This window comes from Lactobacillus porci, assembly GCF_009695985.1.
GTDB classification, from domain to species: Bacteria; Bacillota; Bacilli; order Lactobacillales; family Lactobacillaceae; genus Lactobacillus; species Lactobacillus absianus.
Genome location: NZ_VUMX01000001.1, coordinates 111,421 through 166,576, shown reverse-complemented (window position 1 = coordinate 166,576; position 55,156 = coordinate 111,421). Strand labels below are relative to the sequence as shown.

Annotated in this window: 64 protein-coding genes, 4 tRNA genes and 1 pseudogene (2 of these 69 running past the window's edge); 12 read left to right on the top strand and 57 right to left on the bottom strand. The window is 50.8% G+C overall.

Annotation, left to right across the window (positions count from 1 at the left end; genetic code table 11):
• The 33 genes and pseudogenes from FYJ62_RS00935 to FYJ62_RS00780 form a co-directional block, all read right to left on the bottom strand.
• Positions 1–98 carry the beginning of a CamS family sex pheromone protein gene (locus FYJ62_RS00935; RefSeq protein ID WP_326831969.1) on the bottom strand. It extends 1,048 nt beyond the left edge of the window, so only the first 98 of its 1,146 coding nucleotides appear in the window; its start codon is at positions 96–98; the stop codon falls past the left edge of the window.
• 14 nt (positions 99–112) lie between these two features.
• A complete protein-coding gene (gene ligA, locus FYJ62_RS00930) occupies positions 113–2,116 on the bottom strand; it encodes an NAD-dependent DNA ligase LigA (RefSeq protein WP_154546897.1) in 2,004 nt (667 codons plus the stop codon).
• A 26-nt stretch (positions 2,117–2,142) separates the two neighbouring features.
• Positions 2,143–4,449 carry a DNA helicase PcrA gene (pcrA, locus tag FYJ62_RS00925; RefSeq protein ID WP_154546896.1) on the bottom strand — a complete coding sequence of 769 codons (2,307 nt, stop codon included), beginning with the start codon at positions 4,447–4,449 and terminating at the stop codon, positions 2,143–2,145.
• 105 nt (positions 4,450–4,554) lie between these two features.
• Entirely contained in the window at positions 4,555–5,199 is a 645-nt protein-coding gene (locus FYJ62_RS00920) for a glycoside hydrolase family 73 protein (RefSeq protein ID WP_154546895.1), read from the bottom strand.
• A 21-nt stretch (positions 5,200–5,220) separates the two neighbouring features.
• Positions 5,221–5,850: an ECF transporter S component gene (locus tag FYJ62_RS00915; RefSeq protein WP_154546894.1), complete on the bottom strand. Its 630-nt coding sequence runs from the start codon at positions 5,848–5,850 to the stop codon at positions 5,221–5,223.
• Positions 5,851–6,017: 167 nt separating this feature from the next.
• Positions 6,018–6,106, bottom strand: a tRNA-Leu gene (locus FYJ62_RS00910).
• 70 nt (positions 6,107–6,176) lie between these two features.
• Positions 6,177–6,638 carry a SprT family protein gene (locus tag FYJ62_RS00905; protein ID WP_154546893.1) on the bottom strand — a complete coding sequence of 154 codons (462 nt, stop codon included), beginning with the start codon at positions 6,636–6,638 and terminating at the stop codon, positions 6,177–6,179.
• A 39-nt stretch (positions 6,639–6,677) separates the two neighbouring features.
• Positions 6,678–7,280 carry an ABC transporter ATP-binding protein gene (locus tag FYJ62_RS00900; RefSeq protein ID WP_154546892.1) on the bottom strand — a complete coding sequence of 201 codons (603 nt, stop codon included), beginning with the start codon at positions 7,278–7,280 and terminating at the stop codon, positions 6,678–6,680.
• A gap of 17 nt (positions 7,281–7,297) precedes the next feature.
• On the bottom strand, positions 7,298–7,768 hold the full coding sequence (locus tag FYJ62_RS00895; protein WP_154546929.1) for a hypothetical protein: 471 nt from the start codon (positions 7,766–7,768) through the stop codon (positions 7,298–7,300).
• A gap of 110 nt (positions 7,769–7,878) precedes the next feature.
• Positions 7,879–8,697, bottom strand: a complete 819-nt coding sequence (locus tag FYJ62_RS10550; protein WP_195837363.1) for a hypothetical protein — start codon at positions 8,695–8,697, stop codon at positions 7,879–7,881.
• A 202-nt stretch (positions 8,698–8,899) separates the two neighbouring features.
• A pseudogene (locus tag FYJ62_RS00885) lies at positions 8,900–9,520 on the bottom strand (family 1 glycosylhydrolase); the annotation flags it as partial.
• Between the two features lie 364 nt (positions 9,521–9,884).
• Positions 9,885–12,554 (bottom strand): calcium-translocating P-type ATPase, PMCA-type, encoded by a 2,670-nt coding sequence (locus tag FYJ62_RS00880; protein WP_154546891.1) that lies wholly within the window; start codon positions 12,552–12,554, stop codon positions 9,885–9,887.
• Between the two features lie 303 nt (positions 12,555–12,857).
• Positions 12,858–13,694, bottom strand: coding sequence for an ammonia-dependent NAD(+) synthetase (gene nadE / locus FYJ62_RS00875; RefSeq protein ID WP_154546890.1), 837 nt, complete (start codon positions 13,692–13,694; stop codon positions 12,858–12,860).
• Between the two features lie 134 nt (positions 13,695–13,828).
• Positions 13,829–14,527 carry a glycosyltransferase family 32 protein gene (locus FYJ62_RS00870; protein ID WP_154546889.1) on the bottom strand — a complete coding sequence of 233 codons (699 nt, stop codon included), beginning with the start codon at positions 14,525–14,527 and terminating at the stop codon, positions 13,829–13,831.
• 13 nt (positions 14,528–14,540) lie between these two features.
• On the bottom strand, positions 14,541–15,638 hold the full coding sequence (locus FYJ62_RS00865; protein WP_154546888.1) for a glycosyltransferase: 1,098 nt from the start codon (positions 15,636–15,638) through the stop codon (positions 14,541–14,543).
• On the bottom strand, positions 15,635–16,384 hold the full coding sequence (locus FYJ62_RS00860) for a WecB/TagA/CpsF family glycosyltransferase (RefSeq protein ID WP_154546887.1): 750 nt from the start codon (positions 16,382–16,384) through the stop codon (positions 15,635–15,637). The genes FYJ62_RS00865 and FYJ62_RS00860 overlap by 4 nt, the downstream gene beginning before the upstream one ends.
• Before the next feature lie 4 nt (positions 16,385–16,388).
• Positions 16,389–17,822, bottom strand: coding sequence for an oligosaccharide flippase family protein (locus FYJ62_RS00855; RefSeq protein ID WP_154546886.1), 1,434 nt, complete (start codon positions 17,820–17,822; stop codon positions 16,389–16,391).
• An 8-nt stretch (positions 17,823–17,830) separates the two neighbouring features.
• The gene (locus FYJ62_RS00850) at positions 17,831–18,991 is read right to left on the bottom strand and encodes a CDP-glycerol glycerophosphotransferase family protein (protein WP_154546885.1); all 1,161 of its coding nucleotides are present in this window, start codon (positions 18,989–18,991) and stop codon (positions 17,831–17,833) included.
• 153 nt (positions 18,992–19,144) lie between these two features.
• Positions 19,145–19,846: a GntR family transcriptional regulator gene (locus FYJ62_RS00845; RefSeq protein ID WP_154546884.1), complete on the bottom strand. Its 702-nt coding sequence runs from the start codon at positions 19,844–19,846 to the stop codon at positions 19,145–19,147.
• A gap of 133 nt (positions 19,847–19,979) precedes the next feature.
• Positions 19,980–21,083 (bottom strand): hypothetical protein, encoded by a 1,104-nt coding sequence (locus FYJ62_RS00840; protein WP_154546883.1) that lies wholly within the window; start codon positions 21,081–21,083, stop codon positions 19,980–19,982.
• 12 nt (positions 21,084–21,095) lie between these two features.
• Positions 21,096–22,211, bottom strand: coding sequence for a hypothetical protein (locus FYJ62_RS00835; protein ID WP_154546882.1), 1,116 nt, complete (start codon positions 22,209–22,211; stop codon positions 21,096–21,098).
• Between the two features lie 135 nt (positions 22,212–22,346).
• Positions 22,347–23,954, bottom strand: a complete 1,608-nt coding sequence (locus FYJ62_RS00830) for a peptide ABC transporter substrate-binding protein (RefSeq protein ID WP_407657274.1) — start codon at positions 23,952–23,954, stop codon at positions 22,347–22,349.
• A 247-nt stretch (positions 23,955–24,201) separates the two neighbouring features.
• A tRNA-Gln gene (locus FYJ62_RS00825) sits at positions 24,202–24,273 on the bottom strand.
• 5 nt (positions 24,274–24,278) lie between these two features.
• Positions 24,279–24,360: transfer RNA gene (locus FYJ62_RS00820), tRNA-Tyr, on the bottom strand.
• A 78-nt stretch (positions 24,361–24,438) separates the two neighbouring features.
• On the bottom strand, positions 24,439–25,491 hold the full coding sequence (locus FYJ62_RS00815; protein WP_154546881.1) for a PTS transporter subunit IIC: 1,053 nt from the start codon (positions 25,489–25,491) through the stop codon (positions 24,439–24,441).
• A complete protein-coding gene (locus tag FYJ62_RS00810; protein ID WP_154546880.1) occupies positions 25,478–26,659 on the bottom strand; it encodes an aminotransferase class I/II-fold pyridoxal phosphate-dependent enzyme in 1,182 nt (393 codons plus the stop codon). The genes FYJ62_RS00815 and FYJ62_RS00810 overlap by 14 nt, the downstream gene beginning before the upstream one ends.
• A gap of 349 nt (positions 26,660–27,008) precedes the next feature.
• A complete protein-coding gene (locus FYJ62_RS10545; RefSeq protein WP_195837362.1) occupies positions 27,009–27,179 on the bottom strand; it encodes a hypothetical protein in 171 nt (56 codons plus the stop codon).
• Between the two features lie 99 nt (positions 27,180–27,278).
• A tRNA-Gln gene (locus tag FYJ62_RS00805) sits at positions 27,279–27,350 on the bottom strand.
• 161 nt (positions 27,351–27,511) lie between these two features.
• Entirely contained in the window at positions 27,512–27,841 is a 330-nt protein-coding gene (locus tag FYJ62_RS00800) for a DUF202 domain-containing protein (RefSeq protein WP_154546927.1), read from the bottom strand.
• 247 nt (positions 27,842–28,088) lie between these two features.
• Positions 28,089–28,925, bottom strand: a complete 837-nt coding sequence (locus tag FYJ62_RS00795; RefSeq protein ID WP_154546879.1) for a PTS system mannose/fructose/sorbose family transporter subunit IID — start codon at positions 28,923–28,925, stop codon at positions 28,089–28,091.
• Positions 28,926–28,927: 2 nt separating this feature from the next.
• Positions 28,928–29,785 (bottom strand): PTS mannose/fructose/sorbose/N-acetylgalactosamine transporter subunit IIC, encoded by an 858-nt coding sequence (locus tag FYJ62_RS00790; RefSeq protein ID WP_154546878.1) that lies wholly within the window; start codon positions 29,783–29,785, stop codon positions 28,928–28,930.
• A 34-nt stretch (positions 29,786–29,819) separates the two neighbouring features.
• On the bottom strand, positions 29,820–30,317 hold the full coding sequence (locus FYJ62_RS00785; protein ID WP_154546877.1) for a PTS system mannose/fructose/N-acetylgalactosamine-transporter subunit IIB: 498 nt from the start codon (positions 30,315–30,317) through the stop codon (positions 29,820–29,822).
• 24 nt (positions 30,318–30,341) lie between these two features.
• On the bottom strand, positions 30,342–30,785 hold the full coding sequence (locus FYJ62_RS00780) for a PTS sugar transporter subunit IIA (protein WP_154546876.1): 444 nt from the start codon (positions 30,783–30,785) through the stop codon (positions 30,342–30,344).
• A gap of 232 nt (positions 30,786–31,017) precedes the next feature.
• Between FYJ62_RS00780 and FYJ62_RS00775 the strand changes: the two genes are divergently transcribed.
• The 4 genes from FYJ62_RS00775 to FYJ62_RS00760 are packed head-to-tail and all read left to right on the top strand — an operon-like array spanning position 31,018 to position 35,316.
• Positions 31,018–32,001, top strand: a complete 984-nt coding sequence (locus tag FYJ62_RS00775) for a substrate-binding domain-containing protein (protein WP_154546875.1) — start codon at positions 31,018–31,020, stop codon at positions 31,999–32,001.
• Positions 32,001–33,320 (top strand): sensor histidine kinase, encoded by a 1,320-nt coding sequence (locus tag FYJ62_RS00770; protein WP_154546874.1) that lies wholly within the window; start codon positions 32,001–32,003, stop codon positions 33,318–33,320. Before FYJ62_RS00775 ends, FYJ62_RS00770 begins: the two co-directional genes overlap by 1 nt.
• Positions 33,321–33,359: 39 nt before the next feature.
• Entirely contained in the window at positions 33,360–34,043 is a 684-nt protein-coding gene (locus FYJ62_RS00765; protein ID WP_154546873.1) for a response regulator transcription factor, read from the top strand.
• Positions 34,027–35,316, top strand: coding sequence for an ABC transporter substrate-binding protein (locus FYJ62_RS00760; protein ID WP_154546872.1), 1,290 nt, complete (start codon positions 34,027–34,029; stop codon positions 35,314–35,316). Before FYJ62_RS00765 ends, FYJ62_RS00760 begins: the two co-directional genes overlap by 17 nt.
• A gap of 75 nt (positions 35,317–35,391) precedes the next feature.
• Here the strand turns inward: FYJ62_RS00760 and FYJ62_RS00755 are convergent, their stop codons facing one another.
• Complete coding sequence (locus FYJ62_RS00755) at positions 35,392–35,883, bottom strand: YbhB/YbcL family Raf kinase inhibitor-like protein (protein WP_154546871.1); 492 nt, start codon at positions 35,881–35,883, stop codon at positions 35,392–35,394.
• Between the two features lie 146 nt (positions 35,884–36,029).
• On the opposite strand from FYJ62_RS00755, the gene FYJ62_RS00750 reads away from it, so the two are divergent.
• Positions 36,030–37,208 carry an MFS transporter gene (locus tag FYJ62_RS00750; protein ID WP_154546870.1) on the top strand — a complete coding sequence of 393 codons (1,179 nt, stop codon included), beginning with the start codon at positions 36,030–36,032 and terminating at the stop codon, positions 37,206–37,208.
• A gap of 36 nt (positions 37,209–37,244) precedes the next feature.
• On the opposite strand, the gene FYJ62_RS00745 is transcribed toward FYJ62_RS00750, so the two are convergent.
• Positions 37,245–37,868, bottom strand: a complete 624-nt coding sequence (locus tag FYJ62_RS00745; protein WP_154546869.1) for an NUDIX hydrolase N-terminal domain-containing protein — start codon at positions 37,866–37,868, stop codon at positions 37,245–37,247.
• Between the two features lie 517 nt (positions 37,869–38,385).
• Here FYJ62_RS00745 and FYJ62_RS00740 point away from each other — a divergent pair.
• From FYJ62_RS00740 to FYJ62_RS11035, 7 genes are all read left to right on the top strand, one after another.
• Positions 38,386–39,321, top strand: a complete 936-nt coding sequence (locus FYJ62_RS00740; RefSeq protein WP_154546868.1) for a diacylglycerol/lipid kinase family protein — start codon at positions 38,386–38,388, stop codon at positions 39,319–39,321.
• Positions 39,322–39,356: 35 nt separating this feature from the next.
• Positions 39,357–39,995 (top strand): ABC transporter ATP-binding protein, encoded by a 639-nt coding sequence (locus FYJ62_RS00735; protein WP_154546867.1) that lies wholly within the window; start codon positions 39,357–39,359, stop codon positions 39,993–39,995.
• Entirely contained in the window at positions 39,992–40,756 is a 765-nt protein-coding gene (locus FYJ62_RS00730; protein WP_154546866.1) for an ABC transporter permease, read from the top strand. Before FYJ62_RS00735 ends, FYJ62_RS00730 begins: the two co-directional genes overlap by 4 nt.
• Positions 40,757–40,930: 174 nt before the next feature.
• Complete coding sequence (locus tag FYJ62_RS00725; RefSeq protein WP_154546865.1) at positions 40,931–41,473, top strand: RNA polymerase sigma factor; 543 nt, start codon at positions 40,931–40,933, stop codon at positions 41,471–41,473.
• Positions 41,473–41,916: a hypothetical protein gene (locus tag FYJ62_RS00720; RefSeq protein ID WP_154546864.1), complete on the top strand. Its 444-nt coding sequence runs from the start codon at positions 41,473–41,475 to the stop codon at positions 41,914–41,916. The genes FYJ62_RS00725 and FYJ62_RS00720 overlap by 1 nt, the downstream gene beginning before the upstream one ends.
• A 2-nt stretch (positions 41,917–41,918) precedes the next feature.
• Entirely contained in the window at positions 41,919–42,413 is a 495-nt protein-coding gene (locus FYJ62_RS00715; protein ID WP_154546863.1) for a hypothetical protein, read from the top strand.
• Between the two features lie 261 nt (positions 42,414–42,674).
• A complete protein-coding gene (locus FYJ62_RS11035; protein WP_404538087.1) occupies positions 42,675–42,752 on the top strand; it encodes a hypothetical protein in 78 nt (25 codons plus the stop codon).
• Between the two features lie 173 nt (positions 42,753–42,925).
• Here FYJ62_RS11035 and rpsI read toward each other — a convergent pair whose 3' ends face one another.
• From rpsI to rplE, 22 genes are all read right to left on the bottom strand, one after another.
• A complete protein-coding gene (gene rpsI / locus FYJ62_RS00705) occupies positions 42,926–43,321 on the bottom strand; it encodes a 30S ribosomal protein S9 (RefSeq protein WP_154546862.1) in 396 nt (131 codons plus the stop codon).
• 12 nt (positions 43,322–43,333) lie between these two features.
• The gene (gene rplM, locus FYJ62_RS00700) at positions 43,334–43,777 is read right to left on the bottom strand and encodes a 50S ribosomal protein L13 (protein ID WP_154546861.1); all 444 of its coding nucleotides are present in this window, start codon (positions 43,775–43,777) and stop codon (positions 43,334–43,336) included.
• Between the two features lie 104 nt (positions 43,778–43,881).
• Positions 43,882–44,718, bottom strand: a complete 837-nt coding sequence (gene truA / locus FYJ62_RS00695) for a tRNA pseudouridine(38-40) synthase TruA (protein ID WP_154546860.1) — start codon at positions 44,716–44,718, stop codon at positions 43,882–43,884.
• Positions 44,718–45,515 carry an energy-coupling factor transporter transmembrane component T family protein gene (locus FYJ62_RS00690; RefSeq protein ID WP_154546859.1) on the bottom strand — a complete coding sequence of 266 codons (798 nt, stop codon included), beginning with the start codon at positions 45,513–45,515 and terminating at the stop codon, positions 44,718–44,720. Before FYJ62_RS00690 ends, truA begins: the two co-directional genes overlap by 1 nt.
• A complete protein-coding gene (locus tag FYJ62_RS00685; protein ID WP_154546858.1) occupies positions 45,512–46,372 on the bottom strand; it encodes an energy-coupling factor transporter ATPase in 861 nt (286 codons plus the stop codon). Before FYJ62_RS00685 ends, FYJ62_RS00690 begins: the two co-directional genes overlap by 4 nt.
• A complete protein-coding gene (locus tag FYJ62_RS00680) occupies positions 46,348–47,205 on the bottom strand; it encodes an energy-coupling factor ABC transporter ATP-binding protein (RefSeq protein WP_154546857.1) in 858 nt (285 codons plus the stop codon). Before FYJ62_RS00680 ends, FYJ62_RS00685 begins: the two co-directional genes overlap by 25 nt.
• A gap of 192 nt (positions 47,206–47,397) precedes the next feature.
• Positions 47,398–47,781 (bottom strand): 50S ribosomal protein L17, encoded by a 384-nt coding sequence (gene rplQ, locus FYJ62_RS00675; RefSeq protein ID WP_154546856.1) that lies wholly within the window; start codon positions 47,779–47,781, stop codon positions 47,398–47,400.
• Positions 47,782–47,804: 23 nt separating this feature from the next.
• The gene (locus FYJ62_RS00670) at positions 47,805–48,743 is read right to left on the bottom strand and encodes a DNA-directed RNA polymerase subunit alpha (protein WP_154546855.1); all 939 of its coding nucleotides are present in this window, start codon (positions 48,741–48,743) and stop codon (positions 47,805–47,807) included.
• A gap of 43 nt (positions 48,744–48,786) precedes the next feature.
• On the bottom strand, positions 48,787–49,176 hold the full coding sequence (gene rpsK, locus FYJ62_RS00665) for a 30S ribosomal protein S11 (protein ID WP_154546854.1): 390 nt from the start codon (positions 49,174–49,176) through the stop codon (positions 48,787–48,789).
• A 27-nt stretch (positions 49,177–49,203) separates the two neighbouring features.
• Positions 49,204–49,554: a 30S ribosomal protein S13 gene (gene rpsM / locus FYJ62_RS00660; RefSeq protein WP_154546853.1), complete on the bottom strand. Its 351-nt coding sequence runs from the start codon at positions 49,552–49,554 to the stop codon at positions 49,204–49,206.
• Positions 49,555–49,580: 26 nt separating this feature from the next.
• Positions 49,581–49,697: a 50S ribosomal protein L36 gene (gene rpmJ, locus FYJ62_RS00655; protein ID WP_046307548.1), complete on the bottom strand. Its 117-nt coding sequence runs from the start codon at positions 49,695–49,697 to the stop codon at positions 49,581–49,583.
• A gap of 14 nt (positions 49,698–49,711) precedes the next feature.
• Positions 49,712–49,933: a translation initiation factor IF-1 gene (gene infA / locus FYJ62_RS00650; protein WP_002878178.1), complete on the bottom strand. Its 222-nt coding sequence runs from the start codon at positions 49,931–49,933 to the stop codon at positions 49,712–49,714.
• Positions 49,934–50,012: 79 nt separating this feature from the next.
• Complete coding sequence (locus FYJ62_RS00645) at positions 50,013–50,666, bottom strand: adenylate kinase (protein ID WP_154546852.1); 654 nt, start codon at positions 50,664–50,666, stop codon at positions 50,013–50,015.
• A gap of 13 nt (positions 50,667–50,679) precedes the next feature.
• Complete coding sequence (gene secY / locus FYJ62_RS00640) at positions 50,680–51,975, bottom strand: preprotein translocase subunit SecY (RefSeq protein WP_154546851.1); 1,296 nt, start codon at positions 51,973–51,975, stop codon at positions 50,680–50,682.
• Positions 51,975–52,415, bottom strand: coding sequence for a 50S ribosomal protein L15 (gene rplO / locus FYJ62_RS00635; protein WP_154546850.1), 441 nt, complete (start codon positions 52,413–52,415; stop codon positions 51,975–51,977). The genes secY and rplO overlap by 1 nt, the downstream gene beginning before the upstream one ends.
• Before the next feature lie 20 nt (positions 52,416–52,435).
• Positions 52,436–52,621 carry a 50S ribosomal protein L30 gene (gene rpmD / locus FYJ62_RS00630; protein ID WP_154546849.1) on the bottom strand — a complete coding sequence of 62 codons (186 nt, stop codon included), beginning with the start codon at positions 52,619–52,621 and terminating at the stop codon, positions 52,436–52,438.
• Positions 52,622–52,632: 11 nt separating this feature from the next.
• The gene (gene rpsE, locus FYJ62_RS00625; protein WP_154546848.1) at positions 52,633–53,145 is read right to left on the bottom strand and encodes a 30S ribosomal protein S5; all 513 of its coding nucleotides are present in this window, start codon (positions 53,143–53,145) and stop codon (positions 52,633–52,635) included.
• Between the two features lie 16 nt (positions 53,146–53,161).
• Complete coding sequence (gene rplR / locus FYJ62_RS00620; RefSeq protein ID WP_206987764.1) at positions 53,162–53,521, bottom strand: 50S ribosomal protein L18; 360 nt, start codon at positions 53,519–53,521, stop codon at positions 53,162–53,164.
• Positions 53,522–53,543: 22 nt separating this feature from the next.
• The gene (gene rplF, locus FYJ62_RS00615; RefSeq protein ID WP_154546847.1) at positions 53,544–54,074 is read right to left on the bottom strand and encodes a 50S ribosomal protein L6; all 531 of its coding nucleotides are present in this window, start codon (positions 54,072–54,074) and stop codon (positions 53,544–53,546) included.
• Between the two features lie 24 nt (positions 54,075–54,098).
• Positions 54,099–54,497 (bottom strand): 30S ribosomal protein S8, encoded by a 399-nt coding sequence (gene rpsH, locus FYJ62_RS00610; RefSeq protein ID WP_154546846.1) that lies wholly within the window; start codon positions 54,495–54,497, stop codon positions 54,099–54,101.
• Positions 54,498–54,519: 22 nt separating this feature from the next.
• Entirely contained in the window at positions 54,520–54,705 is a 186-nt protein-coding gene (locus FYJ62_RS00605) for a type Z 30S ribosomal protein S14 (RefSeq protein WP_002878192.1), read from the bottom strand.
• Positions 54,706–54,719: 14 nt separating this feature from the next.
• Positions 54,720–55,156, bottom strand: the 3' portion of a protein-coding gene (gene rplE, locus FYJ62_RS00600; protein ID WP_154546845.1) for a 50S ribosomal protein L5. The gene runs 106 nt beyond the window's last position; only the last 437 of its 543 coding nucleotides appear in the window; the start codon falls outside the window, past its right edge; its stop codon occupies positions 54,720–54,722.

The window sequence follows — 55,156 nt, the reverse complement described above, 5'->3', positions numbered from 1 at the left end:
GTTGAATTGCTTGCCAGGTCTGAATTCTTCAGGTTGCCACAAGCGGTCAGCAGCAAAACGCAGCCGGCCAATCCTAACGCTTGTATAAATTTCTTCACTGTCTTGTGTCCTTCTACTCGATCTCAGAGATTGCTTCCGCTTCGCTCAGGCGCTGAATGCCCAGCTTCTCGGCCTTGGCGAGCTTGGATCCGGCATCTTCGCCGTAAATCAGACAGTCCGTCTTCTTGGAAACTGAGCCGGTCACCTTGGCTCCAAGCGTTTCCAGCTTCTTGGTGAACTCGCTTCTGGTGTAGTGGGCCAGTTTCCCGGTCAGGACCACGGTCTTGCCCTTGAAGAAGTTGTCCGCGGCCGCTTCTGGTGCTGCTGGCCCCAGGTAGTCCATGTTGACTCCGGCTTGCCGCAGCTGGTCAACCAGTGCTTGCGCTTCCGCCTGCTTGAAGTAGGCCGTCAAAGATTCAGCAATCGTCATCCCTATTGTATCGATTGCGGTCAGATCTTGCACGCTTGCCTGCATGATTTTAGACATATTTTTAAATTTCTGGGCAATCAGTTGGGCCACCTTGCCGCCGATGCCGTCAATCCCCAGACCAAACAGGAGCAATTCGACCGAATTCTGCTTGCTGGCCGCGATTGCCGCCAGCAGCTTGTTGATGGACTTTTCCTTGAAGTGGTCCAGCTGGCTCAAGTCATCCGCGGTCAGATAGTACAGGTCAGCCACGTTGTGAACCAGGCCCTTGTCAATCAGCTGCTTGACGATCTTGGGGCCAAGCCCCGCAATGTTCATCGCTTGTCTTGAAGCAAAGTGGGTGATCCCTTCTTCAACTTGAGCCGGGCAGGACGGGTTGATGCAGCGCAGGGCTACTTCATCGTTCAGGTGGACCAGCTTGTGGCCGCAGGAAGGACACTCGGCCGGAATTTCGTATTCCTTTGAATCCGCTGGCCGCTTGCTCAAGACGACTTCCGAAATTTCCGGAATGATGTCCCCGGCCTTGTGCAGCTTGACCGTATCGCCCAGTCTGACTCCCAGCTTCTGCAAGAGGTCTGGGTTGTGCAGGGAGGCTCTGGCAACCGTCGTGCCAGCCAGCTGGACTGGATCCATGACGGCCGTTGGCGTGACGACGCCAGTCCGGCCGACGGTCCATTCAATGTCGCGGACAATGGTCTCCTCCTCTTCAGGCTGGAACTTGTAGGCAATTTCCCACCTTGGGACCTTGACCGTGTTGCCCAGTTCCTGCTGGAGGGCCAGGTCGTCGACTTTCAAGACGATGCCGTCAATTCCGTAGACCAGGCTGTCGCGCTTTTTGGTGTATTCATCGATATAGTCAAAGACTTCTTCCAGGCTGGCCAGCTTGCGGCCAGTCTCATTGGTGTGAAAGCCCAGCTTAGCCAGCTCCTGGATGGCCTGGTGCTGGCTGCTGATGCCCTCTGGCGGGTTGACCCAGGTGTAGATGAAGGTGCTCAATTGCCGCTTCTTGGTCACCTTGGGGTCAAGCTGGCGCAAAGAGCCCGCCGCCGCGTTTCTTGGATTGGCAAAAACCGTCTCTCCCTGGTCGTCGCGCTCCTGGTTAAGCTTGGCAAAGGCTTCCTTGCCCATGTAGCACTCGCCCCGGACTTCGGTCGTCAGCTTCTGGGGCAAAGTCTGGGGGATATCCTTGATGTAGCGGACGTTGCTCGTCACGTCTTCGCCGACCCGGCCATTGCCCCGCGTTGAAGCCCTGAAGAGCTTGCCGTCTTGGTATTCCAAAGACAGAGACAGACCGTCGATCTTCAATTCGACATTGTAGGCTACTGGATGGCCAACCGCCTTTTGCATCCGTTGGTCAAAGTCCCGCAGCTCTTCCTTGGAAAAGACGTCGCCCATGGACAGCATCGGCACTGGGTGCTCAACCTTGGGCAGGTCGCTGTTGACGCTGCCGCCAACCCTCTGCGTGATGGAGTCGCTGCTTCGCAAGGCTGGAAAAGCATTTTCCAGATCCAGAAGCCGCTGGTACTTTTGGTCATAGACATAGTCTTCAACTTCCGGCGCGTCCTTGGCATAGTAAGCTTCCGCCCATTCATCCAGCTGCTTGCGCAAGGCAGCTGCTTCTTTTTTTGCTTCTTCTAAAGTCTCAGCCATTATTCTTCCTCGCTAATCGTCATGAATCAGTCAACCTTCTTAATTGGGGCAAAGGCAGCCAGAAGCCGTTTTTTGCCCTTAGAGGCAAAGGCAATGTCCAATTCCATGTCTTCGCCGGTCCCATTGACCTTGATGACCACGCCCCGGCCCCAGGTCTTGTGCTCAACCTGGTCGCCCGGATGCCAGCCCTTCTTTTCCGCGCCGACAGCCCCAGCGGCCTTTTGGGCCGTCCGCTTGGCTGCCTGCCCCGTGCCCTTTGGCTGGGACTTGTAGCTGGCGTAGCCAGCCCGCTGGGCCCGCTTGGCAAATGGGGCAGCGGCTGCGATGTCCAGGTCCAGGAAGCTGGAAGCGGCAGACTTGCTTGGCGCTGACCCAGCCTCTGTTTCCAGGTCCTCATCATTGATTTCGCCGATAAAGCGGGACTGCGGGTTGTACTGCTTGCTCCCGTACATCATTCTGGTGTAGGCCGAAGTCAAAAAGAGCTCTTCTCTGGCCCGGGTAATCCCCACATAGGCCAGCCGCCGCTCTTCTTCCAGCTGGCTTGGATCTTCATCGTTGATGGCGCGGTTAAGCGGGAAGATCCCGTCTTCCATCCCGATCAAGAAGACGACCGGGAACTCTAGCCCCTTGGCCGCGTGCAGGGTCATCAAAGTAATATGGTCGGCCCCTTCTTCCAGGTCGTCCTGGTCGCTCAGCAGTGAAACTTCCGCCAAGAAGTCGCTCAAGCGGCTGGCGTCTTCATCTTCTGGCTCATAGCCGCTGTCAAAGCGCTGGGTGACGGTCGTAAATTCCTTCAAGTTGTCCAGGCGGGTTTCAGCTTCCAAAGATCCTTGGGCCTCTTGCTGCTTAAGGTCGTCCAAGTAGCCAAAGTCGTTCAGGATCTTGGCCGTCAGGTCGGTTACCGTGTGGTCCTGGGCAAACTCAATGCAGTCCTGCAGGTGGTCGCTGAAGGCCAGAATCTTCTTGGCCGCGGCATTGGAGACCTCAGAGACCTCCACGTTGCGCATGGCTTCGCCGATCCCGCAATTGATCTGATCCGCGAAAGCCAGCAGCTTGGCGGTCGTTGCCGCCCCGATGCCCCGCTTTGGCACGTTGATGATCCGGTTGAAGCTCATTGAGTCGCTTGGATTGGCTACCAGCTTCAAGTAGGCCATGACGTCCATGATTTCCTTGCGGTCGTAGAACTTGTGGCCCCCGACGATCTGGTAAGGGACGTTGGCTTCAACCAGTGCTTCTTCCATCCCTCTGGACTGGGCGTTGGTCCGGTAGAGGATGGCAAAGTCGCCGTACTTTCTGCCCTTGTCCTTGACCTCTTCCTTGATCTTGGACAAGACGTAGTGGGTTTCGTCACGGTCGCTTTGGGCCTGGTAGTAGTGGACCTTTTCCCCGTCGCCCTTGTCAGTCCACAGTCTTTTGGCCTTCCGGTGCTCATTGTGGTCAATTACGGCGTTGGCAGCCTTTAAGATGTGGCCGGTTGACCGGTAGTTCTGCTCCAGCTTGACCGTCTTGGCGTTCTTGTAGTCTTTTTCAAAGTTGAGGATGTTCTCCATATTGGCCCCGCGCCAGCCGTAAATGGACTGGTCGGCATCCCCGACTACGCAGATGTTGTGATAGCCGGCAGCCAGCAGGCGGCAGAGCTCGTATTGGGCCTCGTTGGTGTCCTGGTATTCATCTACCAGAATATAGCGGAACTTGTTCTGGTAGTAGCGCAAAGTCTCTGGGTTGGACTTGAACAGTTCCAGGGTCTGCATGATCAGGTCATCGAAGTCCATGATCTGGTCGCGCTCCAGACTGGCCTGGTACTGCTTGTAGACGTCTGCCACTACCTTTTCAAACGGCCCGCGGGCAATTTCGGCGTACTGCTTTGGCTTCAGCAGGCTGTTTTTGGCGTTGGAAATTTGGGACAGGACGTTTCTTGGGACGTAAAGCTTGGGATCCAGGTCCAGCTGGCGCAGGATCCGCTTGACCAAGGTCAATTGCTCGGACGGGTCGGCAATTGAAAAGTTGCGGTCATAGCCGATCTGGTCCCCGTCCCGGCGCAGGACGCGGACGCAGAGGGCGTGGAAGGTGGACATCCAGATGGAGCGCGCGTCTTCGCCCAGCAGCCCCAGCTCTCTTTCCCGCATTTCGGCCGCGGCCTTGTTGGTAAAGGTGATGGCCAGGATATTCCAAGGAGCGACCCTCTTTTCTTCAACCAAGTAGGCAATCCGGCGGGTCAATACGGAAGTCTTGCCACTTCCCGCCCCGGCAATTACCAAGAGTGGACCTTCAGTCGTCTTGACGGCTTCTACTTGCTGCGGATTCAATCCTTGTAAAATCGTTGCTTCAGTCATGCGTGTTCCTTTCCAAATCGAAAAATATCAGCTCACCTATTATAGCAAAAAACAGCCGCCGGCTCAGCCGGCAGCTGTCGTTTTCGCTTGCTGCTTTTCTGTATTTTACTGGTCGTACTGGTTCAGCTTGTACTGCTCAATCAGGTCGATCAGCTTGGTCGCGTAGTCCGGATCAGTCGCGTAGCCATCGGTTACCAGGGCCTTGGCCTGGCTCTTGTAGTCCTTGGCTGCCTTGACGTCCTTGTACTGGTCCTTGTTCCAGTCCGTCCCATTCTGGAAGAGGCGGGCATGAGCCCGGATGGCGGCCTCATAAGAGTCATAGATCTGAAAGCGGCCCTTGACCGTGACCCATTTGCCATTGGTATATTCCTTGGTCGTCATGACCGCGGAAGTATACTTGTTGCTGCTCTTAACCCCAAAAAGGTTGTTGTATTTCTGGGCCAGCTGGCTTTGCCCATAGTTGCTTTCAAGGCAGGCCTGGGCAATCGTGATGCTCGGCAAGAGGTCATAGGACTTGTCCACCTTTTGGGCTACGGGAGCAATGGTCTTGATAAACTGCTTGCGCTGGCGCTCCAGCTTCTCGGCTGCTTCCTTTTGGGCCTGCTGCTCCTGGCGGATCTGCTCCTGCTGGATGGCCTGGCGGCGGTAGTAGCGAAAGCCGACGAAGAGCGCCATGCAAATGACCAGAATCCCGAAGACTTTGACCAAAATAATCAGCGTTTGCTTGTTCTTTTTTCTGTGTGCTGCCATTTAATCATTCATTTCCTGTTTCTATCTGCGCTTTAAGCGGTGGCTAAGCGGCGCGGCGACAATCGGCGTCACGATTCCGCTGAAGAGGGCTTCCACTGTCCCACTGGCCCCAAGCGCCGTCAGCAAAACGATCAGCAACGACTTGCTTGATCCGCTTTGGCCTAAGGCCCCGAGCAATTTGCCCGGGTCGTTCCAGTAAAAGACGGCTGACAGCAGGATGACCAAGAGGGTGTTGGCAATGGAAGCAGTCAATCCACTCAAAGTATAACCCGCAATCAAGCCTTTGTCTGTCTTAGTCTGCTTTTTAAAAGGCAAAATGATCAAGCCGGCCAGATAGCCGGCCAAGACCCGGGGCAAAAGACAGATGACCGGATTTTGAAACAGCAGGATGGTCACCAGGCTGTTTGGAGCCGCGTAGGCCCGGATCAAGCTGGTCAAGCCCCAGGCCAGACCAAAGCCGGCACCAGCCTTTGGCCCCATCAGGCAGGCATAGACCGCTACCGTCAAGGGGATGATGGTGATCGTCGGCAGGCCTGGAAAGATGGTGATGTTCCCGATATTGGGAATAAAGGCCTCCAGCAGCAGAATTGCCGTAAAGACTGCTGTAATCGTCACATTAAGGGTTTGCTTCCTCTTAGCAGAATTATTCATATTTCTAGATTCCTATCCTCTGATTCCTTTGCTTTTAATTATATATGTACACTAGTTTTATATTTGCTTGATGATACTCACGAGAATACTATAACATAAAGGAATCTGCATATAAAAGGCCTAAAAAATAGACACAAAAAAGGAGCCGTTTTCCAACGACTCCCTAATGGTGCGGACTAGAAGACTTGAACTTCCACGACCTAAAGCGGTCACAAGATCCTTAGTCTTGCGCGTCTGCCAATTCCGCCAAGCCCGCGACACAAGTATTAGTATACCATGTCTTATAAAATGTGCAAGGGCTAGGGAGATTTTTTCTTGACCAGGGGCTAGTTCAAGTGCTCCACCAGGCGCAACTGGCCACCGCAGCGGCCGCAGAAATAGCGGCGGGTATTGATTTTCCGCACGCGGGGATACTTCAGGCAGCACTTTTGGCACTGGTAGAGGTACTTCCGCTGCTGCCGGCGGCCCCGGCCAATATTTGGCGCGTAGCGTGACCCCCCTACCCGCTTTAAGAGGACCTTGAAGTCATGATCTTTGTGCCGGTAGCCTAGGCCCAGCAAGTGCAGGTGATAGTGGGTCAGCTCATGCTTGATGATGCCCGGCAGATAATGCAGGTTTTCTTCCTTAAGAAAAAGCGGATTAAATTCCAGTTGGTGGCTGGCCAGCAAGTAGCGGCCACCGGTAGTTTTCAAGCGGCGGTTGATTCTCGCCTGATGGCGAAAGGGCCGGCCGAAGGATTCCAGGGAAATTTCCTCAACCAGCTGCTGCAATTCTTGTTCATTAATCATGGAACTATTGTAGCCTCCTATTGCGGGAAAAACCAGCTTTTACTCTTCATCCAGCAAGATACCGTCTTTCATTCTTAAGCGTCGGTCATAGACCAGGCCAGGGATTTCGTCGTGGCTGGCCACGATAACGGTCTTGTTTTCCCGGCGCAGCTGCTCCAGCAGATTGACGAACTGCTGCACCCCTTCCTTGTCGATTCCCCGGGTTGGTTCATCCAAGAGGATGATGTTCTGGTCTTCCATTACGGCTTGGGTGATCCCCAGCTTTTGCCGCATCCCGACTGAGTAATTGCCGACAGCTTGCGGGTTATCCGGATCTAGGTCAAAGGCCTTGAGCAAATCCCGGGTCTTTTCAGGCTGGAAGCGGTGGTTGAAGTGGCCTAAAAAGATCAAGTTGTCCCAGGCAGTTTCATATTCGATAAAACCAGGATTTTCGATCAAGGCGCCAAGGTAGTCATCCTTGTCAGTGTGGATCTCCCCGCTGTCAGCTTTTAAGATGCCGACAATGATCTTAAATAAGGTAGACTTCCCGCAGCCATTGACCCCAGAGATGTGGATCAGTTCACCATCTTGGGTCTCTAAAGAAATATCCTTTAAGACGGCTAATTTTTTAAAGCTCTTCTTAACATGTGATACTTTCAACATACAAACTCCTCCTCGACTTAGAGTATATACATGTGGTGGATGGCCCGCCAGAGTGGGTCATAAATATTAGCATATTTTGGCAAAAGCCAAGTCTTCTCCAGCCCATAGTGGTAAAGAATCGGCAAAACGCTGGCAAAGATGATAATCAAGAAAGGATATTTGATCTTGATGCAGAACAAGATCAGCATGAAACAGGCAATGAACAGCAGATAATGCAGCAAGAGCAAGAGAATCCCCTTCCAAGCCGGCCCATAGCGAAAACAGGGATTCTTGCCAAAGAAATATGGCACAATGGAGAAAACAAGGTAGATGACCAAGTCCAAGAAAAGCAATTGGGCCAGGCGCTGGTCAAAGAAATCCATTTTGCCGCGAGGAGCCAGAAGCGACCGAATCGAACGGAAAGAGAGAATTTGGAAGGCAGCCACGACAGTTAGACCTGGCTGAATGTACAAGCTGGTCAAGTTGGAATTCAGATAATACATTGGCATCTCGCCCTCTCCGCTAATCATCGCAAACTGCAGGCCGCACCACAGGCTGACCGCGAAGTCTAAAAAGAGTGTCACGGCAATCAAACGCTGGTATCTCATTTTTAGCATAACTAGCCTCTTTCAACATTTTTCATGTACCAAATTCTTAACAGCACAGCCGTCAACGTAAGATAGAAAATAGCGGTCGTCGCGTAATTTAGATAATAGATTGCTGGTAATGGATTTTCTACCATGATGTTCTTCTCTATTGGATTCATGATATTCACAATATCCCAAATGTTTGAAATGACACATACAGTCCCGCCGATATCTTCCACAAGATATCCTAGAATTGTTATAAGATAACCAACAATCGGCCCTAGACAGAAACACAGACTGTTTTTCTTAACAAACAAGGCCAGGCTAAAAATAAAAAGCGCAAAAATTCCCCAACCAAATCCATTTAGAGTGGTCTTGATCAACAGATTAACTGCATTATTCAATGAGAAATAGCCATCTCCACGGATCAAAATATCTCGTGCAAATGGTTGGTATACAAAGGGATGGTAGAAAATATTGATTATCAACATTTCAAGTAGACAGCCCAACCAATAAAGAATAACCGCACTCCAAAAAGTATATTTGATACTTTTCCTAAAAAAGCGACTCCAACCAATTCGTGAAACAATACTATACAGCTCATGACTATTCTTGATATATATAGCCAAAGCCGCTCCAATCATAGGCACTAGCAAATAAATTGCAATTTCTCCAATTGTAGTTTCATTTGCTCCATCGTGTTGTACCATATCAAACAAATAGTCAAAGGCATAATTATTACTTTTTGATACCGGTAGATTGTCATAGATTGCATATCCGGTTTGCCCTACGATAACTAGCAAGTAACTAGCAGCTGCTATAAAGAATAACTTTTTAGTTTTAGTTAACATTTTTCCCTTTCACTGTAATCCAATTCAGATATTAATCTAATGATAAGACTATTCTGATTTCACTTATAAGTATTATCATATCTCTTTGATTGTCAATATATTTTCACTAGCAGAGCAATATATACCAAATGTTATTGTTAAGCTTGCACTTGCGAATATTTTGATTATCAAAAAAAGCAAGTGCCCCAGCACTTGCTTTGTCTTATTTCAAATCTTCACCGTTTGAAGCGATCACCTTTTGATACCAGTAGTAGGAATCCTTGACCGACCGCTGGAAGCTGCCCTGGCCGTGGTTGTCGGCGTCGACGTAGATCTGGCCGTAGCGCTTCGCCATCTCGCCTTCGCCGTTTGACACCATGTCCACGCACCCCCAGTAGAGGTAGCCCATCAGGTCCACCCCATCCAGCTCAACGGCGTCCTTCATGGACTGGATGTTGACCCGCATGTAGTCGATCCGGTAGTCGTCGTGGACCGTCCCGTCTTCCACCTGGTCGTTCCAGCCAATCCCATTTTCTACACAGAAGAGCGGGCAGTGATAGCGGTTGTTAAAAATGTTCAGAGCAAGGCGAAGGCACTGCGGGTCGGTCCCCCAGCCCCAGGCGTTAGTCTTGAGGTATGGGTTAGCCGCCTGGCCAGCGCCATTGGCCCCATTGCCTTGGCCGATCAAGGCATCTTCGTGGGTCGTGTAAGTGGCTGACCCATAGCAGGAGAAGGACAAAAAGTCGCAGACCCCTTTTTTGAGCAGCTCTTGATCGCCGGCTTCTTCTGGCAGGACAATACCTTGGCGCTGATAGTCCAAAAGCTTGTAAGTCGGGTATTCCCCAAGTAACACGCCTCACTCTAAGTTAAGTCAAAAAAGAGCCTACCACAAACATTGCTGGCTATTTTCATCGCAGTCGCCAGAAATATTCATTGATAGACTCATGCCTGATTTAACAGTAACACGTACTTAACGATTATTATGATCGCGGATTCTGTAACCGGTGTCAACACTTTCCTCATTTCTACGGTCATATGTTAGCGCTAACAGAGACTCTTTGTCAATAAGCTGATTGGCATTGAATTATCTGCCCGTTATCTGTTAATTATAGGCAAAGAGCAAGCTAGATGCAAAACCGCAATCGCAGCTTGCCTTTTCACGCAAAAATGCCTGGACTCACGTCCAGGCATTCTTAAGTTAATCCTCTTTATTGCTTGCTACGCGCGTCAGCTTTTCTTTCAAAGAACTTGACGCTTTCCACGATCAGGATCATCAAAACGCCCATGCCCAGAACTACGCCCCACTGGTCGAGGTTCAGTTCGGATACGGCAAAGACCTTGGTCAGGAATGGCAATTCAACGGCCGCCATCACCAAGGCCGAAACCAGGATGGCAATGTTGAACCACTTGTTGGCAAAGGTGTTCTTTTGGAAGACCGATTGCTTGACGTACTTCGAGTTGAAGGCGTGGAAGAGCTGAATCAAGCCCAAGGTCAAGAAGGCCATGGTCAAGGCGTCTTCATGCGGGTTGGTGCCATGTGGCACGGCGTGCAGGCCTAGACCGTAAGCGACCAGGACCAAGGCCCCTTCAAGAATCCCTTGGTAGACAATGGAGCTGGCCACGCCGCCGGAGAAGAAGTTGGAATTCTTCCCCCGCGGTTTTCTAGCCATAATCCCCTTTTCAATTGGCTCAACGCCCAAGGCAATGGCTGGCAGGGTGTCAGTCACCAGGTTGATCCACAGCAGCTGCACTGGCTTCAAAACGTCCCAGCCCAGCAGGGTCATCAAGAAGACGGTCAAAACTTCGCCGACGTTGCAGCTCATCAGGTACAAGATAGCCTTTTGAATGTTGGCGAAGACCTTCCGCCCTTGCTTGACGGCTTCGACAATTGTCGCGAAGTTGTCGTCAGCCAGGACCATGTCTGCGGCCCCCTTGGAGACTTCCGTACCGGTAATCCCCATGCCGACGCCGATGTCGGCCTGCTTCAAGCTTGGCGCGTCGTTGACCCCGTCACCGGTCATGGCCACGATCTTGCCGTTGGCCTGCCATGCCTTCACGATTCTGACCTTGTGTTCAGGAGAAACGCGGGCATAGACTGAGTAGTCGCCAACATGCTTGGTGAAGTAGTCATCGCTGAGCTTGTCCAATTGAGCGCCAGTAATGACTTCGCTGTCGCGGCCCTTTTCAATCAGGCCCAAGCGCTCAGCAATGGCTTGCGCCGTTACTTGGTGGTCACCAGTGATCATGATGGTCCGGATGCCGGCCTGGTGGGCTTCAGCAATCGCCTTCTTGGCTTCTGGACGTTCAGGGTCGATCATGCCGACCAAGCCGGCAAAGATCAGGTCCTGCTCAACGTTTTCGGTCGTGGGGTCATCATATGGCTTGGCCACAACCTTGTAAGCCATGGCCAAGACCCGCAGGGCCTGCTTGGCCATCCGGTCGTTGGTCTCAAGAATGGACTGCTTTTGCTGGTCGGTGATTTCACTCAGCTCACCATTGATGTCCACGTACTTGACTCTTTCCAGCAGCATGTCCGGCGCCCCCTTGACGGCGACGAAGAACTTGCCATCGTACTTGTTGACGGTGCTCATCAATTTCCGTTCCGAGTCAAATGGCACTTCCTGCACCCGTGGGTGCTCACGCAAGAAGTCAATGACTGGCAAAGTCTTGTGGAAGCCGTATTGCACCAGGGCGGTTTCGGTTGGGTCGCCCAAGAGCTCCCCAGCATCCTGGATCTTGGTATCGTTGGCCAGGAGCATGGCAATCATGGCTGGATTGTCCAGGGAAATGTCATCAGCGGCTTCATGAAGAATGCCGTCATAGTAGACCTTTTCAACGGTCATCCGGTTTTGGGTCAAGGTCCCGGTCTTGTCGGACGCGATAATGTCGGTCGCGCCCAAGGTTTCAACGGCTGGCAGCTTCTTGACGATTGCCTTGTGGTCAGCCATGGTTTGGGTCCCCAAGGCCAAGATGATGGTCACGATGGCCGGCAGGCCTTCTGGGATAGCGGCCACGGCCAATGACACCGCCGTCAAGAACATGTCAATGAGCAGGGCGTTCATTGGCTCATGGGTTGGATTGCGCCAAACCCCAATGACGAAGACGACCACGCAGATCCCGAGGATCATGTAGGTCAAGGTCTTGCCCAGCTGGTTCAAGTTCTGCTTCAAAGGCGTGTCCGTTTCATCGGCGTTGTTCAGCATCTTGGCGATGTTGCCGACTTCGGTGTCCATCCCCGTGGCCACGACCACCCCTTCACCGCGTCCGTAAGTGACGTTGGTGCTGGAGTAGGCCATGTTGATCCGGTCGCCTAAGGCGATATCGTCGCCTTGCAGGGTTTCGTTGCTCTTTTCAACTGGAACGGATTCACCGGTCAGGGCTGCTTCTTCAATCTTTAAGCTTTCAGCCACGACCAGGCGCAGGTCGGCCGGCACCACGTCCCCGGCTTCCAGCAAGATGACGTCGCCAGGAACGACTTCCGTTGACGGAATTTCCTGAACGGCCCCGTCCCGCCGGACTTTCGCGCTCGGCGTGGACATGTTCTTCAAGGCGTCAATAGCGGCCTCGGAACGGGCTTCTTGAATCACGCCCAAAATGGCGTTCAACAAGACGACAAACAAAATGATGCCCGCGTCAGTCCATTCCTGGGCGACGACCCCGGAAAGAACGGCGGCAACCAGCAAGACGACAATCATCAAGTCCTTGAACTGGTCAATGAAGCGGGCCCACATTGGACGCTTCTTCTTGCCGGCCAAAGCGTTGGCCCCGTGCTCAGCCAGGCGCTTGGCGGCCTCATCCCCAGAGATCCCGCGGTTGGCGTCGGTCTTGAAGTCTTCAATGACGCTCGGGATATCCTGGGTGTAATACTTCTTAGCCAAAGTATTTACCTCCTTAGATTAAAAAAGAGACTTACGTGCCTCTCAATTAAAGCACATAAGTCTCACGAATTAAGACAAGTCCAGAAGGTCAACGCAGCCTCCGGTTGTTGGACTTGTCGCAAGTCTAAGCTTGCTGTTACTCCCTTATGACAATTTCAATATACCAAAAAAAGCATTTTTAAACAAGCAAACCTGATTGGATAAATCCAAAATAGCCGTTATTTTTTGAAAAAGTTCAACAAAAATGGGCTAAAATTGCTAATTTTAAAGTATATTAAAACCCAAATAGGACATTTTTAGTCATTAGTCCTGCTGCTTGTAAAAGTCGTCAAAGATCGTGACTGGCAGGTGGCGCTTGTGCTCGCTCTTCTTCCAGAGCTTCTCGATCTGGTCAGCGGCTTCAGCGCTGACTTCCTTGCCTTCCAAGTAGGCGTCAACGTCCTTGTAGGTCACGCCCAAGGCCACTTCATCAGGCAAGTCTGGCCGGTCTTCTTCCAAGTCGGCCGTAGGCGCCTTGAGGTACAGGTGTTCCGGGCAGCCCAATTCTTTCAAAAGCTGCTTGCCCTGGCCCTTGTCCAAGCGGAACAAGGGGGTCAGGTCAGCCGCGCCGTCGCCGTACTTGGTGTAGAAGCCGGAGAAGTTCTCGGCAGCATGGTCAGTCCCGACCACGGCCCCGGCGTTGGCGCCAGCAATCGCGTATTGGACGACCATTCTTTCCCGAGCCTTGACGTTGCCCTTGTTGAAGTCGGTGATCTCGACGCCGCTGTCTTCCAGAGTCTTGACCAAGGCGTCAACCGCTGGTTTGATGTTTTCAATCAGGTCAACGTCTGGCTTGATGAAGTCAACCGCGTCTTGGGCATCGGCCGCGTCAGCCTGGACGCCGTATGGCAAACGGACGGCGATGAACTTGTAGGAAGCGTCGCCAGTTTCTTCGCGCATTTCTTCGATGGCCATCTGGGTCAGCTTCCCGGTCAAGGTTGAGTCTTGGCCGCCGGAAATCCCCAGGACGTAGGACTTCAAGAAGGGGTTGGCCTTCAGGTAGCCCTTCAGAAAGTCGATGGTCTTTCTGATCTCTGCTTTAGGATCGATTTCTGGCAAAACGTGCTCATAAGCAATAATTTTCTTTTGCAGTTCTCTCATCTGAGTGCCTCTTTCAAAATTCGTAATTACGTGCTTCGTTTTCAGCTTGCAGCTAAAAAGCTCTTATTTATTATAGCCAAAATGACCGGTCCATGTTTTGGAAACCGGTCATTTGGCATTTTTTCTTAAAAAAACTAACGTCTAAAGAGGCGATAGTAAATTTTCGCTTGTTTTTGCGTCTTGATGTGTAATTTAAGAAAGACGACCAGGTCGTGTTTCCAAGACTGGCGGCCATCGATCCAGGTCCCCGTAAAGAGGTGGATTGAACGGGATTCAGGCGAGGGGTTGCAGAGAATGCCATCGGGATAGACGTGGATGCCATCCCTTAAAGTCTGGTCAAAATTTCCCCGCTGCAGCCCGTACTTTTGCAGAATTTCGGTGACGGACAAGGAGTTGACCCCAGCCATCTGGTCCTTTTGGTCAAAAGTGAAGTCCAGGCCGTCATAGTAGTGGAGAATGTCTTTCATCAGCGGATGGTGGGCCTCTGAAGCGATGATCGCGGCGCTGAGATAATCCTGGTTTTCAAAGCCAATGAAGGCCCGGTCGCCAAGCAGGTCGTCAAAATCAGTCAGGACCATGACGTCGGTATCCAAATAAATCCCGCCTTGCTGCTCCAGGGCCTTGGCCCGGACGTAGTCAGAGACGAAGGCCCACTTCTTGGCCGCGTAGGCCTGCTCAATGTACTTGTTTTCATGCAGGTCAATGTTGCTTTCATTCCATTCGATGATCTGGTAGTCCGGCAAGCGCCGCTTCCAGGAAGCAAGGCAGGCTTGAATTTCTTTTGACTTGGGCTGCCCGCCGACCCATACGTAGTGAATAATTTTTGGAATCATTTATCATACCATGCTAGTGCCTTACAAGCTTTTGATAGACCGCCATGATGCTGGCCAGCTGCTTTTGCAGGGAAAAGCGGCCGGACAGGTAGGCTTTTTCCGAAAGTGCCATCTCTTCCAGCTCCGCTGGCGACTTTTGCAGGTACTGCTTCAAACCCTCCGCCAGAGAATTCACGCTGCCCACTTCCGCGATCAGGCCATGCTGTTTATCCGGGATCATTTCATGCATGTCCCCCACATCCGTGGCCAATAACGGCAGCAGGTTGTCGCTGGCCTCAAGCAAGACCAAGGGAAAGCTTTCCGAATACGATGACAAAACGGCCAAGTCCATCTGCGCGTACAGGGCCTGCAGGTCGCTTTGACTCATAAAGCCGTGGAAGAAGACCTGTCCGCCCATATCCAAGTCGGCCACGAGCTGGCGCAATTGGTCCAGCTGGCTGCCGTCGCCGGCAATATGCAGCTGCAAGCGCTGGTCGTCCACCTGCTTGACCGCCCTGATCAAGAGGTCCTGCCCCTTGACCTTCTCGCAGCGGCCAACATTGATCAAATTAAAGTGGTGGTGCGGCACCTTGGCTGGAATCTGGGCTTCCGTGTGGAAATTGATTCCGTTGTAGATGACGTGCAGCTTGCCTGGATCAACCCCGTCGCGCTCAGCCAGCATCTTGGCGAAGCGCTGGGTCACGGCAAAGACGCAGTCAGCCTGCTTGATGGCCCGCAGATTGAGCTTGGTGAAGATCCGGCCAGCCAGTCCCCGCCCCTCAAAGTCGATCATGGGATCTGAGTGGACGGTTACGGCCCACTTGGCCTTGAGCTTTCGGTGAACCAGGCTCATAAACAAGTTGGCCCGGGCACCATGGGTGTGGACCAAGTCATAGCCGCCTTCATTGATGAACTTCTTTAAGCGGCCTGGCAAAAACAGATCATAGCGGGAGCTGGCGCCCAAAACCGCGACCTTGATCCCCCGCTCGCGCGCGGCTTGGGCCACTGGCCCTTCCGCAAAGACCAGCAGCTCAAAGTCCTGGCCGGCCTGCTTGGCCTCCGCCAACAGATTCACAATATGAGTTAGTCCGCCGCCCTTTTCCAGACCGGCATTGACATGAAGCACCTTCATTTTTGCTTGCGCTTGCTCCTTTTGACTTCTTGAACGAATTTTGGCAGGATCATCATTCTCCCCAAGCGCGTCGGCTCGCGCAGGAGACGGTAGAACCACTCCAAGTGGGCATCGATAAACAGCTTTGGCGCCCGCTTGCTCATGCCGGAAAAGACGTCAAAGCTGCCGCCGACGCCCATCAAAATGGCCGGCACTTGCTCGCGTCTGAGAATGGCCAGCATTTTTTCCTGCTTTGGAAAGCCCAAGGCCGCAAAAACCATGTCCGGCTTGGTCTGCTTGATCCTGCCGGCGATCAGGTCCAGAGAATCCTTGGAATAGCCATCCTCGGCCCCTACCAGCTTGATGCCGGGGTAATTCTGCTTGACCTTGGCCTGCACGGCCTGGATGACCGCGGGCTTGGCCCCAATCAGGTAGACCCGGAGCCGCTTTTGGTCAGCCAGCTTCATGAACCAGGTAAACAGGTCATAGCCCGCTACCCGCTCCGGAATTTCCTCGTCCAGCATCTTCGCGGCCTTGACCACCCCGATTCCATCCGCCGTAACGTAGTCGGCCACGTCATTGATGATCTTGCGGTAGTCAGCGTCATCTTTGGCCGTCATCACGATTTCCGGATTGGCGGTCACGATCATGGTTGGCTCGCGGCGGTCGATTCGGTCCAGGAATTCCTGCTGGTACTGCTGCATGGTCAGCTTGTCAAAGCTGACGCCCAGAATGTTTACTTTCGCTCTCTTGGCTCTATTGGCCATTTTATCACGCTTTCTTTTGGTATCGCTTGAGGACGCGGACAACGTCTTCATTGAGGTCAAACTTGAACAGGTACAGGCTGAGGGCATAAACGGCGATGATGACCAAGGACTTGACCACCATGTCGACAAAGGCTGAGCCAATCCGCGGAATTGGCCACCATAGTCCCAGGGCCAGGCAGATCAGCATGGCGGCAAAGCACTTCGGCACTTCGCTGAACGTATAGCGGAAGTCGTAGCCGTCGCGGACGATCCAGCATCTGAGAAAGAGCACGACCAGTTCCGTGGTCAGGATGGCAATCATGGCCCCCAAAGCCCCAAAGGGCCGGTCCAGCAGCCAGCTCAAGGCCAGCTCCAAAACCGCCCCGATCGTGACGGGAATCGCGTAGTCCTTGTCCCGCTTGTTGGCCAGGGCAAACTGGTTGGCAAAGACCCCGCCAGTCGGAATCAGGATGATGGTCAAGGTGAACCAGAACATGAGCGGCGTCATCGGAATGTACTTTTTGCCAAAGAAAAAGGGCACGAATTCCCGCGTATTGACCATGACCACGGCCGCGAACAAAGTTCCCAGCATCACCGTTGCCTCAAGGGACTTCTTTAAGACCGTCTTCTGGGTCTTTTTGTCCTGGATGGCCATTTGCGGCATGATTACCAGGGAAATGCTGGTGATCACCCCCAGCAGCATGTTGGAGATCCGCTGCGAGTTGTCGTAAAAGGAAACCTGTGCCGTTGACTGAAACAGGCCCAGGATTGGCTTGTCCAAAGAAGTATAGATCTGGGTAGCGATCTGCGGGATCATCAAGATCATGATCGCCTTGCGGGTCTCCGCCAACCTATAAAAATGCCTGGTCGGCTTGCCCACGTATTGTCGGATGCTGAACCAAAAGACGAAGGAGCCCAGCATAGTGGAAACGGACATGATCAAGAAGTACTTCCATAAGTCGCCCGGCGACTTGACCAATAGCAGGATAAAGACCACGCTGACCAGCTTGACGATCGTATTCCGCAGCACGACCCGGCCAAAGTCAGCCAGACCCTGGAAGAACCAGGAAATGTCAAACTGGGCCGCGACCAGGTAGGGTGTCATCAAGATGAAGTAAAACCAGTAGCGGACCTTAAAGATGACGCAAACCAGGATAGTGCCGGCCACCATGACCAGACCGCCCAAAAACTGGAAGTACCACAGGCCCCAAAAGGCCGCGGTCAGCTCCTGCCTTTGCCCCTTGGCCCTGGCCTTGGAGATGGTTCTAACCCCAATGTTGGACAAAGAGAGCACGCAGAAGATCATCAGAAACTGGACCGTGTTGTTGACGCTGGAATAAATCCCGTAGGTCGTTGGTCCCAAAACCCTGGACAGGTAAGGGACGGTGATCAGGGGCACCAAAACCAGAAAAATCTGGTAGACCGCGTTGTAGAAGATATTTAAAAGAGTTCTTTTCATCAAAACACCTAATTTAAATAGTCGTAGATTGCCTGGCAAGAGCGGCCCTGGTCGACCTGGTCAGTCAACTGCAGCCAGCGCTGGCGCTTGGCCTGGTAGCTGGCAGCCGCTTGGTCCAAGTCAGCCAGAAGCTGGACCAGCTCCGCCTGCTTCTTGGCCTGGGGGCCGGGCACGACTTCGCCGTAAGGCCCCAGCAGAAAGCCTCTGGTCTGCTGGTACTGGTCCAGGCAATTGGTGATAAAGATGACCGGCTTGTCCAGATGCAGGTAGTCGAAAAAGATTGACGAGAAGTCGGTCATCAAGAAGTCAGTGGCCGGGAGAAACTCATAGAGGTCCAAGTCCCGCTCAAACAGGTCATCATTGTTCAAAAAGGCGATATGGCTGGCCTGGACTTTAAAGCTGGCAAAAAGCTTCATTTCATATGGATGCAGCTTGACCAGGAGGTACTGGTGCTTTTTAGCCAAAGCCTGGTCCAGCTTGGCCAGGTCAAAGTCAGCAAAGGCAAGGAAGTTGCCCCGCTTGATCCTTTCCATGATCTCCTGGTCAGCCAGCTCATATCTGAAAGTCGGCAGATAGATGCCGACCTGGGCGGCTGGATCTTTCTTCAGGCTGCTTTGGAAGAATTCCGTCAACAGGAAATTTTTGTCATACTTTGCTTCCGGATTTAAGAGCGCGTCGATTCTTGGGAAACCCAGCTTCTGGTACTTATGCGTCTCAATCCCCATGCAGGCGCTCATCAGACTCTCATAGAGGTCTGAGCTGGAAGTTACCAGGTCGGCCGTCCGGTGCCAGAGCTTTTCGTTGCGCTGGTTGTCTGCCCGCTTGGTATTGTTGGCCATGGTGCCCATTCTCTTTAAGGGAATCCCATGCCAGAAGGCTACATTGACCTGACTCCCCCTCACTTTGAAGGGCTGGTGGGTAGTAAAAAGGTACTTGGCCTGCCCGATTTTCTTCCAGGCACTGAAAGGCAAGTGGGAGGACGGCCAGGGCTCAATCAGGGATACGTCCAGTTCAGGATGTTCCCGTTTCAAATACTTGTAAAAAAGATAGCCGTTGGAGCCCCCGCGCCCGGCGCCATTCAAAATGACCCAGGCCTGGGGATTTTCCCGCTGAAAGCGGGCCAGCAGCTTCATGATTGCCAAATATAGGCGAAATAAAAGACTTTTCATTGCGTAAATTCCTGTTTTTTATCTTCCATTTTAACAGACATCCGAATCCAGCCCAAATTTCCCGGGAAATAATTCGCGCCTTTTACCCAAAAAAGCGCGGGAGAAAGTCTCCCGCGCTTGCAGTCATTGTTGATGTTCTTTTGGCCTGACGGGCTACTTGCTGAAGGTGAACTCAAAGCGCTCGCCCACGTAGGAAGCCCGGGTATATTCAAAGGGCCGCCCATCAGCCAGCTTGGTAATCTGCCGGCGCGTGATCAAGGCTTCCCCGCGCTTGCAGTCAAGCAGACGGGCTTCCTGCTCATTGGCCACGGTCGCCGAAATGTATTCCATGGCATCCCCAATCTTATAGCCGCCCTTGTCTTCCAAGGTGTGGTACAAGTGGGCTGACACGTCATCTTTGGAAAAGCGCTCAATCAGCTGGTGGGGCACGGTCACGATTTCGTGGCAGATTGGCACGCCGTCCGCGTAGCGGATTCTTTCCATCCGCAAGACGCTTTCGCTGGCGTCAATCTTTAAGCGCTCTTTTTCAGACAGGGAGGGCTTGGTGATCTTGTAGGAAATCAGCTTGCTTGAAGGCGTCTGCCCGTTGGCCCGGGTAATTTCCGTAAAGGACATGATCCCGGACATCTTTTCCTGGACTTTCTGGTTGGCCACGTAAGTCCCGCTGCCCAAGCGCCGCTCCAGGATTCCCTCTTCTTCCAGGGTCTTGATTGCCTGGCGCAGGGTCATCCGGGACACCTTGAACTGCTCAGCCAATTGCCGCTCGGCTGGGATGCGGTCACCAACTTTGTAGACATGGTTCTCAATGTCTCGCCGCAGTTGATTGTGGATCTTGATATACATTGGTTCTTGCATGCTGCTTTCCCCCCAGAGTTGAATTAATCCTATTTTAAGACAAATTGGTCTAGATTTCATCTCAAATAAAGATGTCCCGGCAAAGAACTTATTATCTGAATAAAAAACTGACATTGGCTAAAAAAAGTAATGCTTAGACCAAGCGACTCTTAACTCCCTCAAGTTCCACCTGGGCTTCACCGGTCAGGGCCAATTCGATTTCCCGCTGACTGCTGGCCAAGACGCCAGCTTCCATGGCGGCTTGGTCCTTGGCCGCGATCCGGTGGCTTGGCCCTTGAAAGACCAGGTCCTTGCCGGTAACGGCCGCGCTGCCGCTCATTTCTACCAAAGCAGCCTCCCCGCTGGCCGCCAGCTTGACCCTGTTCAAGTCAGCCAGGCTGACGTCCCTGAGCGCGATGCCGCGGCGGATTGCCCCGCCGGCTAAAACGGCATTGGCCCGGTCCTGCAGGGTCAGCTTGTCCATGACCACGTTTTGGGCCACCAAGAGGCAGACGCCGGCCAGGCTGACCGCCCCCTGCAGACTGCAGTTGAGCAAGTTGGCATAGCAGGTGTCCTGCACCCGCAGGCCATAGGTGTCATTGGTAAAATTGGCTTCAACGGCATCCAGGCTGCTGGTCCCCTGCAGATACAGCAACGGCAGGGTGACCTTGTTCAATTCCATTTCCACTTGGGCCGTTTCTTCCTTGACCATCACCGGGCCGCCAGCAAAGCGGCTCGTATTGATAGAGGCCGTGCCAGACCCGCTCAAGCTGATTGGGGTATAGGCAGCCCCCGCAAATTCGGAGTCAGCGATCTCCAAGCTGAAGTCGCTCCCCGCCTGCAGGCTCACGCTGGCCTGCCTGAAGATGGAGGAATAGATTTCCAGATTGACCTGCCCAGCCGCGTCGATCGCCGGTGCACTCGCTTTGCCGTTTCCTTCGACCAGGCAGTGGCGGAAGGTCAGATAGGCATTGCTGCTGGACGGCAGCCGGACAAGCGGCTCACCTGCCTGCATCAGGTGCACGTTTTCAAAAGTGCCGTAGCGCGTGCTGGCAGTCATCTTAAAATTGGCATAGATCACCGTGTCTTCCGGGCTTGCCCCAAGCCCCTTGAAGGTCAGATCGACCAAATCCAGGGGCTGGTCCAGGCGGTAGAAGCCAGGCTCCAGGAGCAGCACGTCATCAATTTTCGGATCAGCCAGGGCCTCATTCCAAGCCGTTTCACCGGAAGCAGTCCCGACTTTGACCAGTCTTGCCATCTGCTCGCCCCCTTACTTTTTGATCAATGTCCACTTAATGCCCAGGATGGACACATTGTTTTTGTTGGCACACTCCACTTCCAACGGCTGCTCGTTGCTGTATAAGGCATTCGCGGCCAGCTTGGCCTCATCCCCGACCAGCATTGGCGCGCCATTGGGCTTGAAGGTCAGATTGCGGCCCTTGAAGCGGGACTTGCCAATCATGTAGAAAAAGTACTGGTAGTCCCCGTTGCCGTAGAAGGTCACCCGGTTTGCATCCCCCTTTGTCCGGTCTTCAAAGTTGGCTGAAGCCCGGACCAGAGTGTTGGTGACCGTGATCTGGCTGTCGTCCTTCAGCTGCAGGCTGTAGACGTCGCTGCCATGCAAGAGGACTCTAGCTCGGTCGGCCAGGCAGAATGATGTTGGAAAAACGCTGTCCATAATGTTCAGCCAGCAGTCGCCCCGGGCATACAAGGAGTAGGAATTGTCCTGGCCGGTTTGGCCCTTGAACATGTTGAGCCAGGTCTTGCCCCCCATGTTCAAGTTGCCTACATATGAATTATGGATGTCCAGCTCAACGTTGCAGTAATCGAAGGTGTTCAAAGTCCCCGTGATCTTGGAGTTATTGATAATCGCCGTCCCGTGCCCTTCCAGAGACAAGGTTCCGAATTCTTCAGAAACGTAGTCGATGACCGAGTCAGCCATTTCCAGGCGGAAGTCCGCGGTCTTGAAGAAGGAGACGGTCCCGTTCAAGATCTTGGTGGCGATCAATTCCACCGTGGCCTTGCCGCTGATAGCCAGGGTAGTCGTCTTGTTCCCCGTTCCCCGCAGGACGCAGTTGCGGAAAATGACAAAGCTGTCGACGCCCTCCGGGATGTCAAGGGTGTTGCTGTCCTTATAAGGGATCAGGCATATATTTTCAAAAACGATTCTGGAACTGGCGTCATCAACTTGAAAGAAGCTGGTAATCCGCGTGTCTTCCGGGCTGGCGCCCAAGCCTTTGATAGTGACGTCCGCCAGCATCTTCCCTTGGGGCAGGGCGTAAAAGCCTGGCTCCAGCAGCAGCACGTCGCCGGGCCGCAGGTCCAGCATGGCCCTGTGCCAGGTCGTCTCGCCGCCGCCAGTGCCCACTTTGACAAATCTCGTCATTGGATACCTCCTAAAAAAGCTAAATACTATTGTACGCAAAAAAGCCGGTAATAGGAAAAATTTGCACCGAAAAGCAAGAGAAAAAGAGAGCCCCTCGACTCTCTTTTTCTTCTATATGTTATGCTTTCAGCCGGCTTACTTGAGCTTAACGTCCCAGTAGTAGGCAACCGTTCCGTAAGGAGACAGTCTGAAGCCCTGAACCCTGGAATTGAGCAGGTATGAGTAGCCCGCTTGGTAGAGCGGAGCAACGAAGGCATCCTTGACCACCAGCTGCTTTTCAGCAGCAGCCAGGGCCTGCCAGCGCTTGGCTGGGCTGGTCGCGTAGGTCGTTTTGGCCAAATTGATCTGCTTCCAGAAGCTGGCATTCTTGTAGTCGCTCTCCAAGTTGAACAAGCCACCGATCGTCAGGAAGTCGATCGGGTCCTGGAAGCTTGGCTGCCAAGTCCCGTAGACCATATCGAACTTGTGGGCCGTTGTGTCCGCCAGGCGTGACTTCAGTGGAATTGACCGCAGCTTGACCGTCAAGCCAGGCAGGTTCTTCATCAGGTTGCTTTGCAGGTATTCCCCCACCCGCTTGGAAGCATCCATGTCGCTGGTCAGCAGCTCCAAGGTGATCTTGGACTTGCCTAATTCCTTCTTCGCCTTGGCAAATTCCGTCTTGGCCTCAGCCGCGTCGTAGCCGGCCATCTTGCCGGCCACCTGGCGGTAGTCCTGATCCTTGTCATTGTAGATGAAACCGCTGGCCACTTGCCCGCTGGCGGCCTTGCCGGCGTGCAGGATGGTCTTGACCAGCTGCTGGCGGTTGACTGCCAGACTGATTGCCCGGCGCATGTGGACGTTGCTGGTCGTCTCGCGCTTTAAGTTGAAGACCATGTAGCCGTTGGTCGGCGTGACCTTGGAGTGGTAGTCCTTGTTCTTTTCATACTGCTTGACGTAGTCAGCATCGACTGGTGCGTAGTCCAGCTGGCCGCTCTTGAACAGGTTCAGGCCAGTCGACGTGGTCTTAATGACCTGAACCTTGACCTCATCAACATGGACTTGCTTGGCATTCCAGTAGTTCTGGTTCTTGACCAGGTTCCACTTGATGCTGGACCCGTCCCAGCCGCTGACTTTGAAAGGGCCATTGTAGACCAACTTGCTGGCGCTGGTCCCATAGCTTGACCCGCACTTCTTGACCACCTTGTGATCCTGCGGGTAGAACTGAGCCCCAGTCAAAAAGTCCGGCAGGTACTGCACCGGGTTTTCCAAGGTCACTTGCAGCTTGTACTTACCCAAGGCCTTGATCCCTAAAGTGCTTACTTTCTTTTTGCCGGCGGCAATTTCCGTCCCGTTTTTGATGACCTGGTAGCTATCGGAATCCAGAGAATTGTTCTTAGGGTCAACGGTCCGCTGCCAGCCAGTCACGTAGTCCTGGGCGGTTACCGGATCCCCGTTGGACCACTTGGCATTCTTGCGCAAGCTGAAGGTCCAAACCTTCTGGTCCTTGGAAATGGAAACCTTGCTGGCTCCGGCCAGCTTAGCCTGGTTCTTGGCATTGAAGCGGTAGAGCCCTTCCATTGAGTTCTGCAGGGTTTCCGAGCTGGTCGTATCCCCGTACTTGCTGGAGTCCAGGGTGGAAATTTCACTAGTCACGGCCGTATTCATGACGGCCTTTGAGCTTTTAGCCGGCTTTTGCCCGCAGGCAGCCAAAAGGGCAGCACTGGCCAGCATTACGGCAGAAATTTTAATCGTCTTCTTTTTCACTTTGCTTGGTCCTCTTTCATCACTTTTCCAAAAGCGCGCTAACACACAAGTTGCTTACAAAAAATAACCTACCTGTCTAGTATAAAGGCTAAGTTTACAAAAGTCACTTATTTCCGCCTGAACCGAATTTTTTCTTTGCATCCTAAGCTGGCAGGCCCACTTTAATCTTTCTTTAATGCGCATCACGTAAAAAAAGAACTTCTGCTTGGCAGAAGTTCTTTTCCGGGTTGGGTGTTCGATTGAACAATTGCGTTAGCTGGATTCGAACCAGCGCATGACGGTACCAAAAACCGTTGCCTTACCACTTGGCTATAACGCAATCAATGGAGGAAAGTGGATTCGAACCACCGAACTCAGAGAGAGCGGTTTTACAGACCGCCGCGTTTAGCCACTTCGCTATTCCTCCGTTGAAGTACTCTATTATCTTAACGAAAAAATAGCCGGAGTGCAAGATTTTTTGGCAATTTTTTTATTTTTTCAAATTCTAGACGTCAAGCCGCAGATCTTCGGCGCTGACGAAATGCAGGCGGTCAATGAAGAGCCAGCGCATGAAGAAGCCCAAGGCCACTGGGTAGACGACGTAAAGCACCGTTAACAGGATGATGCTGCCCCAGCCTGGAGTCATCTTCGCGTAGGCGGCCAGTGGCCCGATCAGGCCGCTGAAGCCAAAGCCAGCAGAGCTTGGCGTTCCCTGCAGGTTGACGATGGCCGCCAAAAGCCCGGACAAACCTGAGGCGCAAAGCACGGGAACGAAGAGCTTAGGCTTCTCCAGCATGTTGGCCATTTGAATCTTAGGCGTCCCGATGAAGTGGGCCAGGGTGGTTCCCATCCCATTGACGCTGCTGCTCATGATCCCTAACGTGTAGCCAGCCCCGGCAATCCCCAGGTTGGCCGCCCCAGAAGCAACGCCGGTCAGGCCAATGGCGATCGCGATCCCCGCCGCGGACAGCGGCGACACGATCATGGCCGCGAATGACATCCCGATCAAGATCCCCATCAGCAGCGGCTGCAGCTTGGTGAAGGCCATGACGATCGTGCCAATCAAGGTCGTCACGGTTTTGACGTAAGGCAGAAGCAAGAGCCCGATTCCGCCCCCGCCAACGACGATAATAATCGGCAAAAGCAGGGCCGTGTACGAGCCCAGCCGCTTGCCAATCAGCTTGACCAAAAAGATGGCAACGGTGATCGTCAAGCCGATGTTGATCACGTCGCCGGTCCCGGCAACCGTCATCAGGCCGTTTTTAAAAGTGACCGCTCCGGACCCGATCATGGCCGCGGCGGCAACCGAGCTCATCTGCACCATGTTCAGTTGGAACAGGTAGGCCGCGCAAAAGCCAGCCATGGCAGCGAGCAGGCTCTGGGTAAAAGTGGTGATGTTGATGACTGTCTGCGCGAAAGCCGGGGCCACCCCCAGCAAGGCCTTCATCAATTGACCCAAGATCGCGGCTGGAACCAGGGAGGCAATGACCCCCATCCCGATCCCATTCAAAATATTCATAGTGGCTTGCTTAAGCCCAGTCGTTTTAGTTTGCGTCATTTCTGTTTTCCTCGACAAATTTCCTGATGCGCTTTACGCCTTCCTTGATTTCATCCAATGCCGTCGCGTAGGAGAAGCGAAGCCAGCTGTGGCCGCCCTTGGCAAACCAGGAGCCGGCGCAGACGCCGACATGGGCTTGGTCAGCCAAAGCGTAGACGAACTTCGCGTCATCCTGGTCAAGGCCAGCTGGAATCTGGGCCCAAATGTAGAAGGCCCCTTGCGGCTTGATGACCTTGAAGCCAATCTCGGTCAGCTGCTGGTAGAGGTAGTCGCGCCGCTCCTTAAAGGCGGCCTTCATTTCCCGGGCATCGGCATCCCCGTTCCGGAAGGCCTCCTCTGCCGCGTCCTGCATTGGCCAAGGCTCGGTCGTGGTGATGAATTGGTGCACCTTGGCCAGCTGGTCGGTAATGGCCTGCGGGGCGGCCATGATCCCGATCCGGTAGCCCGTCATGGCCCAAGACTTGGATACCCCGTTTAAAAGAATGACCTGGTCGTGCAGGGACTTTTCCATTGAGGCATGCGCTTGGTCGTAGTTGAGCTCACTGTAGATTTCATCGCACAGGACGAAAGTTGGCCGGTCGCGCACGACGTCAGCCAAAGCGTCCAATTCCTCCTGGCTGTACATGACCCCGGTCGGGTTGGTCGGGTAGTTCATGACCAAGACCCGCAGGCGGTCCCCGTATTCATCGACCACCTTTTGCAGGGCGGCTGGGGTAAGCTTGAAGTCAGTCGCGCTGGTGTCGATTTGGACCACTTCCGCCCCTTCCAAAGAAGCATCGGCAATGTAGAGCGGGAACAATGGCGTTGGCATGGCCATCACGTCGCCAGGGTTCAATATCGCGGACATGACCGTGTAGATGGCTTCTGTCGCCCCATTAGTGGCAATAATCTCGCTTGGTTCATAGTGCTGGCCGTAGCGCCTTTCCAAGAAGGCAGCAGCGGCTTCGCGCAGGCCTGGCGTCCCGTTTGACGGCGCGTAGTGGGAATGGTTGTCGACGATCCCCTTGATTGCCGCGGTCTTGATGTGGTCTGGCGTGTTGAAGTCCGGCTCGCCAACCGTGAACTTGACGATGTCTGGATATTGGCCGCAATAGTGGGTAAAGTTCAAAATCGCGGAACTCTTTACGCCAGTAACGCCCTTATGCATGTGCTGAGTTAAATCAACCATAATAGATGCCTCCTGAAAAACTGATTGCAAAAATCTAAAACAACAAACAAAAACCTGGAGATCAAATGATCCCCAGGTTGGTCTGGCATTGGCTAACAAATTCATCATTGGAACCTGCTGGATCATTTTCCTGCAAGTTCCAACTTCACGTTAAGAAAAGCCTTATTACTGAAACTGCAGATGCATGTTTTCTGTAAAACTTGCATCCGCTGATGCAAGTCAAGTCCAATAATAAAAGCTAAAGAAGCTATTTTGCTGTGCGTTGGTAAGCTTCATCGTTCTGTTTCCTTTCTTAGCGTTCGTTGCCCTAACTATACTTTAGAAATAAATTAAAGTCAACCAATTCTTTCTAATTTTCCTCCCAATTTTCAGGATTTTCCAGCAAATCCTGGAGGGCCTTGATCAGGTCACGGCTGACCGTGATCGTGCCTGGCTTAAGGTAGTAGCTTAAAGAAATCTCCTCTTCCAGCTTGTCGGTCAGTTCTTTGATCTTGCTCGCTTCCACGTCTTTTTCTGCCATGCTTGTTCCTTTCATGCTTGCTTTGATTCCCTGCCGTCTTATTTTACCCGATTTACCCCCAGACGACAAAAAAGCCAGGCCGGCGGCCTGGCTTGCTTATTGCGTTAGCTGGATTCGAACCAGCGCATGACGGTACCAAAAACCGTTGCCTTACCACTTGGCTATAACGCAATCTTTTAAGCGTTGGCGACTTGCGTCACTCAACGTTTAATATCTTACCGAAAATTGCCCGCAAGGTCAATCTTTTTGGCAGAATTTTTTCTGCAAATCTGGACACAAGAAAAGCGCCGCGGTTGAGCAAGTCCGCGGCGCTTTCATCCCCGATTAGCCTTTTAGCACTTTTTTGCTTTCTTCTGAGCCTTAGCAGCATTTTTTTCCAGGTAGTCGACCTTCTTTTCATAGTCGTCGATGACGGCTTTGACGTTTTGTTGGCCACGCCAGCCGGCATAGCCGAAGAGCAGCATTCCTAACGCGCCGACTGCCAGGAGCAAGATGCCCATAACATCCAAAAACAGATTTTTCGCGTGGAAGAAGTAGATCATCACGATCCCAATACCGCTGACGATGCTGCAAAGCTGAAACCAGTAACCGAGGTTTTTGAGCATATGTTTTTGATAGGCGACTTCACCTTCGTAGCCCTTGCGCATTTCATTGAGAGTCATCATGGTCTTCCTTCCTAAGTTAAGTAAAAATGGGTATTTGTTTCCAAATCAATGTAAGAAATTGTTTGAGGAATAAGCTTAAAGATTTCACGGATACAAATCATCGCTGATTTGTTGAGTAAAACGAAAAAGTGAAAAATGTAATATGTTTGAGAGTTTAATTTTTTGAGTATGTGGGAAATGTCTTAAACGCTTTTCAAATACGATCAATGCAATCGCTTGTCAGGCATGTTTTCCGCCAGACCACTTAGTATGACAGGCCTGGGTTGAAGAAGTTGACCAGAACGCCGACGAAGGAGATGGCAACCAGGATCAACATCGTCCAAATCGCGGAAACGTGCTTCTTAGCCATCAACCACCAGCAGAAGATCGTGATTAACACAGTCAACAGACCAGGGAAGATGGAGTCGAGTTGGTTTTGCAGGTTCAAGAAGACCTTGCCATTGGAGTTGTACAGCTTCAATGAAGTTTGCACGTTAACCCATGATGCCAGAACACCACCAACAACCATGGAACCAACAGTCCCGATCGCGCGGCGAACGGCTGCGCCTTGCGCGCCGACCAGGAATTCTACGGCGCGGTCACCAAGCTTGTAGCCACGGAAGTAAAGGAAGCGTTGGCCGAAGTATGCCAGCAGGACCCAAACGACGATGTAGAAGATGGCACCAACTGGTGAACCGCCTGAAGACATCCCCAAGGCAATCCCCAGCAGGATAGGAATCAAAGTACCGTCGATCAGTGAGTCACCGATACCAGCGATAGGCCCCATCAAACCGGCACGCATGTCGTTGATCGTTTCGCCATCAATCCCCTTGCCGTTGGCCCGGGCTTCTTCCATTGAAGCGGTGATCCCGACGATCACTGAACCCAGCATTGGGTTGGTGTTGAAGAAGGCCGTGTAGGCGTGAATTGCTTCAACTTGCTTGTCGTGGTCAGGGTACAATTTTTGCAAAATTGGCAACATGGAGCACATGTAACCAAAAGTCTGCATGTGTTCTTGTGAGAAGCAGGTCAAAGCGCCCCAGAACCAGAGGTTGAAAGACTTGCTTAAAGTTTTCTTGTCAAGTTTCTTCGTTGCGTCCATGATTAGATATCCTCCTCATCATCGTCATCATCAAGGTCGTCGCTTGAGCCAGCAGCTACAGCAGGTCTCTTAGATTCAGCCATTTGAACTTCGTACATGATAGTCGCGAAGAGCAGTGAAATAACAGTTACTGAAACCAGGTTCAGGTGCAGTGAAGCACAGAAAGTGAAACCTACCAGGAATGGAACGAAGTCCATTGGCTTGTTGACGATTTGACGAAGCAGAATAGCGATACCAACACATGGAAGCATCCCACCGACCGTGAACAGAGTCTTCATTGGAATGCCGTCCATTGGCAAAGCGTTACGCAATGCAGTAACGGCAGTAGCACCAAAGTGGGTCAACAGCATCGTTGGCAGGAATGAGAAGATAGCGTGTGAAACCCATGGCCAGCCGAAGTTTACGGCGTACAGGTTGTGCAGCTTGCCATTTTCAACGTCCTTCCAACCGAATGACTGCCATACCAGGTTCATGGTAGCAACGGCGTAGTACAAAACAGTACCAACAGTACCAACCAAGGTACCAACTGACTTAGCCAAGTTAGCGGCTGAAGTGCCCAATGGGTTCAAGCCACGTGATGAAATTGCGACCATGGCCAGTGGAATCCCGATGTAAGAAATCGCACGAACATCGGCGGAAACAGTACCACCTGGGGTAACTAAGGCGATGTAAACCAATTGCATCGCAACCCCGCAGGCGATCCCGAGCTTCAGGTCGCCCAAGATAATGCCACAGACTAAACCACCGACCAATGGACGACCGATAGTGTAGTTACCAACTGCTTGACCAGCCATACATGAGTTTGAGCACAAGCAGGCAAACAAACCCAAGATGGCGGCTTGGAACCAACTGATTGTCATTTTAAAATCTCCCTCTTTTAAAAATCATTCAATATTAGTAGCCAAACTTAGACTTGAACTTGTCCCAGCTCCCGATTCTTTGATCTGGCAACAAGGCGAAGTCAACCTTGTAGCCGGCCTTTTCGATGGCTTCAAAAGCGTCCCCTTCTTCTTGAGTGAAGGATTGGTTGTCGCCCAGCTTGATAGCGCCGGCACGGTCATTGCCTGGCCCAACGTTGACAGTCTTAACGTCGCTTGGCTTGAAGCCTTCGTCAACCAAGATCTTCTTCATGTCCAGCGGGCTCTTGGTAATCAAGAAGTAACGGGTGTCTGAGTTGAGAACCTTGTCTTGCACCTTCAGGAAGTGTTCCATGGTCCAAACGAAAGTCTTCTTGCCCTCAGCAGCTGCCTTGTAAGCTTCCTTCAAGATCTTGTTGGTAGCTGCCTTGTCGTTAACCGCGATAATCCCGTCACAAGGCATTTCCTTGCCCCAGCGAGTGGTAATCAAGCCGTGAATCATCCGGTCGTCAATTCTTACAAATGATACTGACATTTTAATTTCCTCCTACTTGCTTAATTAAATGTCATCTTCATCATCGTCCGCATCAGAGGAAGGGACCTTATATTCTTGCAGAGCTTGCTTGGCTTCGCCTAAAGCAGTCTGGGCCAACAGGTCGCGGTCCATCCCATCCAGTGAAACGACAACGGTCAAAGCCATGGTGAAGTTCATCCCGCCCAAGATAGTTGCGCGGTCGAGCAAACCATATTCGTTGAAGACATTCATGAAGGTGGTCAAAGGACTGCCCCCGATCAAGTCGGCTAAAATCATGAATTCATCATCGTCGTTAAATTTGTGAGCATCGAGCAGTGCTTCGACTTCCTTCTTAAAGTCATCAGCGGATTTGCCATTGTGCAAGCCGATCGCAAAGACACGTTCAGCTGCGTCGCCTGCGAACATTTCCAAAGAAGTCTTCAGACCTTCAGCAAACTTGCCATGCGATACCAAAAATACGTACTTCAATTTCTTACCTCCTTGCTAACTTTGATTAAAGTATAACAAGTCGCAAAACGCTTACATAGTGTCAGATGTAACCACTTCCAGCCAAAATTAGGTGGCATTTGTCACTCTCTTGGCGTGCCACATGTGACATTTGTCATCCGTCTTTCATTGTCTTTTATTCAACAAATCGGCTAAACTATAAGCGAGTGTTTTAAAGTGAAACACAATTATAAGATAGGAAAGAAAATAGAAAATGGTGAAAAAGCATAATCGAGTTTGGATGAAGCTGCTGAGCTACGCGGCAATTTGGCTGACCGCCGTTGTCTGTGCCTTCTTGCTCGTTTTTTATCATCCTTGGTTCAACCAGCAGCGTCTCATCGGAACCACCTACATGACCATGAACAACAACTTTTACGTGGTCTTGAACGAGCAAATTGCCAACGCCGTCAACCGCCAAGGCGACCAGCTCCTGACGCGGGACCCGGCCCTCAAAATCTCCAAGCAGGTTGACCAGATCAATGATTTCATCAGACAAGGCGTGGCGGTCATCGTGATTGCCCCCGTTAACGGCAACTCGGTCAAGATCCATCATGCCCTCCAGCGGGCCCACCAGCGCGGGATCAAGATCATCGACGTCGATACGGAACTCAAGTGGAAGAGCGATGCTGACTGCATTACCACGTCCAACAACTACAAAGCGGGAGTCCTGGAAGCCAAGTACATGATGGCCCGCCAGAAGACGGCCAGGATTCTCTTGCTTGAGCAGTCGACGGCCTTCTCCGCGATTCAAAGAATCGATGGCTTTACTGATACCGTTCGGGCCTCAAAGAAGCACGGCAAGTACCAGATTGTTGGCAAGCTGGAAACTTATGGGCAATCGGAAATCACCCTGCCCAAAGTTGAAAAGTTCATCGACCAGGGGACGAAATTCGACACGGTCATGGCCTTAAACGACCAAGCCGCCGTTGGTGCCCTTTCCGCGATTGACGCCAAGAAAATCAAGCGCCAAATCTCCGTCTACAGCGTTGACGGTGCCCCCAACATGAAAGGCTTGATCGGCAAGAACGTCAACGCCGTCGCCACCTCGGCCCAGTCGCCTGTGGCCATTGGTACCTTGACGGGAAAGACGATCTACAAGCTGCTGAATGGAGAAAAGGTTGACAAGTGGCTGGTCACCCCGGTCAAGCTCATCGACCGCTACAATATTACAAACTATAGTAGAACGGGGTGGCAATAATGAACGTGAAACTTAAGCGGCTGCTCTTGCTCCGCCGGGTCATGCTCTGGCTCAACGCCTGGATCGTCCTCTTTGACTCATCCCTCTTCTACTCAGCTTCCAACCTGATCGTGCTTCAAAAGAACAGCTACCAATTCCTGCTCCAGCTCAACCGCCTGCCGCTGGCCCCAGCCCGGATCTTCTGGTCAGCCAACCTCTTGATGCTGGCCTTGATTCTCCTGATGACCTACCGCCATCATGCCTCGCATTCAACGGGGATGGCCGTCTACTTCTTCACCGGTGAAACCATCTTGGCCGCCTTGATCTATCTCAGCCTGCAGATGACCTATAACGGGATCTTCTTGCTGATCTTGATCGATTATTTCCTTTATAGCCGCAACATGGACCACATCCACCACCTGCCTTTCTGGGCAGCGATTGCCGCGGTCTTCTTGCTCTTGTACTCAATCTCCTCATTCTCAATCATGGGCGACTACTTCAAGATGCCAAGCCTAGCGACCTATATCAGATTCCTGCCCTTTAAGTTCCGGTCATTTTTGACCTTGATTCAGAATTTCCAAGTGACCTTAAACCTGCTCTTATTCATCAGCATCATCGTCTTCTACGGGATGTACCTGCTGGCAGAAGAGCGCGATATTCAAGAGGCATTGGAGAAGGCCGACCGGGCCAACAAAGAGCTGCAAAACTATGCCGCCCTGTCGGAAAAGATTGCCCAAAACCGGGAAAGAAAGCGGATCGCCCGCGACATTCACGACACGGTCGGCCATACCCTGACTGGGATCGCGGCCGGCGTCGATGCCGCCAAGGTCTTGATCGACATCAATCCGCAAGCGGCCAAGACCCAGCTGGACAAGATCTCGCAAGCCGTCAAGAGCGGGATCAAGGGAGTCCGCAAGACCCTGAACCAGATGCGGCCAGGCGCCTTGTCCAATTACACCCTGGAAACGTCTTTGCGCAAGATGCTGGAAGAATACAGCGATATTTCGCGGCTGAAGATCCAGTTCAACTATCAGTGGCAGAACCCTGACTTTGAGAAGACGACCGAGAACGTCATCTTCCACATCATTGAAGAATCTATCACCAATTCTTTGCGTCACGGGCATGCCAGTGCGGTCATGATCGACTGCTTGGAAAATGAGCATGTCTACCTGTTGCAAATTCAAGACAACGGAACCGGGGCCAAGAATTTCAAGCCGGGTTTCGGAATCACGCAAATGCGCGAGCGCGTCGCGATTATCAATGGTCAAATGACGATTGACAGCGAAAATGGGTTTAAAATAGTTGTTGAAATTCCCAAAGAGAAAGAAAAGCTAAATTAATTGTCGATTTTGTAGATATAGAAAGTTGAGGCTGCAAACATGATTAAAGTTTTAATTGCCGATGACCAGGCTTTGATCCGCGACTCCATCAAGATTATCCTGGAGGCAGCGGGCAAATTTGAAGTTACTGACACAGTCGGCAATGGGAAGGAAGTCCTGGAATCAATCGAGCACAACCAGCCCGATGTGATTCTGATGGATATCCGCATGCCGGAAATGGATGGCACCGTCTGCACCAAATACGTCAAGCAGCGCCACCCGGAAATCAAAGTCATCATCCTGACGACTTTTGACGATGACGACTTTATCTTCAGTGCCTTGAAGTACGGGGCTTCCGGCTACCTGCTCAAGGGGGTTGAGCCCAAGGAGCTCTACAGCGCGATTGAAACGGTCTACCATGGCGGCGCCATGATCAACCCCAACATTGCCCAGAAGGTCTTCACCCTCTTCTCCAAAATGGCGCAATCCAACTATGCCATCCAGGTTAACGACAAGGATGCCCACGACTTCAGCAAGCACGAGTGGCAAGTCATCCAGCAGGTTGGCCTGGGCTTGTCCAACAAGGAAATTGCCGCCAAGCTCTACCTGAGCGAGGGGACCGTCAGAAACTATATTTCAAAGATTTTGGACAAATTGAACCTGCGCGACCGGACCCAGCTGGCCATCTGGGCCGTGCAGACCGGCGTAACGAGTGAGAATATTCCAGATGACGACCAGAAATAAGTACTACCTCATTTTCTTCATTGCAATCATCGCCGCCTCCCTGGCTACTGGCGTCTTTAGTCACTACCACCAGCAAAAGCAGGTCCTGACCCTGGGCGTCTATACCGGCAGCAGCTGGGACGTGCCCAATGGCAAGCCCTATCAGATGATTGATTATGCGATCAAAGAGTTTGAAAAGAAGCATCCGAACGTCGAGGTCAAATATGAGACTGGGGTGACCAAGAACGACTACCTAAACTGGCTCAGTGGCAAAATCGTTTCCGGGAAAATGCCTGACCTAGTCCTGGTTCCCGACTCGGCCTTCTCCACCCTAGCCAGCGAAGGGGCCTTCATGGACCTGAACCCCTTCTTGATCAGAGACGACATCCAGCTTTCCGACTATTACCCAAGCCTGGTCAAAGCCACCCAGTATTATGGCAAGCAAGTTGCCCTGCCCTATGAGGCCAACCCTGAGCTGCTCTTGTACAACAAGAGCCTCCTGGCTAAGAAAGGCCTGCCAACCTCTTGGAAGCAGCTGACGCCTGACGAGTTTGGCTACTTGTGCAGCAAGATTTCCTCAAGCAAGGAGCATACTTTCGGAACTACCGCCGACTATGACTGGTATCAGGCCGCTTTGTCCTATGGCGCCCAGATCTTGAGCGATGGCGGCAATGAGGTCAACTTAAACACGCCGAAGTTTTTGAAGGCTTTGAAACTGATGCAGCAAATCGACAATGCCTCGCAGAACACCAACGTCACCAATGACATGTTTGACCGGGGAAAAGTAGCCTTTGAGCCGATGACGCTGGCCCAGTACCGGACCTATACTTCCTACCCCTACCACGTCACCCGCTCTTTCAATTTCAAGGTCAATTGCCGACAAATGCCCGCCGAAAAAGGCGTCAACAGCACCATCATCGAAAACACCAGCTGGGCGATTTCTAGTGCAAGCCACCACAGCGTGCTGGCCTGGGAATTCTTGAAATTGGTCTGCTGCAATCCCAAGATGCAGCAACGGGTGATGACCTACTCCAGCGCCAGCGCGGTCTTGAAGCAGGTCGTCAGAAGCGCTGCCACCAACAAGATTCTTCACCAGTACTCTTCCGACCAACAGACCCTGACCAACAAGAAGCTGGACCAGATTCTGGCCAGCGGCCACACGCATCCCCGGATTCGCAACTACAGCCAGCTCTATTCCGGGCTTGACTACATGCTTACCGAGGCCCTGGCGCATGGCGACAGCGATGCTGAGCTCGATGAGATTCAGTCCGCGGTCAACAACCTCTTGAAATAGGATCAATCAATAAGCCAAGCAGTCTCCTGAACAAAAAAGAGTTCTTTCTCGAAACGGAAAGAACTCTTTTTTAGATTAGGCCCGCGCCGGAATGTCATAGCGGCTTTCAGCCAAGATCTTGCCCTTCAGGGCTTTTAAGAAGTCATTGTAGTAGTACGGCGCTGACAGATTCAGCTTGTCGCTGAGGGCATAGACGCGCAAGGTGTAGTCATGGTCCTTGTCTGGCGGCGTTGGCCCAATATAGCCCGCGTGCACCGCGGCCGGCGCATTTAACAGCTTGGAGACCGTTGAATTGTAGCCTTGTGGTCCCGCGTAAGTCCGGCTAAAATCTTCCGGAATCTCGCTGGTGACTGGAACGTCGCTCACCACCCAGTGAATCCAGGCAAAGCCGCAGACTGGAATTGAATCGTAGTCAACCAGTGACCAAGCCAGATACTTGGTGCCTTCCGGCAGGCCGCTCAACTCAAATGGAAAAGAGATGACCGCCGAGCCGGCTTCCTTGACCGTTGCCCGCTTGGCATATTTGTCCGGCAAAAAGCCATTTTCAAGATGAAGCTTGATTTCCATATAAAAGCCTTCTTTCTTTAAACTCCCCCCTTATTCTAGCAAAAAAGTCATGGTGAAATCTGATATTAATACAAGGGCTAAATTTTGCTAGACTAAGAGCTGAATGCTAGCTAATCTGTCGTAAACTATTTTAATTTTGAGGAAAAATGTCTAAATATCGAATTCAATCAATATTATTTGTTTTCATCGCCTTCATGCTTGGCTGCAACGAATACATGATCGTCGGCGTCCTGCCCGACATTTCCCGGGAAATAGGCGCCTCACTCTCCAGTTTGGGCTATCTGGTGACCGTCTTTGCCCTGGTCTATGCCCTATCCACACCCCTGGTCACCTCGCTGACCCGCTATCTGAAGCGCCACCAGCTGCTCTACCTCTTGCTGGTCATTTTCTTGCTTGGCAACACCTGGACAGCCCTGTCAACCAGCTACCTGTCCCTGCTCTTGTCCAGAATCATGTCGGCCACGACTGCTGGAGCAATTATTTCCCTGGTTCTGGTCATTGCCAACTTCGTGGCGCCGCTGGACAAGCGGGCTTCACTCCTGTCCTGGATCTTCGCGGGCTTTTCGATTGCCTCAATCATCGGTCTGCCAATCGGCACCTTGATCTCTACGACCTGGTCCTGGCATGCCAGCTTCTGGCTGATCTCAGTTCTGACGGTTGTCGTCTTGATCCTGGTCTGCTTGTACGTGCCGAAAGATACACCCCAAGCCGCGCCCCAGAAAGGCCAAAAGCAGCTGGCCATCTTCAAGGACCCCAACATCCGCTTGGTCATCTGCTTCGTCATTCTGACCTGTGCCGCCCAGTATACCTACTACACCTACATTCGCTCACTTATTACCGATTACATGCATTTGCCGGCCAGCTTGCTCAACCTGCTCCTGCTGCTGCTAGGCGTGGCCTTCATCATTGGCAACAAGAGCGGAGGCTTATTAGCTGACCACGGCGGCCTGCGGCAGCTGCCAATGGTTTACTTGCTCCAAACCCTCCTGCTCTTGCTGGTCAACCCCCTCTTCAAGTCTGCCTGGCTGGCCTTCGCGGCTGTCTTCCTGGTCTGTGTCTGCAACGCCAGTTATGGCGCCGCCCTGCAAGTCTACTTCCTGGATACCGCGGCCAAGAACTACCCGCAGTCCATGGACCTGGCTTCCAGCTTCAACTCGATTTTCGCCAATGTCGGCATTTCCTTGGGCTCCTTCACCGCTGCCCGGGTAGCCGGCCTGACTTCAATTGGCCAGACCACTTATTTTGGAGCAGTCTTCTCCTTTCTCGCCACCTGCTTGATCTGGCTGGCGGCCAGACGGCTTCGCGCCAAAGAAGCACATGAATGAACTAAGCCCGTTCGCTTGCAGTGAACGGGCTTTTGCTTAGTCAAACAAGGTCTTCCAGTTGGGATCGCGGTAAGCGGCAAAGCACATCTTGATCTGCGCGGTTGAATTCTTGTTCTCCGCCACGTTTGGCAGCTCATCCTCTCCAAACCAGCCAGACTGGACGGTTTCGATATTCGCCGCAAACTCTCCGCCAAGGGGCCGGCACAGGTAGTAGATATCGGTAATCCCGTAGGGGTGAATTGAACCGTGGTGCTTAAAGTGGTCCTGGACGGCAATCACGCTCATGACCTCAATGTCCAGACCCGACTCCTCTTTGGCCTCCTTGACCGCGTTGTCAGCCGGAGACTGATCCACGTCACACCAACCGCCTGGCAGGGACCAGTGCCCCTCCTTCTCCTGCACCATCAGGATCTTGCCATCCTTGAAGATCGCTGCCCTGGTGGCAATTTTCGGCGTTTGGTAGCCAATTTCATTGCAAAAGAGCCCCTTAACCTGGTCATAGTCAAGCCCGCTCTTTTCCGCCAGCATCTCAGCCGCGATCTCCCGAACCCGCTGATAGCGCTCAGTATCGAAAACGTCTTTGGAATAAGCCTGGCCGGTTTGGCCAATGGCCTGCAGCTCCATTGCCCAATCGATCACCTGGTCTCCCTTCTTCATCAAAAATTCCTCCTTTTTTCCACAAATAGCTAGCTTAATCCAATTCTAGCACGCGGGAGAGACTTTTGCCTGTGGACAAAAGAAGAGCCCACAGGCATCAAAGTTGATGACTGTGAGCTTCAGCTTTAGCAAATGTAATGTTAGGTGTGTGCAGATTAGATCGAAAAGTTGTTTACGCGATAGGCTGTGTCCTCCTGTATCTATAACATAAATAACAATCGACCGTTTCCTGCCAAGCAATGCTGCTTCCTACGGCCATTTCTTGGCAAGGAGCGATCATTCTTAGGAGCTGTTTAAGCTTCTAATTTACGATTAATTGTATTTTAATATTACTGAATATGCAAGCCATATCAGAAATATTTTTAATTTTAGTATTTGACCTGTCTTAGTTAACAAAATGAGGGACAACTGGAAACAACAATTAAGCCGCGAAGCTTTCGCCTGATTTTTCAGCTCAGGCCAGCACAATTGGCGTAAACTAGATAGTGAATCACTTTATTAGGAAAGGGAAACGCCTTTTATGTACTTCATTATTGCCAATCCAGCAGCGCAATCAGGCCAGCAGGACAACCGCCTGCTCAAGCAACTGGAAGCCGCCCTTAGTGAACGGCAGCAACCTTATTTCACCTGCTTCACCGCCCGCCCCGACTACGTCAAGAAATTCATAAAAAGCATGGATCGCGGCGGTGAAATCAACCTGGTGGCCTTGGGCGGGGATGGAACCATCAACAACGTCATCAACGCGATTGAGGATTTCAGCCGCGTCAACTTTGCCTTTCTGCCCATCGGATCCAGCAATGACCTGGCCAGAGGATTGGGCATCAAAGATATCCACAAGGACAAGACACAAGCTGAAAACATCAAGAAAATTGCCGCCGGCAAGGTTGTCAGGCGGATCGATCTCGGGCTATTGACCGATGAGCGCACTGGGCTCAGCCGCCGCTTCGCGGTCTCATGTGGCCTGGGCTTTGACGCGGCGGTCTGCCACGAGGTAAATGAATCCAAGTTCAAGAACTTCTTCAATGCCTTCAACCAAGGCAAGCTGACCTATGGTGCAATTGCCCTGCGCGAGCTCGCAACGATCCCCAAGACCCAGGCCATGATCTTCTTGGATGGTCAACAAGCGATTCACATCAACCGCCTGATCTTCGCGGCTTGCATGAATACGCCCTATGAAGGCGGCGGCTTCAAATTTGCGCCAGACGCGTCAGCGGAAAATGGCGTCTTGAACCTGGCGGCAATTGGCGATCTAAGTCTGGCACAGATCCTGCCCAAGTTTCCGGCCGCCTACCTGGGCAAATACTACCATTTCAAGGGCGTTCACCACAGTCCTTTCACAAAGATCCAAATCAAGCTGGACCATCCCCTGTGGATGCACACCGATGGTGAAGTCGCCCGCAAGAGCAGCGCGGTCAGCGTGAAATGCCTGCCGCGGGTGCTTAAAATGCTTATTTAGAAAAGGAATACTTTTTTGGAAACAGGAGAAAGACAATGGCACTAATCGAACTCAAACAAGTTGCCTATCAGACAGACAAGCAAACTATCTTGCAAGATGTTTCCTTTGCGCTTGAAGCTGGAGACTACGTTACTTTAACCGGCCCTTCCGGCAGCGGCAAAAGCACGACTTTAAAACTGATCGCGGGCTTAATCTCGCCAACCAGCGGGCAGATTCTCTATAAGGGGCGGAATTTGGCGGATTTGGACCTGGTCCCTTACCGGCGTCAGGTTTCTTACTGCTTCCAGCAGCCCACCCTTTTCGATGAAACGGTCAAGGACAATCTAGCCTTTCCTTTCGCGATCAGGAAGCAACCCTTTGACGAAGAACGGGCCAAAGCAGCGCTGGAGCGCGTTGACTTGTCAGCTGATTACTTAGACAAGAAGATTACTGCCCTGTCTGGCGGTGAAAAGCAGCGCGTCGCCTTAATCCGCAACCTGCTCTTTCGCCCTGAGGTTCTGCTTTTGGACGAAGTTACGACTGGCCTTGATGAGACCAGCAAGGAGATCGTCCACCAACTGATCGCCCAAATTCAGCAAGAAGGCAGCACGATTCTGCAAGTGACCCACGACCAAGAAGAACTAGCCGCTTCCCACAAGCTGCTGCAAATGGAAAAAGGAGGAATTTTAAAATGAAAGCCATGGCGGTAAGCAATTTATCACTCTTCTTGTCCTTTGCCTTAGTTTTAGTTTCCGTGGCAATTTCCTGGAAAGAGCGGCTGGGCTTGACCAAGGACATCTTTTACAGCGTGGCCAGAGCCGTAATTCAGCTGATTATCGTCGGCTACGTCTTAAAGTTCATCATGCACGTCAACAACGCGCTGCTGACCTTCTTGATGACCCTGTTCATCATCTTCAACGCCGCTTGGAACGCCAACAAACGCGACCCTAATCCCAACCGCCAATTCTGGCAGTCGATTGTCGCCTTGATCGTTGGTACTTACGTCACCTTGGGCGTCCTGCTCTTGACGAAAACGGTCAAGCTCAAGCCCATGCAGATTATTCCAATTACGGGGATGATTGCCGGCAATGAGATGGTGGCGATGGGGCTGTGCTATAAGGCCCTGGCCACTGGCTTTCACGATCAGCGCCAACAAGTATTGGAAAAGCTGGCTTTAGGAGCTGACGTAAAGCAGGCCAGCATGAGCATTTTGCGACGCAGCATCAAAACGGCCATGCAGCCAACGATTGATTCCGCCAAAACGGTCGGACTGGTTAGTCTGCCCGGCATGATGTCGGGCCTGATTTTCGCTGGGGTTGATCCCGTCTACGCGATCAAATACCAAATCATGGTGACCTTCATGTTGCTGTCAGCTACCGGACTTGGAGCCGTAATTGCCGGGTATCTGGCCTACCGCAACTACTTCAACCGGCAAAGCCAGCTGCGCGAGAATTAATACTCAGGTAAGCTTAGCAGTCAGGTGATTTACCTGCCATCCAAATTTTTGAATATCTGGTCATTAAAAATGCCCTGCAATCGTTAAACGTCTATGCTTAACAATTACAGGGCATTTTAATCTTTTGCAAAAGTTTCTAGACTGAACCTATTTTTTGGAAAAAGTTGAAGACATTTGGCAACTTTTTCCGTTATATTCAGTAGCAGGAGGAGGCGAAAGGAAATTAACGATCAAGAAAACCTGGCACGGCTTTTAAAGCTTTACCAAAAACTGGTATTTTCTCTTTGCTTAAAAATCACGCATGACTACTTTGCGGCTGACGGTCTGACCCAGGAAACCTTTTTAACTGCCTATCAAAAATGGAGTCAATTTGACGGGCAAAACGAAAAGGCCTGGCTCTGCCGGATCGCCAGCAATAAGGCAATTGACTATCTCAGAAAGCAAAAGCCTGCTGCGGATCTTGACCAAGTGGCTGAGCCAGCAGACAGGCAAACGCCCCTAGACCAGGTCTTGAACCAGGAGCTAATGGAGGAGCTCCAGGAGGCGGTTAAAAAGTTGCCAGACTCGCTTAAAGGCGATGCTGAGCTCTACTTTTTAATGGGGAAAAAGACCAAGGAAATTGCCAAAGAGCTTGAAAAACCGCTTAAAACCGTCCAGACTCATATTTACCGGGCAAGAGAACTATTAAAAAATCAGCTGGAAAGGAGGCAGCCCTGATGAAAGAGAGTCAACTAGAAAAAAAGGAAGAGAAAGATAATGAAAAACAAGCAGAATTCGCCTATCTGACTGATAGTGAATTGGCCGAGTTGATTAACGCAGCCGAAAGGGATTTAGTCGCGCCGCCCCCTGACCTGGCTGACCAGGTCCTGGCCCAAACTAAAGAAATCGAAACTGAAAAGATAAAAGAAAAAACAGCCAAGAAGACCATCAGCTTAGCCCGCTATCAGCGGATCAAAGTCCAGGTCATCGCCGCCTGTGCGGCCGCCTGCCTCTTGCTCTTAGCTGGGCAGCTCCTGCCAAAGAACTGGCAAAATAGCCTTGAATTTTTGGAATCAGACAAGATCTCGCAGATTGCCAAGCAAAATCAGTTCACTAAAAAGCTGAACAGCACCCGCATCGATCTGCCAGATGAAAAAGTAAAAGCAGAAAGAAGTAAGTAACAATGCACTTTAGTCACCGTAAAAAAAACGAAGTTTTAGAATTTTTCACCTCATTCATCCCCGGAGCCACTGAGATGTACATGGGCTTCATGAAGAGCGGCTTCAGCTTAATGCTGGTCTTCTTCACGGTCTTGATCATCCCAACCTTGATCAGCCTGCCCACCCTCTTCATGATCTTTGCCCTCTTGGTTTGGTTCTTTTCCTTCTTCCACGCCCGCAACCTGATTTCCTGCCCTGACGAGGAATTTGACAAGCAAGAAGACAAGTTCATCTGGGAAGAGCTTTTCCCAACCCTGACTCTCAACAAGCACGTCTTGACCTGGAGCGGGGCCTTCTTCATCCTGATGGGCCTTGACGCCATCCTTAATTCTGCTGGCGAAGACGGCTACTTTGGGGACTACTACAACGACACCGCCACCAACATTTTGGGTGCCATCATGGTCATCATCCTCGGCGTCTACTTGATCCGTCAAGCGAAAAAGCACGTCAAAAAATAATCAAGAAAACAAAATACGTTATAATAAATACATTGGATTAATTTCGCGTGAGGTTAAGAAGATGTATTTTATTATTGCCAATCCGGGCAAAACGACAACCTCATTATTAAAAAGCTGGAAACAGCCTTAGAAGCAGCCCACAAGCCCTACTTTACCTGTTTTTCGGCTAGGCCCGGCTGTATCCGCAACTTCATCAAGTAATTTGAGCAAAAAGAAGAAGTCACCCTGGTTGCCGCTGGCGGAGATGGCACCATCAGCGGCGTGGTCAACGCAATTGAGGATTTTAGTAAAGTAAAATTCGCCTTCTTACCGATTGGGTCCATACCGATGGCGAGGTAACACGGAAGAACCAGACGGTAACGATTAGCTGTCTCCCCCACTGCTTAAATTTGATCATGTAAAAAGACTATTCCCCAGGAAATAGTCTTTTTTCTTGCTATTCAATTTTTTGCAACAAAAAAAGCACATTCCTTGCGGAACATGCTTTTCGAAGGCAAAACGCAATCGAAAGATTAACGCTTTGAGAATTGTGAAGCCTTGCGGGCCTTCTTCAGACCTGGCTTCTTTCTTTCCTTCATTCTTGGGTCACGAGTCAAGAAGCCAGCCTTCTTCAGTGGGCCACGGAAGTCTGGGTCTACTTCGAGAAGGGCACGTGCGATACCATGACGGATCGCGCCGGCTTGACCTGAGAAACCACCACCGTTAACGTTAACGATAACGTCGTATTGGCCTTCAGTTTCAGTCAGAGTCAAAGGTTGCTTAAGGTCCTTAACCAAGATTGGCAATGGAATGTAGTCAGCAACGTCCTTGTTGTTAACAGTGATCTTACCATCACCTGGTACTAAACGAACGCGAGCTACGGCGTCCTTACGACGACCAGTGCCTGCATATGCAGCTTGTTGTGCCATTTAAACTACCTCCTAGATTAAATCGTTAATGTCTAACTTTTCAGGCTTTTGTGCTTCGTGCTTGTGGTCTTCACCAGCGTATACGTGAAGCTTCAAGAATTCTTGGTGGCCAAGAGTGTTCTTTGGAAGCATGCCCTTAACTGACATTTCAACCAACTTAACAGGGTTGTTTGCAAGCAATTCGCCTGCTGACACAGCCTTCAGACCGCCACGCCATTCTGAGTGGTGGTAGTAGATCTTGTCAGTAGCCTTCTTACCGGTAAGCTTCAGCTTTGAAGCGTTAACGATGATGACGTTGTCACCAGTGTCAACGTTTGGGGTAAATTGAGCCTTGTTCTTACCTCTAAGAATGGTTGCTACGGCACTTGAAAGACGGCCCAATGCAACATCAGTAGCGTCGATCAGATACCACTTACGTTCAATTTCACTAGTTTTTGCTAATGGTGTAGTACGCAATTTAAATTCCTCCGTTTATTCGCAGTTTGAATACAATAAGATTACGGGGCCTATCGTGGACAAACATACTCTTATATCATATGACCTAAATATTGAAATGTCAATTAAAAATCAAGGTCCAGCCGATATTTTCTTGGAACCTCGTCATAAAAGACATGGTATAGGTACAGGCCGCTGGCCTGCGCGGTTTGTTGGACTTCCAACCGGTTCTTGGCCGCAATCACCCGTACCAGGTCATGTACAGGCCGGCGGCCGTTGCCGATTTCCAGCAGGGCTGCCACCAAGATGCGTACCATATTATACAGGAATCCGGTCGCGATGAAATCAAAAATTATCTCATTTTCTTTTTCGTCGTATTGGACATTCACGTAGTACATGTCCCTGACCTTGTCCTCGATCTGCCCGCCACTGGCCGCGAAACTGGTAAAGTCATGCCGTCCCAGCAGGTCCTTGGCTGCTTCCTGCATCCGCTGCAAGTCTACTTTGTAAGGGTAATGGCCTGTGTAAAAGCGCTTGAAGGGATTGACAAACCGGTCCAGCGACACCCGGTAGCGGTACCACTTGCCCTTCACCGAGAAGCGGGCATGGAAGTCCTGGTCCACAATCTGGCACTCAGTGAAAACCATGTCCATTGGCAATTGGGAGTTCAGCGCCTTGATCATGTTCTGCGGGGGAATTTTATTTCCCGGGTAATCAAAGTGAATTACCTGCCCGACCGAATGGACTCCGGCATCGGTTCTGCCCGATCCATAGACCGTAACCTCTTTGCCCTTGGTCATCCGTTTGAGAATTTCTTCAACCGTCCCTTGAATCGTCCGCTGATTGGGTTGGGACTGGAAGCCATGAAAAAGGTGACCGTCGTAGGTCAATTTCAGCTTATACCTGGTCGTCTGCACTTGTTCTTGCTTGTTCTTGCTATCTTTATTCGAACTATTCGTCATCAGTGGATTCTCACAATCACCATTAAGGCCGTCAAAATTACACAATATGCCAAAGGCACCAAGTCTGCCTTGGACCACTTCAGAACCCGGTAGCGGCTTCTGCCTTCGCTGCCCTTATAGCCGCGCGACTCCATCGCCGTAGACAGATCCAGAGCTACTTCCAGAGAATCGATGAACAGCGGCACCAGCATTGGAACGACCGACTTAGCCCTTTGCACCAAATTGCCGTCGTTAAAGTCGGCTCCCCGCGATCTCTGGGCATTCATGATCTTCATGGTCTGGTCAAACAAAGTTGGCACAAATCTCAAGGCAATCGAGATCACCAAGCTGATCATGCCCACGTTGACCTTAAACAGCTTGAGCGGGGTCATGATCCACTCCATCGCGTCCGCGATTTCCAGCGGCTTGGTCGTGACCGTCATCACCGTTGAAACGACAATGATCAAGGTAAAGCGGATAAAGACATACAGGCCGTTGATCAAGCCTTCGCTTGAGATCGCAAAGACCCACCAATGCCAGTAGATCTTGTCGCCAGCCATGAAAAAGGTCTGCAAAAGCGAGGTAAAGATGATCAGCCAGATCATTGGCTTGACCCCATCCCAGAAGACCTTGGGCTTCAAGCCCGTGGCGACAACCGTCATCAGACCAAAGACCGTGATGACCAGATAGCTTTGCCAGTTATTGGCCAAAAAGATCATCAAGATGAAGTAAAAAGTCACCAGCATCTTGGCCCGGGGATCAACCTTGTACATGAAGCTGGTCCCTGGCAGGTAGCGGCCGATAATTATCTTGCTCATTCTGCCGCCTCCTTCACCCGCTGGGCAATCGCATCCGCCAATTCTGTCATCGTCAAGGGGTTGCCCGCCAATTTGCAGCCAGAAGCCGCCAATTTGGCTGCAAAACGGCTTGGGTGCGGTTCATCAAGGTGATGGTGCTTAAGCCAATCGCGGTCCATAAAAACGGCCTGTGGGGCGTCATGGGCAATCAGTTTGCCGTGCTCCATCACCAGCACGTCATCGGCGTAATCAGCCACGTCATCCATGTTGTGGGTGACCAAAATTACGGTATGCCCCTGCCTTTGGTAGTCCTTAAACAGCCGCATCATTTCAATGCGGCCCTTGGGATCCAGGCCAGCCGCGGGCTCATCCAGACATATGATGTCAGGCTCATAGGCCATGACGCCCGCAATCGCGACCCGGCGCATCTGCCCACCCGAAAGGTCAAATGGCGACTTCTCGGCCACATCTTCAGGCAGTCCGACTTGCTTGAGCCACTTTCTAGCCACCCGCTCAGCTTCTTCAGCTGAAAAACCGAAATTCTTAGGCCCAAATTCAACATCCCTCAACACGGTGTTCTCAAACAGCTGGGCTTCTGGAAACTGAAAGACCAGGCTGACCTTGCGGCGCAACTCCTTCAGCCCCTTGTTGCCAGTCTCTGGCGTAATCTCATAGCCAGCAATCGAAATTTTCCCATTGCTGGGCTTGAGCAGAGCGTTAAAGTGCTGCATTAAGGTGGACTTTCCGCTCCCGGTATGGCCGATCAAGGCAATAAAATCACCTTCACGCAAGGTGAAGTTCACATCGTCCAGCCCCAGAGACTCCAAAGGCGAGCCGGGGTTGTAGACATAGCTTACATTTTCGAATTTAATTGACATATTTCTTGAACCAACTCGTCTTCTTTGTCCGCGTCCCGCGGCAGGTCAATTCCCCGCTCATGCAGGAGCTGCTTTAACCTAAAAGTGAACGGAATATCCAGGCCAATCCGCTCCAAGAGGTCAACCTGGGCAAAAATATGCTCTGGCGTCCCCTGGTCAATCAGCTTGCCGTCATCCATGACCAGGACTTGGTCAGCTAAAGAGGCCTCATCGATATCATGGGTAATGGAAATCACCGTCAAATCGTTTTCGTCCTTGATCCGCTTGACCAAATCCAAGATCTGCTGCTTGCCTTCCGGGTCCAGCATGGAGGTCGCTTCATCCAAAATAATAACCTTGGGCTTAATGGCTAAGATGCCAGCGATCGCTACGCGCTGTTTCTGCCCCCCTGAGAGGTTGCTGGGCTCTGCTCCGGCATAATCAGCCATGCCAACGTCAGAAACCGCCTGAGCGACGATTTTGACCATTTCTGACCGGGGCGTTGCCCGGTTTTCCAAGCCAAAGGCCACGTCATCAGCCACGGTCGCCCCGACAAACTGGTTGTCAGGGTTCTGAAAGACGATCCCAACCTGTTCGCGCACGTCCCAGACCGTTTCCTGGGCCAGTTTGATCCCGTTAACGACAATCTTGGACCGGTCCATGTCGTCTGGTGCCAAAAGCCCGTTGATCAATTTCGACACCGTGGACTTGCCTGAGCCATTGTGGCCAATTAAAGCCGTCCAGGCCCCCTTCTTGATCGCAAAGCTGAGATCATCGACAGCCGGGCGCGGCGCGTCTGGATAGGTAAAAGTTACGTGTTCAAAAGCAATAATGTTGTCTTTCTCTGCACTCATGATGTCACCACCTGTATTTATAACGTTTACCCTCCATTGTATAAAAAAAGCAAAAAAAAATCATCCATGAAGAGGGATGATATTGAACCATCTAAGCTAGACTAAGGCCGAAGCCCATCATCATCGCGCTTATTCTCACTTTCATGAATAATTCTTAAAAAGTATTAAGTTTGGCAGTTATGTTTAACTAAATTAAACCAATTCCAAAACTACCATTGGAGCTGCGTCACCCTTGCGTGGCATAGCCAGCTTCAAGATACGGGTGTAACCACCGTTGCGGTCCTTGTAGCGAGGAGCAACATCAGTGAAGAGCTTTTGAAGAGCTGACTTAACAACTACTTCGTCGCCTTCTTCGTGGATATCAGCGATTTCGTTGCGTACGAATGCAGCAGCCTTTCTTCTAGCAGCCAGGTCACCGCGCTTGCCCAAAGTGATCATCTTTTCTGCAGTGCGACGTACTTCCTTAGCGCGAGCTTCGGTAGTGACGATGCGTTCGTTGATAATCAATTGGGTAGTCATTTCACGGAGCATAGCTTTTCTTTGACTACTGTCCCAACCTAATTTACGGTATGACATTAATTGTGCCTCCTTATTACAGACTAGTCTTCTTGACGAAGTGAAAGACCCAGGTCTGCTAATTTATTCTTAACTTCTTCCAATGATTTACGTCCCAAGTTACGTACGCGCATCATTTCTGCCTCTGACTTGCTGGTCAGGTCTTGCAGAGTGTTAATGCCGGCACGCTTCAAGCAGTTGTAAGAACGAACTGAGAGGTCGAGATCTTCGATCGTCATCTCGAGCTTCTTTTCCTTTTGGTCGTTCTCTTGTTCAACCATAACTTCGCCAATTTCTGAAGCAGCATCAGCTGATTCAAAGGCCTTGAAGTGTTCTACAAGGACACGAGCGGCAAAGTTGAGGGCGTCATTCGGAGCGATTGAACCATTTGTCCAAATTTCAAGAGTAAGCTTGTCAAAGTCTTCTCTCTTGCCAACCCGAGTTGATTCAACTTGGTAGTTGACCTTGTCGATTGGTGAGAAGAGTGAGTCAACTGCAATGTCACCGATTGACATGTCAGCAGTCTTGTTTTCACTTGCTGGAACGTAACCACGGCCGTTGCGCACGTCAATCCACATGTGCAGGTGGCCACCTTGAGCAATGGTACAAATGTATTGGTCCGGATTGAGAACGTCGACATCGGCGTCAGCCTTCAAATCCTCAGCAGTTACCGTTGCTGGACCTTCAACGTCAAGTTCGATCGTCTTGGTTTCATCAGTGTGAGCCTTCAATTCAAGCTTCTTCAGATTCAAGATGATCTTGGTTACGTCTTCCTTTACGCCAGGAACAGTAGTGAATTCGTGTAAAACACCATCAATCTTGACCTTCACTAAACCAGTCCCAGGAACAGAGGTCAACAAAACGCGACGGAGGGAATTCCCCAAAGTTGTACCGAACCCACGCTCCAGCGGTTCAACAACAAACTTACCGTAACTGTCTTCTTGATCCACGACGGTAATATTTGGCTTTTTAAATTCAATCATTACTGGGCCCCTTTCAAAACGCACGTCTCAAAGTAAGATTTTATTAAACACGACGACGCTTTGGTGGTCTAGAACCGTTGTGAGGAACTGGAGTAACGTCACGGATAGCAGTGATTTCCAGACCAGCGGCTTGCAGAGCACGGATTGCTGATTCACGACCAGAACCTGGACCCTTAACTGATACTTCTACGTGGTGCATGCCTTGAGCGATTGCGTTCTTAGCAGCAGCTTCAGCAGCCATTTGAGCTGCGAATGGAGTAGACTTACGGCTACCCTTGAAGCCCAAAGCACCAGCTGAAGACCAGGCAACGGCGTTACCTTGAACGTCAGTAATCATAACTAAAGTGTTGTTAAACGTTGAGTGAATGTGAGCAACGCCAGTTTCGACGTTCTTCTTCACGCGACGCTTACGAGCAGTTTTCTTTGCAGGCATCTATAAACCTCCTTATAGTAATTTTAATTAACGGCTCTTCTTGGAACCCTTGCGAGTACGTGCGTTGTTCTTAGTGTTTTGACCGCGAACAGGAAGACCACGACGGTGACGGATGCCACGGTATGAGCCAATATCAACAAGACGCTTGATGTTCATGTTGATTTCACGACGCAAGTCACCTTCAACACGGTACTTGTCTACTTCAGTACGCAGCTTTTCTTGTTGTTCTGGAGTAAGGTCCTTAGTCCGGACGTCTTCAGATACGCCTGCGTTTTCGCAAATTTCCTTTGCAGTGTGGTCGCCGATACCGAAAATGTAAGTCAAAGCGACAACGATTCTTTTATCTCTTGGTAAGTCAACACCAGCGATACGTGCCATTAGATGCACCTCCTATATCTTGAAAATTAACCTTGACGTTGCTTGTGCTTTGGATTTGCAGGGCAAATAACCATAACACGACCATGTCTCTTAATAATCTTGCAATGTTCGCACATTGGTTTAACAGATGGTCTAACCTTCATGTTTGCCTCCGTTATTATTTAATAAAACGATACGTAATTCTACCTTTAGTCAGGTCGTATGGAGAAAGCTCCACAGTTACCCGGTCCCCAGGCAGAATCCGGATGTAGTGCATCCGGATCTTGCCTGAAACATGGGCCAGAATCGTGGCGCCATTTTCCAATTCGACCTTAAACATAGCATTAGGTAAGGTATCAACTACCTTACCTTCTACTTCAATGACATCATCTTTTGCCAAAGTTGCCCCTCCGCAATCAAAACAGTCATACTTCGAAATTATAACACGTTCGAAAAAATTTGCAAACTAACTAAGCAGCTTAGTTCTTTGAGAGAACCTCGTCAATGTCTGCAAATACTTTTTCAGGTGCTTGCTCACCGTTAACAGTGTAAAGCAAGCCCTTCTTGTCATAGAACTCCTTCAATGGAGCGTTCATCTTTTCGTTAACTTCCAGCCGGTTCTTAACAACTTCAGGCTTATCGTCTTCACGTTGATAGAACTCGTGACCACCACAGCGATCGCAGGTACCTTCGACCTTAGGCTTCTTTGAAAACTTATTGTAAGTTGCGCCACAATTCTTGCACATGAACCGGGCAGATAAACGATCGATTAAAGTTTCTTCCTTGACATCAATTGAAATGACGTTAGTCAAAGGCTTGTTCAAGCGAGCAGTAATCTCTTCAAGGAGCTCTGCCTGCTTGGTCGTTCTTGGGAAGCCGTCAAGAATGAAACCATTCTTAGTGTCGTCTTGACCAAGACGTTCTTCAACAAGCTTTGCGGTAACTTCGTCTGGAACCAAATTGCCTTTGTCGATGTAAGACTTGGCTTCCAAGCCTACTGGAGTCTTGTTGGCCATCGCCTCTCTAAACATATCACCTGTGGAAATGTGCGCAATGTGATACTTGTCAACAATTTGTTCAGAAGCAGTACCCTTGCCTGCACCTGGCAGACCGAGAAGAATTAAATTAATCATTTTTATTTTTCACCTATCTAATAAAACCGGTATATTCACGTTTCATCAACAAACCGTCGATTTGGCGTGACAATTCCAGAACGACCCCGACAACAATCAACAGGCTGGTCCCACCTAAGCCAATTGAACTTGGCAGGTCCCAGATGTTGGTAGCAAGCTGTGGAAGCAAAGCTACCAAACCCAGATAAACGGACCCAACTGTTGAAAGCTTGAGCAGCATCTGTGACATATATTTCTCAGTGTCCTTGCCTGGCCACACGCTAGGAATATATGCACCCTGTTTAGTTAAGTTTTCTGCTAGCTTCTCAGGATTTACCTGAACGAAGGCGTAAAAGAAAGTAAATAAGATAATGAGAAGGGTGTAGATGATTGCACCCGGAGTCGTCTGCAAGCTAAAGATAGTCGATAAGACGTGGTACCAATTGGCATCACCGTACTTGCCTTGGAAAGCCATCAGAATCGTGGCTGGCGTAACGATGAATGAACTGGCGAAGATAACTGGAATAACGCCAGAGACGTTAACCTTTAATGGTAGAAAACTTTCTGATCCGCTTTTCGTCGCTCTTCTCGTATATTGAATCGGAATCCGACGATCAGCTTGTTCAACCCAGGTAACGAATTTCGTTACCAATAAAATTGCGACAATAAGCGCAACGAAGAACGCAATCCCTTGCCAGCGATCACTCGCTGAGTTGTTGATCACTTGGTCTCTCCAGACTTCGTAAAGTCCGCCTGGCAGACGAGCAATAATCCCCGCGAAGATAATCACTGAAACGCCATTGCCTAAGCCTTTATCAGTGATTTCATCACCAAGCCAAGTCAACAGGAAGGTCCCGGCCGTCATGATAATCCCGATTTCAACATAGGTTTGCCAGTTTTGGGTCTTAACGAGCCCGAAACTAGACAGGGCGTTAAAGCCCAAGGTAATCCCGACACTTTGCACAAAGGCAACCACCAAGGTCAGGTAGCGGGTGACCTGGTTGGTCTTCCGCCGGCCGACTTCCCCTTGCTTGCCCCATTCAACCAGCGTCGGCACAATGTCCATTTGCAGCAGTTGAATGACGATTTGTGCGGTGATGTATGGCGAAACCCCCAATGAGAAGATTGAGTAGTTGTCCAAGCCACCACCAGAAACAGTATCAAGCACTGAAACAAGCCCCGTGTTGGCGACTTGCGTCAATGATTTGGCATTTATCCCCGGTACGGTGATGTTGGCACCGATGCGGTAAAGTACAAGGATAAACAAAGTATAGAAAAGCTTATTTCTAATTTCCTTATCCTTGAAGGCGTTCTTCAAGGTTGAAAACATTAGATCACCTCTACAGTGCCGCCAGCTGCTTCAATAGCCTTCTTAGCAGCTTCTGAAACCTTGTTAACCTTTACAGTCAACTTAACGTTCAATTCTCCCTTGCCCAGAACCTTAACGCCGGACAATTGCTTCTTAACCAAGCCCTTTTCCTTAAGAGCAGCAAAGTCAACTACGCTGCCTTCTTCGAACTTGTTCAAGTCTGCAAGGTTTACAACAGCGTATTCCTTGCGGTTGATGTTCTTGAAACCACGCTTAGGCATAGTTCTGAACAGTGGCATTTGACCACCTTCAAAGCCCAAGCGAGTGTTACCGCCTGAACGAGCGTGTTGACCCTTTTGACCACGACCTGAAGTCTTACCGAAGCCACTTGAAGTACCACGGCCGACACGCTTTCTAGCGCGACGTGAACCTTCGGATGGGTGTAATTCATTAAGTTTCATTAAATTGGACCCTCCTTGATTTAATCGTTAACTTCTTCTACAGAAATTAAGTGAGCAATTTTCATCAGCGCGCCACGAGTAGCAGCGTTGTCTGGTTGGACAACAGTACTGTTAACCTTGCCTAAGCCAAGAGCTTTAACAACCTTTTTTTGTTCAGGCAGACGGTGGGCAACACTTCTAGTTAAAGTAATCTTTAAATCTGTCATCTATAATCTCCCTAATCTTGCAAGCTCTTTGCGCTTTCGCGAAGCTTAAGAACATCTTCACGAGTCTTCAACTTCTTCAGGCCGTCAATAGTGGCACGAATTACGTTGATTGGAGTGTTTGAACCCAAAGACTTGGAAGTAACGTCGCCGACACCAGCCATGTCCATCACGATACGTACGGCACCACCAGCGGCAATACCTGAACCAGCTTCAGCAGGCTTAAGCAGAACGTTACCTGAGCCGTAGTGGCCAATTACTTCGTGAGGAATAGTAGTACCAACAGTTGGAACGAAGATCATGTTCTTCTTGCCGGCTTCTACTGCTTTGCGGATAGCTTCTGGAACTTCAGTAGCCTTACCAGTACCGAAGCCAACATGACCCTTCTTGTCACCAACGACAACTAAGGCAGCAAATCTTTGACGGCGACCACCCTTGACAACCTTGGTAATGCGGTTGATAGCAACCAATTGGTCTTCGATGTCGTCCTTGTTTCTACGATTTCTTGAATCGTTGCGGTTTGCCATGTGTTAATCTCCTTTCCTAGAATTCCAAGCCGTTTTCACGAGCTGCGTCAGCCAAAGCTTCTACACGACCGTGGTAGATGTAGCCACCTCTGTCGAATACAACTTCGCTGATGCCCTTGGCCTTACCAGCTTCAGCAATGGCCTTGCCGACTTGCTTAGCTTGTTCTACCTTGGTTGCATCCTTTGAAACTGACTTATCTAAAGTTGAGGCACTTGCAAGCGTGACACCCGCTACGTCATCAATCAATTGAGCGTAGATGTTAGTGTTTGAACGAAAAACACTCAAGCGTGGGCACTCAGCAGTACCAGAAATCTTACCGCGAACACGTCTGTGGCGCTTTAAGCGCAACTTGTTTTTATCTGGTTTTGAAATCACAATTTCACCTCAAAATTTTCTATTACTTACCAGTCTTACCTTCCTTGCGGCGAACGAATTCGTCAACGTAGCGGATACCCTTGCCCTTGTATGGTTCAGGTGAACGTACGGCACGAATTTCAGCTGCAAATTGGCCGACTACTTGCTTTGAAATGCCTTCTACGGAGACGTCAGTTGCTGATGATGCAGAAACAGTAACGCCTTCTGGGGCCTTCATTTCAACTGGGTGTGAGTAACCAACGTTAAGAGTCAAGACGTTGTTCTTGACAGTTGCACGGTAACCAACACCGATCAGCTTCAAGTCCTTCTTGTAGCCCTTAACGACACCTTCGATCATGTTAGCCAGGTTGGCTCTCATAGTACCGTGAAGTGCCTTGTCGTCTTCGTTTGAACGTGAGAAGTGAATTTCACCATCTACTTCTTCAAACTTGATACGTGGGTCGAATTCTCTAGTCAATTCACCCTTTGGGCCCTTAACAGTAATTTCATCACCATTCTTGGTAACAGTGACACCTTCAGGGACCTTAATTGCTTTTAAACCAATACGGCTCATCTAGTTTCTCCTTCCTGTCAAGAATTACCAAACGTAGGCGATTACTTCGCCACCGATATGCTTTTCTCTAGCTTCCTTGTCGGTAAGGATACCAGCTGAAGTTGAGACAATTGCAATACCCAAGCCGTTCAATACCTTTGGCAGGTTGTCGGCTGATACGTAGTTTCTCAAGCCTGGCTTTGAGATACGCTTCAAACCGGAGATAACGCGTTCGCCGTTTGGACCGTACTTCAAGAAGACCTTGATCACACCTTGCTTGCCGTCTTCAGTTACTTCGTAATCCTTGATGAAGCCTTCTTGCTTAAGAATTTCCGCAAGTGACTTCTTAATGTTTGATGCAGGGATTTCTACTGAATCATGCTTAGCCATGTTGGCGTTTCTGATTCTAGTCAAAAAGTCTGCGATTGGGTCAGTCAATACCATCTATGCTATCCTCCTTACCGATTTACCAGCTAGCCTTCTTAAGACCAGGAATTTGGCCTTTGTGTCCCAATTCCTTCAAGCAAATGCGGCACAAACCAAACTTGCGGTAAACTGAGTGTGGACGACCACAACGTTCGCAGCGAGTGTATTCACGTGAAGAAAACTTTGCAGGACGGTGATTTCTTACCTTTTGTGATGTCTTAGCCATGTATGTCCTCCAAATTACTTAGCAAATGGCATGCCAAATTGAGTCAAAAGTTCACGAGCTTCTTCATCAGTTTGAGCAGTAGTTACGATAACGATATCCAAACCTCTGGTACGGTTAACCTTATCGAAGTCGATTTCTGGGAAGATCAATTGTTCCTTGATACCCAAAGTGTAGTTGCCACGGCCGTCAAATGAACGAGTTGAAACACCACGGAAGTCACGAACACGTGGAAGGGATACGTTGATCAGCTTGTTCAAGAAGTCGTACATTCTGTCGCCTCTAAGAGTTACCTTAGCACCGATAGACATGCCTTCACGCAAACGGAAGTTGGCGATTGACTTCTTAGCCTTAGTGATCAAAGGCTTTTGACCTGAGATCAAAGTCAATTCTTCAACAGCTTCGTCAAGGTTCTTAGCGTTGGCAACGGCGTCACCAACACCCATGTTCAAGA

Excerpts from the sequence above, each read along its gene's own strand:
- ligA (WP_154546897.1), bottom strand. The coding sequence starts at position 2,116 with ATGGCTGAGACTTTAGAAGAAGCAAAAAAAGAAGCAGCTGCCTTGCGC.
- pcrA (WP_154546896.1), bottom strand. The coding sequence starts at position 4,449 with ATGACTGAAGCAACGATTTTACAAGGATTGAATCCGCAGCAAGTAGAA.
- FYJ62_RS00920 (WP_154546895.1), bottom strand. The coding sequence starts at position 5,199 with ATGGCAGCACACAGAAAAAAGAACAAGCAAACGCTGATTATTTTGGTC.
- FYJ62_RS00915 (WP_154546894.1), bottom strand. The coding sequence starts at position 5,850 with ATGAATAATTCTGCTAAGAGGAAGCAAACCCTTAATGTGACGATTACA.
- FYJ62_RS00905 (WP_154546893.1), bottom strand. The coding sequence starts at position 6,638 with ATGATTAATGAACAAGAATTGCAGCAGCTGGTTGAGGAAATTTCCCTG.
- FYJ62_RS00900 (WP_154546892.1), bottom strand. The coding sequence starts at position 7,280 with ATGTTGAAAGTATCACATGTTAAGAAGAGCTTTAAAAAATTAGCCGTC.
- FYJ62_RS00895 (WP_154546929.1), bottom strand. The coding sequence starts at position 7,768 with ATGCCAATGTATTATCTGAATTCCAACTTGACCAGCTTGTACATTCAG.
- FYJ62_RS10550 (WP_195837363.1), bottom strand. The coding sequence starts at position 8,697 with ATGTTAACTAAAACTAAAAAGTTATTCTTTATAGCAGCTGCTAGTTAC.
- nadE (WP_154546890.1), bottom strand. The coding sequence starts at position 13,694 with ATGAGAGAACTGCAAAAGAAAATTATTGCTTATGAGCACGTTTTGCCA.
- FYJ62_RS00870 (WP_154546889.1), bottom strand. The coding sequence starts at position 14,527 with ATGATTCCAAAAATTATTCACTACGTATGGGTCGGCGGGCAGCCCAAG.
- FYJ62_RS00865 (WP_154546888.1), bottom strand. The coding sequence starts at position 15,638 with ATGAAGGTGCTTCATGTCAATGCCGGTCTGGAAAAGGGCGGCGGACTA.
- FYJ62_RS00860 (WP_154546887.1), bottom strand. The coding sequence starts at position 16,384 with ATGGCCAATAGAGCCAAGAGAGCGAAAGTAAACATTCTGGGCGTCAGC.
- FYJ62_RS00855 (WP_154546886.1), bottom strand. The coding sequence starts at position 17,822 with ATGAAAAGAACTCTTTTAAATATCTTCTACAACGCGGTCTACCAGATT.
- FYJ62_RS00850 (WP_154546885.1), bottom strand. The coding sequence starts at position 18,991 with ATGAAAAGTCTTTTATTTCGCCTATATTTGGCAATCATGAAGCTGCTG.
- FYJ62_RS00845 (WP_154546884.1), bottom strand. The coding sequence starts at position 19,846 with ATGCAAGAACCAATGTATATCAAGATCCACAATCAACTGCGGCGAGAC.
- FYJ62_RS00840 (WP_154546883.1), bottom strand. The coding sequence starts at position 21,083 with ATGGCAAGACTGGTCAAAGTCGGGACTGCTTCCGGTGAAACGGCTTGG.
- FYJ62_RS00835 (WP_154546882.1), bottom strand. The coding sequence starts at position 22,211 with ATGACGAGATTTGTCAAAGTGGGCACTGGCGGCGGCGAGACGACCTGG.
- FYJ62_RS00815 (WP_154546881.1), bottom strand. The coding sequence starts at position 25,491 with ATGACGCAAACTAAAACGACTGGGCTTAAGCAAGCCACTATGAATATT.
- FYJ62_RS00810 (WP_154546880.1), bottom strand. The coding sequence starts at position 26,659 with ATGGTTGATTTAACTCAGCACATGCATAAGGGCGTTACTGGCGTAAAG.
- FYJ62_RS10545 (WP_195837362.1), bottom strand. The coding sequence starts at position 27,179 with ATGGCAGAAAAAGACGTGGAAGCGAGCAAGATCAAAGAACTGACCGAC.
- FYJ62_RS00800 (WP_154546927.1), bottom strand. The coding sequence starts at position 27,841 with ATGACTCTCAATGAAATGCGCAAGGGCTACGAAGGTGAAGTCGCCTAT.
- FYJ62_RS00795 (WP_154546879.1), bottom strand. The coding sequence starts at position 28,925 with ATGGACGCAACGAAGAAACTTGACAAGAAAACTTTAAGCAAGTCTTTC.
- FYJ62_RS00790 (WP_154546878.1), bottom strand. The coding sequence starts at position 29,785 with ATGACAATCAGTTGGTTCCAAGCCGCCATCTTGGGTTTGTTTGCCTGC.
- FYJ62_RS00785 (WP_154546877.1), bottom strand. The coding sequence starts at position 30,317 with ATGTCAGTATCATTTGTAAGAATTGACGACCGGATGATTCACGGCTTG.
- FYJ62_RS00775 (WP_154546875.1), top strand. The coding sequence starts at position 31,018 with ATGGTGAAAAAGCATAATCGAGTTTGGATGAAGCTGCTGAGCTACGCG.
- FYJ62_RS00770 (WP_154546874.1), top strand. The coding sequence starts at position 32,001 with ATGAACGTGAAACTTAAGCGGCTGCTCTTGCTCCGCCGGGTCATGCTC.
- FYJ62_RS00765 (WP_154546873.1), top strand. The coding sequence starts at position 33,360 with ATGATTAAAGTTTTAATTGCCGATGACCAGGCTTTGATCCGCGACTCC.
- FYJ62_RS00760 (WP_154546872.1), top strand. The coding sequence starts at position 34,027 with ATGACGACCAGAAATAAGTACTACCTCATTTTCTTCATTGCAATCATC.
- FYJ62_RS00755 (WP_154546871.1), bottom strand. The coding sequence starts at position 35,883 with ATGGAAATCAAGCTTCATCTTGAAAATGGCTTTTTGCCGGACAAATAT.
- FYJ62_RS00750 (WP_154546870.1), top strand. The coding sequence starts at position 36,030 with ATGTCTAAATATCGAATTCAATCAATATTATTTGTTTTCATCGCCTTC.
- FYJ62_RS00740 (WP_154546868.1), top strand. The coding sequence starts at position 38,386 with ATGTACTTCATTATTGCCAATCCAGCAGCGCAATCAGGCCAGCAGGAC.
- FYJ62_RS00735 (WP_154546867.1), top strand. The coding sequence starts at position 39,357 with ATGGCACTAATCGAACTCAAACAAGTTGCCTATCAGACAGACAAGCAA.
- FYJ62_RS00730 (WP_154546866.1), top strand. The coding sequence starts at position 39,992 with ATGAAAGCCATGGCGGTAAGCAATTTATCACTCTTCTTGTCCTTTGCC.
- FYJ62_RS00720 (WP_154546864.1), top strand. The coding sequence starts at position 41,473 with ATGAAAGAGAGTCAACTAGAAAAAAAGGAAGAGAAAGATAATGAAAAA.
- FYJ62_RS00715 (WP_154546863.1), top strand. The coding sequence starts at position 41,919 with ATGCACTTTAGTCACCGTAAAAAAAACGAAGTTTTAGAATTTTTCACC.
- rpsI (WP_154546862.1), bottom strand. The coding sequence starts at position 43,321 with ATGGCACAACAAGCTGCATATGCAGGCACTGGTCGTCGTAAGGACGCC.
- truA (WP_154546860.1), bottom strand. The coding sequence starts at position 44,718 with ATGACGAATAGTTCGAATAAAGATAGCAAGAACAAGCAAGAACAAGTG.
- FYJ62_RS00690 (WP_154546859.1), bottom strand. The coding sequence starts at position 45,515 with ATGAGCAAGATAATTATCGGCCGCTACCTGCCAGGGACCAGCTTCATG.
- FYJ62_RS00685 (WP_154546858.1), bottom strand. The coding sequence starts at position 46,372 with ATGTCAATTAAATTCGAAAATGTAAGCTATGTCTACAACCCCGGCTCG.
- FYJ62_RS00680 (WP_154546857.1), bottom strand. The coding sequence starts at position 47,205 with ATGAGTGCAGAGAAAGACAACATTATTGCTTTTGAACACGTAACTTTT.
- rplQ (WP_154546856.1), bottom strand. The coding sequence starts at position 47,781 with ATGTCATACCGTAAATTAGGTTGGGACAGTAGTCAAAGAAAAGCTATG.
- FYJ62_RS00670 (WP_154546855.1), bottom strand. The coding sequence starts at position 48,743 with ATGATTGAATTTAAAAAGCCAAATATTACCGTCGTGGATCAAGAAGAC.
- rpsK (WP_154546854.1), bottom strand. The coding sequence starts at position 49,176 with ATGCCTGCAAAGAAAACTGCTCGTAAGCGTCGCGTGAAGAAGAACGTC.
- rpsM (WP_154546853.1), bottom strand. The coding sequence starts at position 49,554 with ATGGCACGTATCGCTGGTGTTGACTTACCAAGAGATAAAAGAATCGTT.
- rpmJ (WP_046307548.1), bottom strand. The coding sequence starts at position 49,697 with ATGAAGGTTAGACCATCTGTTAAACCAATGTGCGAACATTGCAAGATT.
- FYJ62_RS00645 (WP_154546852.1), bottom strand. The coding sequence starts at position 50,666 with ATGATTAATTTAATTCTTCTCGGTCTGCCAGGTGCAGGCAAGGGTACT.
- secY (WP_154546851.1), bottom strand. The coding sequence starts at position 51,975 with ATGTTTTCAACCTTGAAGAACGCCTTCAAGGATAAGGAAATTAGAAAT.
- rplO (WP_154546850.1), bottom strand. The coding sequence starts at position 52,415 with ATGAAACTTAATGAATTACACCCATCCGAAGGTTCACGTCGCGCTAGA.
- rpmD (WP_154546849.1), bottom strand. The coding sequence starts at position 52,621 with ATGACAGATTTAAAGATTACTTTAACTAGAAGTGTTGCCCACCGTCTG.
- rpsE (WP_154546848.1), bottom strand. The coding sequence starts at position 53,145 with ATGGCAAACCGCAACGATTCAAGAAATCGTAGAAACAAGGACGACATC.
- rplF (WP_154546847.1), bottom strand. The coding sequence starts at position 54,074 with ATGAGCCGTATTGGTTTAAAAGCAATTAAGGTCCCTGAAGGTGTCACT.
- rpsH (WP_154546846.1), bottom strand. The coding sequence starts at position 54,497 with ATGGTATTGACTGACCCAATCGCAGACTTTTTGACTAGAATCAGAAAC.
- FYJ62_RS00605 (WP_002878192.1), bottom strand. The coding sequence starts at position 54,705 with ATGGCTAAGACATCACAAAAGGTAAGAAATCACCGTCCTGCAAAGTTT.